The organism is Streptomyces sp. NPDC043996, from assembly GCF_056435225.1.
The window spans coordinates 393,704-451,374 of the sequence record NZ_JBWKEY010000007.1 but is presented as its reverse complement, the minus strand read 5'-3'; the positions used below and the strand labels follow the sequence as shown (position 1 = coordinate 451,374).

The following is a 57,671-nucleotide window of genomic DNA, read 5'->3' as shown; positions in this document are numbered from 1 at the left end:
GCTGATGGCCTGTCTGTCGCTGCCCTTGGTGTGCAGGTGGAGCCTGCCCTGTCTGCGCCGCTCCTCGCCCGGCGGGGGCGGCGGTGTGAACGGCGCGGCCAGCGCGGCCAGCGAGCGGGCGGCGGCGCGGGCCTTCGGGTCGCGCAGCGTGTCGAGGAGCGTCGGCGCGTCCTCGTCGCGCTCCCAGATGAACTCGGCGAGCAGGTCGAGCGCCTCGTACAGGTCCCCCTCGACGTCCAGCTCCCCCGCCACCCAGGCCCGTGCGAGCCCGAGCTCCCCTGGCTTCCACAGCAGGCGTCGCAGCGCGCGCCGGTGGCGCACGACGAGCACGGGCGCCCCCGGAGGACCGGCCTCCGAGCCGTCCCAGGCGCGGATGCGCACCGGGAGCGGAACCCCCAGCATCTGCTCGGCAACGCTCTTCAGCCGCGAAGCGGCGTCCTGCATGGCACACCTCCGTGATGCCGGTACCGAAACGGTCCGTCTCCACGTAAACACCAAGGCCCCGCGCGCGCAGTCCCGCGATCCCGTCATGAAAGGGCAAAGTGCGTGCAGGGTGCACCTAGTGTCGTGGCGGTCGCCCGGCGGCGCCGGAACCCCCGGCCCCACGCCTCCTACCCGTACCCCTTACCCAGGAAAAAGCCCGAAGGGCCCCCGCTCCACGGATAGCGGGGACCCTTCGGGTCTTGGTACGACGTGCGTCCGACAGGCCGGGCAGCCTAGGAGGCCTTGGCCTTCTCCTCGACCGGAGCGGCGGCGGCCGGCTTGGGCGCGGGCTTGGCGGCCTCGTAGAACTCCTCGCGCGGAGTCTCCATCGCGCCGAGCGAGACGACCTCGCGCTTGAGGAACATGCCGAGCGTCCAGTCCGCGAAGACACGGATCTTGCGGTTGAACGTCGGCATCGCCATGCCGTGGTAGCCACGGTGCATGTACCAGGCGAGACGGCCCTTGAGCTTGATCTTCATCTTGCCCATGACGATCATCGCGACGCCCTTGTGCAGGCCGAGACCCGCGACCGCGCCCTTGTTGGCGTGGCTGTACTCCTTCTGCGGGAAGCCCCGCATGCCGGAGATCACGTTGTCGCCGAGGACCTTGGCCTGGCGAAGCGCGTGCTGGGCGTTCGGCGGGCACCAGGCGTTCTCGTTGCCCGCCTTGCGGCCGACGAGGTCCGGGACCTGGGCGTTGTCGCCCGCGGCCCAGATGTAGTCGGTGCCCTGGACCTGGAGGGTCGTCTGGGTGTCGACGTGGCCGCGGGGGCCGAGCGGCAGGCCGAAGCGGGCGAGCGCCGGGTTCGGCTTCACACCGGCGGTCCACACGATCGTGTTGGAGTCGACCTCGAGGCCGTTCTTCAGCACGACGTGGCCGTCGACGCAGGAGTCCATGGAGGTGGAGAGGTAGACCTCGACCCCGCGGCTCTCCAGGTGCTCCTTGCCGTACTGGCCGAGCTTCGGGCCGACCTCGGGCAGGATCTTGTCGGCGGCGTCGACGAGCACGAAGCGCATGTCGTCGCGCGACACGGTGTTGTAGTACTTCGCCGCGTCGCGGGCCATGTCCTCGACCTCGCCGATGGTCTCGGCGCCGGCGAAGCCACCACCGACGAAGACGAAGGTCAGCGCCTTGCGGCGGACCTCCTCATCGGTCGTGGAGTCAGCCTTGTCGAGCTGCTCGAGCACGTGGTTGCGCAGGCCGATGGCCTCCTCGATGCCCTTCATGCCGATGCCCTGCTCGGCGAGGCCGGGGATCGGGAAGGTGCGGGAGACCGCGCCCATCGCGATGACCAGGTAGTCGAACGGCAGCTCGTACGCCTCGCCGACGAGCGGCGCGATCGTGGCGACCTTGCGGTCCTGGTCGATGGTCGTGACCCGACCGGTCAGTACCTCGGCCTTGGGGAGCACGCGTCGCAGCGGGACGACGACGTGCCTCGGCGAGATGCTGCCGGCGGCGGCTTCGGGGAGGAAGGGCTGGTACGTCATGTACGAGCGCGGGTCGACGACCGTGACGGTCGCCTCTCCGTAGCGCATCTTCTTGAGAATGCGTCGAGCTGCGTACAGGCCTACGTACCCACCGCCTACTACGAGGATCCTGGGACGCTCCGTGGTGCTCATGCCATTGAGTATCCACCCCCTCCGAGGGGGTCGCTCGTGCGCCCCTTCACAAGGATGGGTGGGGCCTCTGCTACACTTCGCCGCCCACGTGACGGAGGTCATGACACTCCGGGGGAACCACCGACCACTCCGAGTCGTTGTCAACCCCTCGTGAACAGCCACTCCAGGCCTCGGCGCCCGCTGAACCAGTGCCCGGTTCACACCCCCGAAACACCTGCGAAGCGCTCCGCGCGTCAGCCCCGCGCCTTCAAAACCCCGCCTTCGAGACGCGAAGTCCTCAGAACCGCGCCCATCAGGGCCGTTTTCCTTGTGAAGAACTTCACGAACTTTCCCGACGGGACGTCATCACGCGGCCGCCGAACCCACCCGGCGGCCGCTCAAACGTGATCTTGCCTGCTCAGGCGATGGACCAGCCGATGCCGTCGAGAATGTCGTGCTCGCTCACCACGACCTCCCGCGCGCCGGTCCTCTCCATGATCGAGAGCAGCACCAGGGCGCCCGCCGCGATCACGTCGACCCGGCCCGGGTGCATCACGGGGATCGCCGCGCGCTCGGCGTGCGTGGAGCGGACCAGGCGGTCCACGACCTCGGCGACGCTTTCGTAGGGCAGGCGCGCGTGGTGGATCGCCGCGGAGTCGTACGCGTCCAGGCCGAGCACGATCCCGGCCACCGTGGTGACCGAGCCCGCGAGCCCGACCAGGGTGTGCGCCTCGCGCAGCGGCACGGTCTGTTCGGCGAGGTCCAGGGCCGCCTCGACGTCCGCGCGGATCGCCGCGAGCTGCTCCGCGGTCGGCGGGTCGGTGACCGCGCCGTCGCGCACGAGGTGCCGCTCGGTCATGCGGACGCAGCCGACGTCCACCGAGCGGGCCGCCCGCACCCGCCCTTCGCCGACGACGAACTCCGTGGAGCCGCCGCCGATGTCGACCACGAGATAGGGGGTGGCGAGGTCGGCGCGGCCCGTCAGCTCCTTGGTGGCGCCCGTGAAGGAGAACTCGGCCTCCTGCTCGCCGCTGATCACCTCCGGCTCGACGCCGAGGATGTCGAGGACGCCGCGCACGAACACGTCGCGGTTCTCGGCGTCGCGGGACGCGGAGGTCGCCACGAAGCGGACGCGCTCCGCGCCGAGCTCCTTGATGACGGCGGCGTACTCGCGGCAGGCCGCGAAGGTGCGCTCAAGCGCCTCGGGGGCGAGGCGGCCCGTCTTGTCCACGCCCTGGCCGAGGCGGACGATCCGCATGCGGCGGTCGAGGTCGACGAGCTCGCCGGTCCGCGGATCGGCGTCCGCCACGAGGAGGCGGATGGAGTTCGTGCCACAGTCGATGGCGGCCACGCGGGTCACTGGGGTGCTCCTTGTGCGTTGACGGGTGCGCGGCGGTGGGGGGCTGTGCCCGCCCGTTCCGCCCTCTGGGCGGACCAGCCGCCCACAGCGGGGAAGCGGCTCAGCTCTCGTCGCCCGAGACGCAGGGGCCCTTGCGCCACCACTCCGGGAGCATGGCGATGGCCTCGTCGCCCAGCGGGTTCACGCCGGGGCCCGCGGCCAGGGAGTGGCCGACCAGGACGTGCAGGCACTTCACGCGGTCCGGCATGCCGCCGGCCGAGGGGAAGCCTTCGAGGACCCCGATGGCGTCGCGCCGGGCGATGTAGTCCTCGTGCGCCGCGCGGTACGCGGCGGCGAGCTCCGGGTCGGTCGCGAGCCGCTCCGTCATCTCCTTCATGACGCCGTTGGCCTCAAGGGTGCCGATCGCGGAGGCCGCGCGCGGGCACGTCAGGTAGTACGTCGTCGGGAACGGCGTGCCGTCCTCCAGGCGCGGGGCCGTCTCGACCACGTCCGGGTTGCCGCAGGGGCAGCGGTGCGCGATGGCCCGCAGGCCGCGCGGCGGGCGGCCCAGCTGCTCCTGGAACGCGGCGATGTCGGCGTCCGTGGGCGCGGTGGGCTCGGTCTGGGGCGGGGGCGTTTCCATGCCTGACTTTCGGTGGGTGCGGGGGGGGGTACGGGTGCGGGGTCGGATCAGTTGTCGTCGGGACGGCCGGCGGCGCCGGAGCCGTCCGCCTTGTCGACGCCGTCCCAGACGTTGGAGTACCAGGGCCGGTCGGCCCCGCCCTCGTCGGTGCGGCGGCGCTCGGCGGCCTCGGGGTCGATCACCGTGAAGCCCGTCTCGCCGGGCCTCACGTAGTGCAGCCGGTCGCGGACGCGCTGCTCGGCGTAGGCGTCGTCCTGCCAGCGGGCCTTCTCGTCGCGCAGCCGCTCGACGTTCTCGCGGTGCTCGGCCTGCTTCTGGCGCTGCTCGGCGATCTCGGCGCGCTGGGAGACGTACTGCCGTATCGGATAGGCGAGCGCGACCACCAGCGAGCAGACCACAAGGACGAGCAGGGCCGCGCGCCCGGTGAGCCGGGAGCGGCGGGCCTGGCGCTTGGTCTGGGAGCGGTAGACGCGCTGCGCGGTCTGCTCGCCGAGCAGCTTGAGCCGCGTCGCGGTGGAGAACCGGTCACGGTTCTTCACGGCCATGTCCGCCTCCCCAGTACGTGCGTACGTCCCCGCACACGGTACGGGACCGAGTACGGGGACGTACGTACGACTGGCTAGGCCTTGGCCTACTGGCCGGACCTCAGCCCTTGAAGCGGGGGAACGCCGAGCGGCCCGCGTACACCGCGGCGTCGTCGAGGATCTCCTCGATGCGAAGCAGCTGGTTGTACTTGGCGACGCGGTCCGAGCGGGCCGGGGCGCCGGTCTTGATCTGGCCGCAGTTCACGGCGACGGCGAGGTCGGCGATGGTGACGTCCTCGGTCTCGCCGGAGCGGTGCGACATCATGCACTTGAAGCCGTTGCGCTGGGCCAGCTCGACGGCGTCGAGGGTCTCGGTCAGGGAGCCGATCTGGTTGACCTTGACCAGGAGGGCGTTGGCGGAGCCCTCGTCGATGCCGCGCTGCAGGCGCTCCGGGTTGGTGACGAACAGGTCGTCGCCGACGATCTGGACCTTCTCGCCCAGGCGGTCGGTGATGATCTTCCAGCCGGCCCAGTCGTCCTCGAACAGCGGGTCCTCGATGGAGACCAGCGGGTACGCGGAGACGAGCTCCTCGTAGTACTCGGTCATCTCGGCGGCCGAGCGGGACTTGCCCTCGAACTCGTACTTGCCGTCCTTGTAGAACTCGGACGCGGCGACGTCGAGCGCGAGCGCGATCTGCTCGCCGGGCACGTAACCGGCCTGCTTGATGGCCTCGACGATGAGGTCGAGGGCGGCGCGGTTGGAGTCCAGGTTCGGGGCGAAGCCGCCCTCGTCGCCGAGGCCGGTGGACAGGCCCTTGGTCTTCAGGACCTTCTTCAGCGTGTGGTAGACCTCGGCGCCCCAGCGCAGGGCCTCGGAGAAGGACTCCGCGCCGATCGGGGCGATCATGAACTCCTGGATGTCGACGTTGGAGTCCGCGTGGGACCCGCCGTTCAGGATGTTCATCATCGGAACGGGCAGCAGGTGCGCGTTCGGGCCGCCAAGGTAGCGGAAGAGCGGCAGGTCGGAGGCCTCGGAGGCGGCGTGGGCCACGGCGAGGGAGACGCCGAGGATGGCGTTGGCGCCGAGGGAGCCCTTGTTGTCGGTGGCGTCCAGGTCGAACATGGCCTGGTCGATCAGGCGCTGCTCGGTGGCGTCATAGCCGACGAGCTCCGGACCGATCTGCTCGATGACGGCGAGGACGGCCTTCTCGACGCCCTTGCCGCCGTAGCGGTTGGCGTCTCCGTCGCGCAGTTCAATGGCCTCAAAGGCACCGGTGGAGGCGCCGGACGGAACGGCCGCACGGCCGGTGGACCCGTCGTCGAGGCCAACCTCGACCTCGACCGTGGGGTTGCCTCGGGAGTCCAGGATTTCCCGGGCTACGACGACGTCGATGGACGGCACGAGCATCTCCTTCTGGGATGTGACGCGGGGTACGCGGGGTACTAGGGGGCCGCGCTGGCCCCTGCGACACGAGCCTAACGGGCTCCGGAGCATCGGCCAGCCGACCGCCCACCCCCTGGACGGTACGACAGACCGGGGGCGGATAGTTCCCTCACGAAACAAACTACCGGACCAAAAGGTACCGCCCCGGTGCGCAGGGGGGACGCACACCGGGGCGGTAGCCCGTGGGGACGGGGCGGCTCCGCTGGAGCCGGGGCCCCTCACGGGGCCGGAGGGTCAGCTGAGGTGGAGCTGCTGGCCCGGGTAGATGAAGTCGGCGTCGGAGACGATGTCGTCGTTCAGCTGGTACAGCTTCTGCCAGCCGCCCTTGACGTCGTGCTCCTGGGCGATCTTGGAGAGGGTGTCGCCGGACTCGACCTTGTACTCGCCGTCGCCCTTCTTCACGACCTTGCCGGTCGGGGTCTGGACGGTCTTCTTCTCGACCTGCGGGGCGGCCTGCTGCGGCTGGTGCTGCGGCTGCGCCTGCGGCTTGGGCTGGGCCTGCTGCTGCGGCTGCGCCTGCTGCTGGGGCTGCGGCTTGGCCTGCTGCTGCGGCTGCTGCTGCTGGCCGCCGGAGCCGCCACCGCCGTACGGGGAGCTGGACAGGCCCACGCCGCACTTCGGCCAGGCGCCCTTGCCCTGGCCCGCGAGGACCTTCTCGGCGATCTCGATCTGCTGGGCCTTGGAGGCCTTGTCGGCGGTGGCCGCGTACTTCGTACCGCCGTAAGCGGCCCAGGTGGAGGCGGAGAACTGCACGCCGCCGTAGTAGCCGTTGCCGGTGTTGATGGACCAGTTGCCGCCGGACTCGCACTGGGCCACGCGGTCCCACTCGGAGGCGGTGGCGGCGTTGGCCGTGCCGGTCGCCATCAGCGGGGCGGCGACGGCGGCACCGGTGACACCGACGACGGTGGCGGCGCGAGTGGCCTTGTCGAGCTTGGTCGGACGGCGGTGCTTGCCCTTGCCGGAACGCAGCATGGAGTGATCCCCTCACCGACGCCTGCGAGGTGAGCTGTCGGGTTCGGGCGGGTGAGTGCCCGGCCGCGCGTCCTAGCGCGCGGCTTCACCCCTAGCCGTCCCCGTGCGTATCGCGCGTCTCACGACCGCTCAACGTCCGGGCCCGGCGCTTACCTTGGGTCCCCCGCTCCTGCCTTCGGCGCTCGAAGCGACGACTGTTCCCGTCCGGCCGTTGGCAGGATTCGGCGTACCGACCGGCGGGGCCCGCTGTGGCGAGCGATCCTGACCGTAGACAGGCAATCACCGGAATTTCAAAGACGATCAGGGCTTCTGAGACCCATCTCTCACTTGCGTCTCAGCTTCTTTAAACCGGACATTCATCGCGAACCGCCGGGCAACTGCCCTACTTTCCGCTCGACTTCCCGTCGCCCTCAACCGTCGCGTCCGTGTCATCCGCGCCCAGTTCGAGCCGCTGACCGGGGAGGATGAGGTCCGGGTCGGAGCCGACGGTGTTCTTGTTGCCCTCGTACAGACCCGACCAGCCGCCGTCAACGTCGTGGCTGTCGGCGATCGCCGAGAGGTTGTCGCCGGAGCGGACCGTGTACGAGCCCGAGCGGCCCTCGGCGGCGGGCGCGTCCCGCCCGTCGCCGCGCGAGGCGTGGCGGCCGGGGCCGGTGTCGCCGGACGGGGCGTCGTCGGCGGCGCTGCCGCCGCGGTGACGGCCGGAGGACTGGCCCTCGGACGCGTCGTCCGTGCCGGGCGTGGCGCCGTCGGAGCCCTCCGGCGAAGCGCTGTCGTCCGCACCGGACTTGCCGGAGCCGTCGGAGTCACCGGCGGGCTTGCGGTGCTTGCCGCCGCCTTCGCCCTTGTCGGCGCTGTCGGCGTCGCTGCCCTTGCCGCCGTTGCCGCCCTTGCCGCCCTCGCTGTCCGAATCGTGAGTCTTGTCTCGCGATTCGGTGGAACTGCCGGGCTTCTCGGCGGTGTCGGAGTCGGAGCCGCCGGACTCGGCGCCCTTCCCGCTGTCCTTCTGGTTGCCCTTCTCGTCGCCGTTCTCGTTCTTCCGCTTGTCGTCCTTCTCCTTGCCGGACGTCGTGGACTCATCGGAGTCCGACGAGCGCGGCGGAGCCGACGGCAGGCCCGGGTCGACGTCGGCCGCCTTGCCGCCCTTGGCGAGGCCCGCGGCCGGGGCGCAGTTCGGCCAGGCGTCGGGGCCCTGGTCGGCGAGCACCTTCTCGGCGATGGCAATCTGCTGGGAGCGGCTCGCCTGGTCGGCACTCGGGGCGTAGGAGAGGCCGCCGTACTGCTCCCAGGTGTCCTGGGTCAGCTGCAGCCCGCCGTAGTAACCGGCTCCCTTGGCGCTCCACGCGCCACCGCTCTCGCACTCCGCGACCTTGTCCCACGTCTGCGCGTCCGCGGCGCTCGCGCTCGACGCGCCGAGCAGCGGGATGGCGATGGCGGATCCGGTGACGCCCGCGGCGACGAGGATCGCCGGGGCCTGACGGGGGCGACGGTGACGGCCTTGACCGGAGAGCATGCGGTGCCTTTCGTGGACGACAGGACAGGCGCGGTACGGGTACGCGCGGTACGCGCGCGAGGTGCCGGGCCGTCGTGAACGTAGCCGCACTCGAACGCCAGTCACAAGTCGATCCAGGGGAGATCACGCGAAAGTCACATCGTTGACGGCCCGTCAGCACGGGTGACCCGTGCGGCCGGTGTGAAACGCACCGGCAACGTCCGCAGCCCCCGCATGATGAGCCCGCCGCGCCACCTCAACTCCTCGGGGGCCGCCGCGAGTTGCAGGTCGGGCAGCCTGCGCAGGAGCGTACCGAGGGCGGTCTGGCCCTCCAGGCGGGCCAGCGGCGCGCCCAGGCAGTAGTGGATGCCGTGGCCGTATCCCAGGTGCGGGTTGTCGCGGCGGGTCAGGTCGAGCAGGTCGGGCTGATCGAAGCGGTCGGGGTCGCGGTCGGCGGCGGCGAGCACCACGAGGACCGGGTCGCCCGGCGCGATGTCCTGGCCGCCGATGCGCAGCGGTTCGGTGGCGAACCGCCAGGTGGCCAGCTCAACGGGGCCGTCGAAGCGCAGGAGTTCCTCGATGCCCGTTTCGAGGAGTGCGCCGTCGCCCTCGGTGAGGGAACGCTGGAGGAGCTGCCGCTGCTCGGGGTGGGTGAGGAGCGCGTACATGCCGTTGCCGATGAGGTTCACGGTGGTCTCGAACCCGGCGAAGAGCAGGATGAAGGCCATGGCGGCGGCCTCGTTCTCAGTGAGGTGCTCGCCGTGGTCGGAGGCGCGGATGAGCCCCGAGATCAGGTCGTCGTCGCCCTCGTCCGCGAGGGACTCCCGCTTGCGGTGGATGAGCTCGGCGAGATAGCCCCGCATCTTCTTCACGGACCGCGCCACGCCGCCCCGGGGGCCCCCGCCGTGCCGGATCATCATCCCCGCCCAGTCCCGGAAGTCGTCCTGGTCCTCGCGCGGTACGCCGAGCATGTCGCAGATGGCGTAGATGGGCAGCGGGAACGCGAACTCGTGGATGAGGTCCGCCTCGCCCCTCTCCACGAACCCGTCGATGAGCTGGTCCGTGAGCTCCTGCACCCGGCCCTCGAACTCCGCCACGCGGCGCGGCGTGAACGCCTTCGACACCAGGCGGCGAAGGCGGGTGTGGTCCGGGGGGTCGATGTTGAGCAGATGCGTCATCAGCTCGGCCTTACGCTCGCCCGGAATGCCCGTCTTGCCCTTGGCGTGGGCGGGCTCGTCGTGGTGCGCCGGGTTCTTGCTGAGGCGCTGGTCGGCGAGCGCCTGGCGGGCGTCCGCGTAGCGGGTGACGAGCCAGGCCTCTACGCCGCTTGGGAGTTGGCGGCGGGTTACGGGGGCGTGGGTGCGGAGCCAGGCGTAGGCCGGGTACGGGTTGGAGGCGAACTCCCAGGTGAAGAGTTCGGGGGTGGGGGTGCCGGGGGTGGGGGGCTGGTGGTGCATGCGGTCGACGGTATCCGCCGGGTCCCTCGCGGGGCGCCCCAGGCCCGCCCCTTCCCGCTCCGGGTGCGGCTGCCCCCGTTCCCCCGCTCAAAGCCTTTCGGCGCTCCGCGCCTCGTCCTCAAACGCCGGACGGGCTGAAACACCGCGCTTCGCGCTTGTCCTCAAACGCCGGACCGGCTGAAACACCCGCGCTTGCGCGCTTGTCCTCAAACGCCGGACGGGCTGGATCGTCGCCTGCTCCGGCTGTTTTCCCACCCACCCACCCGCGAGCCGCTAGGTCGGGGAGTGCGGAGGCAGCCGCAGGTGTAAGGGTGGGCGGGTGGGAGATAGCCCGTCCGGCGTTTGAGGACACGGGGGGGGGCGGGGGCTAGGCCTCGGCTGTGAGGATGGCGGCGCGGTAGGCGCGGGCGGCGGCGCGGAGGGCCGCCTCCGGGTCCACCCCGGAGGCCTCCGCGCGCAGGGCCAGCGCCAGCAGCTCGTACCCGACCCCCTCCCCCGTGGGCGGCGCGACCTCCAGGCCCGCCACGCGCACGCGAGACGCGAGCTTGGCGGCGAGCGCGAGCCCGGGCTGGCCGAGCGGGATGCCCTCCGTCAGCGAGTCGCGCTGCTTCTCGATGGCCTTGGTGCGCCGCCAGTGCTCCTTGACCTCCTCGGGCGTGGCGGCGGTGTCCTCGCCGAAGACGTGCGGATGGCGGTGGATCAGCTTGTCGACGATCGTGCCCGCGACGTCGTCCACGGAGAACGGCGCGTCCTCGTCCTCCTGCGCGATGCGGGCGTGGAAGACGACCTGGAGCAGTACGTCCCCCAGCTCCTCGCGGAGCTCTTCGCGGTCGCCCGCCTCGATCGCCTCGACGAGTTCGTACGCCTCCTCGATGCCGTACTTCGCGAGGCTCTCGTGGGTCTGCCGGGAGGACCAGGGGCACTCGGCGCGGATGCGGTCCATGACCTGGACGAGGTCGAGGAGGCGGGCGCCCGGCAGGTCGTACGACCCCGGGAGCAGCTCCAGGTCCGGCATCGCGAAGCGTCCTGAGCCCGCGAGGCGGGCCAGGCCGTCCGTCAGCGGGCGGTCGCCCTCGGCGGTGGCGATGACCACGACGGTGCGGCCGCCCTCGCAGGCGCGCACCAGGTCCTCGGCGGTCGGGGCGGCGTGCTTGACGTCGACGCCCGCCTCGCGGAGGTAGGGCAGCTGGGGGTGGGTGGCGTCGGCGCACAGCGTTTCGTCGGCGCCGTGCAGGGCCTGCCAGGCGGGCCAGGACAGGAGGCCCGGGGCCACGCGGTGGCTGGTGGTGAGGAGGATGATGCGGCCCACGCGGCCTGGCGGGTTCTCGGTCACGGGTCGAACGTAACCCATGCCTCTGACACTGCCGCTAGGCCCTCGCGGGTGCGCCCCAGACCCGCCCCTTCCCGAACCGGGGGCTGCCGCCCCCGTCCCCCCGCCCAACCGCATCGGCGCTTCGCGCCTCGTCCTCAAACGCCGGACGGGCTGGAATCCCAGCCGCGAGGTCGGGGGGTGCGGTTGCAGCCGCAGGTGTAAGGGTGGGCGGGTGGGAGAAATAGCCCGTCCGGCGATTGAGGACACGGGGCGGGGGTCAGGCTCGGGCTTCGCGGATCCAGGGGGTCGTCTTCGCGGTGAGTTTGTTCTGGGCCGCGTCCCACGTCCCGTAGCGCGGGTTCAGCTTGATGTCGAGCTTCTTGGACGACTTGGTCAGGGTGGCCCAGAACGCGTCCTGGACGGCCTTGGACTTGGGGTCCGCGCCCAGTCCCGCCGCCAGCTTCTGGGCCTCGATGTCGGTGCGGATGCTGGCGTCCAGGCGCTTGGGCGGGATGTTGTACTGCTGGAGGTAGGCCGCCTCCAGGGCCTTGCGGCCGCCCGCCTGCCGCTGCTGTGCCGCGCGCGCGGTCTGGATCTCCTTGCGCGTGACGGTCACCCCGGCGTCCTTCGCCGCCCGGTGCAGCACCCGGTCGAAGACCATCGCGTGCAGGGTGCCGCGGGTCAGGCCGCCGGTCTTGGCGATGACCTGCTCGTACTGGCGCTTGTCGGGCAGGGCGGCCCGCTGCGCGGAGCGCACCTCGTGCACGCGGTGCTCCAGCTGCGCGACCGTGATGCGGTCGCCGCCGACGACGGCCGCGGCGCCGGGCCGCGCGTCGTTGCCGCAGGCGGTGAGGAAGGGGGCCGCGGCGACGGCTGCGGCACTGAGGAGGAGCGCGGTGCGACGGCGGTGCAAGTGGGCCTCCCGGTGGAGAGATTGTGCTTCGCTGCACAAAGTCTTGCGGTGATCGATGGTAGGCAGCGGTGGTCGTCTCGGCCACCCTTCCCCCGCAACTTCGTTCAGGGGATGCTCCCCCACCAACGATTCGCCCTGAGTTGGGGTACCCATGAGCCGCGCAACGCCCTTCGTTCGCCGTAGGCGCGGGCGCGGGCGCGGCGGGTGCTAGCCGCGCACCTGCCCGAGCCACTGGAGGGTGCGGCGGACCTCCGCGGGGAACGGGTGGCCGATGCCGTGCACCCGTTCGGCGTCCAGGACGAGGCGGGCCAGGATGTCGTGGGCGGCCGAGCGGTCGCCGAGCGCGAGCAGCAGCTGGCCGATGCGGCGGCGGATCTCCAGGGACTGGCGGATGTCGTCGGTCGCGTACTGGTTCTCGTAGTAGGGGAGCAGCGCCCGGTACTCGGCCAGGGCCGCCGCCGGTTCGCCGAGCTGCTCCAGGCACTGCGCGGCCTCGTAGCGGAACTGGAGGGACTGCGGGTCGGCGTGTCCCGACTCGGCGGCGCGCTGGTCGGCGAGGCGGCGCAGCTCCGGCAGGGCGCGGCGGTACTGGCCGTCGTCCATCAGCGTGGCCGCGTACTGCTTGCGCAGGGTCCGTACGACGGGTGAGTGCTCGCCGTGCTGCGCGGCGGCGGCCGGGAGGATCGCGCCGAGGGTGTCCACGGCCTGGGTGATGCGGCCCTCGCCGAGGAGGCGCTTGACCTCGTCGACGGCGGCGGCGACGTCCTGGCCGTGGGCGGGCCGCGGCGGCTGCGCCTGCGGTGCCGGTGCCGGGGTCGCCGCGCGGTCGGGCCAGGGGGCGTGCGGGCGCAGGAAGGGCCGGGTCGGGTCGAGGGGGCGGCCCGACGGCATGGAGCGGCCCGGCAGCAGGGGCGCGAGCTCCTCGTACACGTCCTGGGCGCTGGCGGGCCGGTGCTGGGGGTCCTTGGCGAGCAGGCGCAGGACGAGGGTTTCGAGGGCCTCGGGCACCTCGGGGCGCAGTCGGCGGACCGGGAGCGGCGGCTCGTACAGATGGCGGTGGAGCACGCCGAGGGCGGTCGAGCCGGAGAACGGCACGTCTCCGCTGAGGAGTTCGTGGAGGAGCACGCCGAGCGCGTAGAGATCGGTGTACGGGCCGACGGCGCCGCCCATGGCCTGCTCGGGCGCCATGTACGAGGGGCTGCCGATCGGGGAGCCGGTGTGGGTGAGGCGGGTGGTGTCGGTGTCCATGACCGAGGCGATGCCGAGGTCGAGGATGGTGAGCGTGCCGTCCTGGCGGACCATCACGTTCCGCGGCTTGAGGTCGCGGTGCACGATCGGCACGGCGTGCACCGCGGAGAGCACGGCGCACAGCTGGGCGGCGACGGCGACGGACCACTGCCAGGGGTAGGGGGCGTGCTCGGCGAGGTGGTCGCCGAGGTCGGCGCCGTCGACGTACTGCATGACCAGGTACAGGTCGTCGTCGTCGCTGCCCGCGTCGTGCACGGTGACCAGGCCGGGGTGGTCGACCTGCGCGGTGACGCGGCACTCGCGGATGAAGCGGCGGCGCAGCTCGTCGGCCTCGGCGCCCGCTACCTTGTCCGGGCGGAGCAGCTTGACCGCGACGCGGCGGTCGAGGCGCTGGTCGTAGGCCGTCCAGACCTGGCCCATGCCGCCCTGGCCGATGAGCGTGGCCAGCTCGTAGCGCCCGGCGACGACGCGCCGGTCCGTCCCCCGGGTCACGGTCAGCCGCCGCCTTCCTGCTTGCGCAGGTAGTCGCTCAGCTCGTCGAGCTCGGCACGGACCTGGTCGATGCGGGCGGGCCGGGGCGGCGGGGCCGGGGCCGGGTTCTGGACCGGGGTGGCGGCGGTCTGCGTCGGGTAGCCGTACGACGGCTGGGGTGCCTGGGGCGGCTGGGGTGCCTGGGGATGCTGCGGGGCGTAGCCGGGGAACTGCGGCTGGTGGTAGCCGGCCTGGGCCTGGGCGAGCCGCGCGAAGTGGCGGATGTCCATGGTCAGGTAGTACGCCACCACGGGCACGACCGTGGCGACGAGGATCGTCATGCCCGCGTTGCCGGGGGCGGCGAACTCCTCGTCGCCCTGGTCGATCCCGATGAGGACGACGGCCGTGACGTCCAGGGCGACGAGGAGCCAGAAGAGCACCCAGTCCCGGGCCGTGCGCGTGACGAGTGCGAGCCGAAGGAGCGCGGCCCACGCGAGGAAGCCGCACGTCACGACGGCGAGCACCACGAACAGCACCCGCAGCGTCACAGGCGAGCCCGCGGACGGGGCCGGTGGGGGCGGCGGCGCGTAGCCGTGGCCGTGCATGGCTGCTCCTGATACCTGGCAGGGCGGACAAGTCGAGGGTTCGAGCGTATAGGCCGACCCCCGTGACCCGAATCGGGTTGTACCGAACCGTTGTCGTACTGATCACGCGGTACGGGTCAGTCCGGTTCTCCTGGGCCGCGGGGGGCCTTGGGGACTCCTGGTGCGACCGTCCCGTCCGTCAGTCCGTCGTACATGCCGCGCACCAGCTGCTCGCCGAGGCGGCCCGCGAGGCGCAGCGCGTCCTCGAAGGCGGCGAGCGCGCGGAAGTGCTCGCCGTAGCCGCGCTGGCGGTCGAGCGGCAGCCGGGGCAGTTGCAGGCGGCGCACGTCGAGGCGGGCGGAGGTGGAGGCGTGGCTGCTCGCCCGGCGGCTGTTGGCGGTGGAGCGCAGGAATCCGGCGAGGAACCAGGGGTCGAGCGCGGCCTGCTCGGGCCGCAGCAGGGCGAGGCCGCGGCCGAGGGCGGCGCCCGCGGTGGCCGCGTCGACGACGCGGGCGGTGCTGGCGCCGGAGACGGGCACGACGACGTCGCCGGTCTCGGTGAGCACGGGCGGCTCGGTCCGCGCGCCCGCCGTCTCGTGCGCGGCGGCGGGGGCGGGGGGCACGGTGGGGGGTGCCCCGGCGAGCACGTCGTGGTCGGTGAGGACGGGCACTCCGGCGGGGGCGCCGACGCCGCCGGTGTGGATCGTCAGGGCGCCCGCGCGGGCGAGTTCGCCGATGGTGGTGAGCGGCCAGCGGGCCGCGTCGGGGGCGCCCGGCTCGGCGCGCGGCGGGGCGAGGTCGGCGGTCAGGCGCAGCGTCTCGCCGAGCCGGTCGCGGACGTCGCCGAGTTCCGCGGCGCCGCCGCCCGCGGCCCGGGGCGGCAGATGGCGGGCGGGCGTCAGGTCGACCTCGTCGTCGAGGAGTTCGATGACGGGCACCGAGAGGGCGAAGCCGGGGAGTTCGTCGAGGGCGCCGTGGCGCTCGAAGCGGCGGTAGGCGTCGAGCACGGCGCCTTGCAGCGGCGGCCAGGCGCGCGGGTCGCGGCCGTCGGCGGGCCTGCCTTCGGTGGCCGCGGCGGCCTCGGCGGCCTCCACGAGCAGGGCCTCGGGGGCGGCGGGCGCGCCCTGGCCCGGCCTGCGCAGGACCCAGACGTGCAGCGGCAGGTTGTAGGGGGGCGCGGCGCCCGCGGGCAGCGCGATCACCGCGCGCAGGGCGCCGCGGCGCAGCAGGTCGGCGCGGATGCGGCGGCCGGAGCGGCGGGACGCGGCGGCGGGCGGCATCAGGAGGGCGGCGGTGCCGCCGTCGCGCAGCCGGGCCAGGGCGTGCTGCACCCAGGCGAGCTCGGATTCGGTGCGGGCCGGAAGGCCGTACTCCCAGCGGGCGTCGTAGGCGAGTTCGTCGTGGCCCCAGTTGCGGTCGTTGAACGGCGGGTGGCACAGGACGACGTCCGCGCTCACGGCCGGGTGGGCGTCGGCGCGCAGGGTGTCGGCGGCGGCGGTGCGCACGGTGACGGTCCCGCTCGGGGCGCCGAGGGCCAGGCGCAGGGCGGTGAGCGCGGCGAGGTCGGGGGCGCTGTCCTGGCCGTACAGGTGCTGGCCGGGGCGGCCCGCGGCGGCGCGCAGCAGGGCGCCGGTGCCGCAGGCCGGGTCCAGGACGCTGTCGCCGGGCCCGGCGAGCGCGGCCATGAGGTCGGCGGGGCCCTGGGGGGTGAGCGTGTACTGGCGCGGGTTGGCGTCGAGGTGGCGGCCGAGCAGGAACTCGTACGCCGTGTGCGCGCCCAGTTCGGCGGCGAGTTCGGCGGCGGAGCGCAGCAGCGGCACGGACGCCTGGAGTGCGGGCGTCGACGGCACGCGCACGGCCCGCCCCCGCCGCTCCTCGCCGAAGCGCGGCGCGAGCACCGCGTCGAGCGCGTCGGGCAGCAGCCGCGCCAGGTGCGCGTCGGACACGGCGGCGAGGCGCAGCCACTCGGGGTGCCGGTCGTGGACGAGCAGCAGGGCGCAGCCGGTGTGCAGCAGGGCGGTGACGGGGCCCGCGGGGTGTCCGGCGAGCTGCTGCCAGACCCGTTCGCGCAGCGGCACTTCGGAGAGCTTGCCCTGGCCACGCAGCCAGCCCTCGACTTCGGCGAGCGCGAAGGAGGGGCTGGTGTCGGTGCCGCCGACGGGCTGGGGGAAGTCGGCGTGGCGGCGGCGCCAGTTACTGACGGCGGCACGGCCAACGCCCGCGAGGCGCGCGATTCCAGCGGCGGTCACCTCGGTGGCAGCCGCCGCGGTGGTGCCGTGGGGCGTGGTGGTGCCGTGGGGTGCGGTGGTGCCGTGGGGTGCGGTGGTGCCGTGGGGCGCGGTGCCGCCGTGGGGCGCGGTGCCGCCGTCCGGGGCGCTGCGGCCGTGCGCCGCGCCGCCGCCATGGGGCGCAGTGTCACCGCGCGAGGCGGTCTCGCCATGCGACGCGGTCTCGCCATGCGGCGCACCGCTGCCATGCGACGCGCTGCCGCCATGCGACGCGGTCTCGCCGTGCGGCGCACTGCCGCCATGCGACGCACCGCCGCCAAGCGACGCAGTGTCACCGCGCGACGCGGTCTCGCCATGCGGCACGCTGCCGCCATGTGACGCGGCCTCACCGCGCGACGCGGCCTCACCATGCGACGCGGTCCCGCCATGCGGCACGCTGCCGCCGCGCGACGCAGCCTCACCGGGCAGCGCACCGCCGCCATCGGGCGCGCTGCCGCCAAGCGACGCAGTGTCACCTCGCAGCACGGACTCGCCCTGCGACGCGCTGCCGCCGTCCGGCACGCTGCCGCCGTGCGACGCAGTGTCACCGCGCGACGCGGCCTCGCCATGCGACGCGGTCCCGCCATGCGGCACGCTGCCGCCGCGCGACGCAGCCTCACCGCGCAGCGCACCGCCGCCATGCGACGCGCTGTCGCCATGGGGCGCACCGCCGCCATGGGGCGCAGTGTCACCGCGCGACGCGGCCTCACCGCGCGACGCCGCCGCACCGCCCGCCGCGGCCCCCGTGCCGTGCCTGGTGTCGTCCCCGGTGCCGTCCCCCGGCCGCGTCGGCCCGCTGGTCCCCACTGGCCCCCGCCCCCTTCGTCGCTGGTCGCTCGTCGCTCGTCGCTGGTCATGCGGCGCGCGGTGGGCGCCGGTCGTCGCGCCCGTCGCGCGGCCTTCCCCTTGACCGCATGTGACGCCGAGCCTACCCATCCGGGTTGAGCGGACCCGTTCACGGCCGTGCATCGCCCAATCTCCGTGAACCGTGTTGACTCGGTTCACACGGATCTGTTGTGATGGCGTAGCTGAACACGAACTCCCTGGGGGGACCTTCCATGCACGCGTACTCACGCCGCACCGCCTTCGCCGCGCTCTGCCTGGCCACCGCCGCGACCGTCACGCTGACGGGCTGCGGGGACGACAAGTCCGACGGCTCCAAGAAGTCGGCGGCCGCGAAGAAGAAGGAGCCGTTCGCGGACCTGTCGGGGCCGCAGATCGTCGACAAGGCCATGAAGGCGACGTCCGGCGCGTCCTCGCTCCGCATGAAGGGGTCCATGGCGGACGGCGGCGGCCCCGGCTTCATCGACCTCGCGCTCGACACCAAGGGGCGCTGCGCGGGCACCATCGGCACCGGCGGCGAGGGCTCGGTCGAACTGATCGGCAACGACAAGACGGTGTACATGCGGTACGACGCCGCGTTCCTGCGCTCCGAGATGAAGGGCGAGCCGAAGGCCGACATCGACGCCTCGGTCGACATGATGGCGGACCGCTGGGTGAAGACCGGCACGACGAAGTCCGACGAGAAGGAATTCGCCCAGTTCTGCGACCTGAAGACGGTGCTCGCCGACTTCGACGAGAGCGGCTCCGTGGCCCGCAAGGGCAAGGCCACCACCGTCGACGGCACCCCGGCGATCGCCCTGCACGAGAGCGACGGCAAGGAGCGGTCGACGCTCTACGTGGCCACCGAGGGCAAGCCGTACCTCCTGAAGGCGGTCAACGACCCCGGCAAGGGCAAGAAGAAGGACACGCTCGTCTTCACCGACTTCGACAAGCCCGTGAAGGCCACCCCGCCCAAGGGCGACGTGCTCGACCTCGACAAGCTGGACGGCTGACGCCCGCCGGGTCGCGGGCCATGCGCGGCCCGCCCGTCACAGGGCGTGCCGCACCCACACGTTCGGCTCGACGTAGACCGCGTAACCGCGCTCCGGCACCCGGTGCACCGGCACCAGCGCGCCCGGCACCTCGACGAGGCCGTCCCCGCCGGGGCCGTCGAACGGCAGGCCCGTCCACTCCCGCCACCGCGCCAGCGAGCCCGACACCGTCATCGACGTCGGCGCGACCTTCACGATGACTCCCCCCACGCGGGCGTGGACGCGCAGCCACGGGTCGTGGGGCAGGCCGTCGGGGCGGGTGCGGTGCGCGTACTCCTCGATGGGCGTCGCGGGCTCCAGGTGCTTGGCGCTCGGCCGCACCGGCGCGACGACCTCCGCGAAGCCGTGGGCGCGGGCGTTGTCCCGCATCGCGGCGAGCATCCGCCCGGAGAGGCCGCGCCCCTGCCACCGGGGGTCGACGGCGACCTCGATGGCGCTCACCGTGTCCGGCTCGTCGCCGTACCGCAGGTCGGCGAAGGCCCAGACCAGGACCTGGTCCCAGCCGCCGTCGGGCAGTTCGCCGCGCTCCCCGCCCCGCTCCTCGGACCGCAGCGCGAACGGCACGCTGAACGCCCGCGCCACCACCCGCTCCTGACCGTCCGTGGCCAGCAGCACATACTCCGGGAACGCGTCCGGGATCCGGCTCATGTGCGACCGGGCGACCAGGTCGTGGCCCACGAACTCGGCCCAGGAGTCGTCCATGGCCCACATCGGCCCGGCCAGTTCGGGGCGCGCGGCGAGGGTGGTGATGTCCAGGTCCACGAGACACCACGCTAACGAGGCGCCCGCCGCCGGGAAACCGGTTAACGGGCCCGGCCCGACGCACCCGTTCAACGCGCCCGGATCAGCGGGCCCCGAACCGCTCCGGCGCCCGCGTCGGGTTGCCGCCGCCGGGCAGCTTCTCCCCCGGGCAGCACGACAGGACCCGCCGCATCGCGTCCCGCTCGGAGCCCGTCACCCACAGCCCGTACTTCTTCTTCACGGCCACCTGCCGCGCCACGTACGCGCACCGGAAGCCCTTGTCCGGCGGCAGCCACGTCGCGGTGTCGCCGTCGCCCTTGCCGCGGTTGGGGCCCGCGTCCACGGCGAGGAGGTTCAGGGGGTCGTTGGCGAGGGCGATGCGCTTGCTCGCCTCCCAGCGGTTCGCGCCCTTCTGCCAGGCGTCGGAGAGCGCCACGACGTGGTCGATGTCGACGCGGCTGCGGCCGCGCGTGAACGTCACGTCCTTGCCGGTGTACGGGTCGGGCGCGAGCGTCCCGGAGCTGACGACGCAGTCGCCACCGCGGAAGCGCACGCCCGTCAGGTCCCGCTTGAGTATGTCGTCGCGGGTGCCGCAGCCGTTGGAGTCGGTGTCCGCCCAGGGGCTGCCGAAGCGGGCCCGGTCGTAACCGGTCTTGGGGGCGCGGCCCTTGACGGTCAGTGAGTCGACGGCGGCGAGCGCGGCGCCCGCGCGTCCGCCGGGCGCGCCGCCCCGCTTCGCCCCGTCCTTGTCGCCGTCGTCGCAGGCGGTCAGGCCGCCGAGGGCGACAGCCAGTACGACGGCGTGGGCGGCCGCGCGCCGCCCCGTGATCCCGAACCCCACGGAACTTCCCTCCCCATGAACCGGCCCCCACGGTAGCGACCGAGTGGTCCAGACCATACCGGCCCTCAACAGGCAAGCCGCGCAATACCGACGTAACGCCTCAGCGCCAGAAGTGAACTGACCCGGCGCGGCGGCGGTCGGCTACCCCGGAGGTAATCGACCGCTTCCGCGTGCCCTGGCAGCCTCTAGAGCGTCAACGGGCCCCGGCCAGAGGGCCCGAACACACGCAACGAGGGAGCCCTCATGGCCACGGAAGCCGCCCGGTCCACCACCGTCGAGGACGCCACCCGCGCCACCGTCGACGCGTTCCTCGCCGCGCGCGTCGCCAACGACACCGCGCGCCTCACCGAGATCTTCGCCGACGACGTGGACTGGCTGCTCGCCGAGAACCCCGCCGTCCCCTGGATCCGCCCCCGCTCCACCGGCGCCGAATGCGCCGCCCAGGGCGAGGAGCTCGCCCGCTACACCGTCCCCGAGGACTCCCGGGCCAGCGTGGACACGTACCTGGTGAGCGGGCAGGACGCCGTCATCACGGGGCACCTCGCCGGGACCGTGCGGGCCACGGGGAAGTCCTTCGAGGGGCCGTTCGCGCTGCGGCTGACCGTGGAGGAGGGCCGGATCACCCGGCACCACCTCTACGAGAACAGCCTGTCCATCGCGGCGGCCTGCACGCCCTGACCCCGCGCCCCCGCCCTACGAGCCGAGGACCGACGCCAGGAACTCCCCCACCCAGCCGAGGAGTTCCCGCCCGACCAGCGGCTTGCCGCCGACCTTCGCGGTCTTCGGGCGCGGCACGAGCACCTGGTGCGTGGCCGGCTTGATGACCGAACCCGGGTAGAGCCGCTTCAGGCGCAGCTCCTGGGACTCCCTGAGCTCCACCGGCGCGAAGCGGATGTTCGTGCCCTGGAGCACGATCTCGCCCACCCCGCAGGCGCGCGCCAGCATCCGCAGGCCCGCCACGAGCAGGAGGTTCTCGACCGGCTCCGGCAGCTTGCCGTAGCGGTCGGTGAGCTCCTCGCGCACGGCCTTGATGTCCGCCTCCGAGTTGGCGGAGGCGATCGAGCGGTAGGCCTGCAGGCGCAGGCGCTCGCCGGGCGCGTAGTCGTGCGGGACGTGCGCGTCGACCGGCAGCTCGATCTTCACCTCCAGCGGCGGCTCCTCCTCGATCTCCCCGCTCTCCAGCGACTTGCGGTAGTCCGCGACGGCCTCGCCCACCATCCGCACGTACAAGTCGAAGCCGACGCCCGCGATGTGGCCGGACTGCTCGCCGCCGAGGAGGTTGCCCGCGCCCCGGATCTCCAGGTCCTTCATCGCCACGTACATGCCCGCGCCCATCTCCGTGTGCTGGGCGATCGTCGCGAGCCGTTCGTGCGCGGTCTCGGTGAGCGGCTTCTCCGGCGGGTACAGGAAGTACGCGTAGCCGCGCTCGCGGCCACGGCCCACGCGGCCGCGCAGCTGGTGCAGCTGGGACAGGCCGAAGTTGTCGCCGCGCTCCACGATGAGGGTGTTGGCGTTGGAGATGTCGATGCCGGACTCGACGATCGTCGTCGACACGAGCACGTCGAACTTCTTCTCCCAGAAGTCCACCACGACCTGCTCCAGGGCCTGCTCCGACATCTGGCCGTGGGCGGTGGCGATCCGCGCCTCCGGCACGATCTCGCGCAGGCGGGCGGCGGCCCGGTCGATGGACTCCACCCGGTTGTGGATGTAGAAGACCTGGCCCTCGCGCAGGAGTTCACGGCGGATGGCCGCGCCGATCTGCTTCTCCTCGTACGGCCCGACGAAGGTGAGCACCGGGTGGCGCTCCTCCGGCGGCGTCGTGATCGTCGACATCTCGCGGATGCCGGTCACGGCCATTTCGAGCGTACGGGGAATGGGCGTCGCGGACATCGTGAGCACGTCCACGTTGGCGCGCAGCTTCTTCAGCTGCTCCTTGTGCTCGACGCCGAAGCGCTGCTCCTCGTCCACGATGACCAGGCCCAGGTCCTTGAACTTGGTCTCGGAGGAGAACAGGCGGTGGGTGCCGATGACGATGTCGACGGAGCCGTCCTTCAGGCCCTCCAGGGTCGCCTTCGACTCGGTGTCGCTCTGGAAGCGGGACAGCGCCCGTACGTTGACGGGGAACTGGCCGTACCGCTCGGTGAACGTGCCGAAGTGCTGCTGCACGAGCAGCGTCGTCGGCACGAGGACCGCGACCTGCTTGCCGTCCTGGACGGCCTTGAAGGCCGCGCGGACGGCGATCTCCGTCTTGCCGTAGCCGACGTCGCCGCAGATAAGGCGGTCCATCGGGACCGACTTCTCCATGTCCTCCTTGACCTCGGCGATCGTGGTGAGCTGGTCGGGGGTCTCCGCGTACGGGAACGCGTCCTCCAGCTCGCGCTGCCAGGGCGTGTCGGGGCCGAAGGTGTGGCCGGGGGCCGCCATCCGCGCCGAGTACAGCTTGATCAGGTCCGCGGCGATCTCCTTGACCGCCTTCTTCGCGCGGGCCTTGGTCTTGGTCCAGTCGGCGCCGCCGAGCCGGTGCAGGGTCGGGGCCTCGCCGCCGACGTACTTGGTGATCTGCTCTAGCTGGTCGGTGGGGATGTACAGGCGGTCGCCGGGCTGGCCGCGCTTGGCGGGCGCGTACTCCACGACCAGGTACTCGCGGGTCGCGCCCTGCACGGTGCGCTGCACCATCTCGATGTAGCGGCCCACGCCGTGCTGCTCGTGGACGATGTAGTCGCCCGGCTCCAGGGTGAGCGGGTCGATGGTCTTGCGGCGCCGCGCGGGCATGCGCTGCCCGTCCTTGCCCGCGGCCTTCTGCCCGGTGAGGTCGGTCTCGGTGAGCACGGCCAGGCGCAGCTTCGGGTCGACGAAGCCGTAGTCGATGGAGCCGCACGCCACGTGCACCAGCGACGGGGTCAGCTCGGCCAGGTCCGCGTCCAGGCGGGCCGCGATGCCCTCGCCGCCGAGGACTTCGGCGGTGCGGGCGGCCGGGCCGTGGCCCTCCGTCACGTACACCGTGCGCCAGCCGTCGGCCAGCCAGCCCTTGGTGTCGGCGAGGGCCTTCGCCGTGTCGCCCCGGTAGGTCTCCGGGGCGTGCATGCCGAGCGTGAGCGTGTCGTCGTCGCCCTCCGCGTCGGCGGCGAACGGGCTCACCGACCACCACATCATGCCGAGCTCCCGCGCCCGGTCGCGCACGTCGGCGATGCCCCACAGGGAGGCCGCGCCCACATCGATGGGGGCCTGTCCGCCGCCCGCCGTGGCGGCCCAGCTGGCCTGCAGGAACTCCTGGCTGGTGGCCACCAGGTCGGCGGCTCGGGTGCGCACCCGCTCGGGGTCGCAGACGACCGCCATCGAGCCCTTGGGGAGCACGTCGAGCAGCAGCTCCATGTCGTCCACGAGGACCGGGGCCAGGGACTCCATGCCCTCCACGGCGATGCCCTCGGCGATCTTCCCGAGCAGTTCGCCCAGCTCGGGGTGTGCCTCGGCGAGCGCCGCCGCCCGGCCTCGGACCTCGTCGGTCAGGAGCAGCTCCCGGCACGGCGGCGCCCACAGGCCGTGCTCGGCGACCTCAAGGGACCGCTGGTCGGCGACCTTGAAGTAGCGGATCTCCTCGATGTCGTCGCCCCAGAACTCCACCCGCAGCGGGTGTTCCTCCGTCGGCGGGAAGACATCGAGGATGCCGCCGCGCACGGCGAACTCGCCGCGCTTCTCCACCAGCTCGACGCGGGAGTACGCGGCGGCGGCGAGGGCCTGGACGACGTCGTTCAGGTCCGCCGACTCACCCGTGCGCAGCGCCACGGGCTCCAGCTCGCCCAACCCCTTGACCTGCGGCTGGAGCACGGAGCGCACGGGGGCGACGACCACGCTGACCGGGCCCGTCTCCGGGTCGTCGGCGCTGGGGTGCGCCAGGCGGCGAAGGACCGCGAGGCGGCGGCCCACGGTGTCGCTGCGGGGGCTGAGGCGCTCGTGCGGCAGCGTCTCCCAGGAGGGGTACTCCGCGACGCCCTCCGGCGGCAGGATCGTCCGCAGCGCGGCCGCCAGGTCCTCGGCCTCGCGTCCTGTCGCCGTGACGGCGAGCACGGTGCGCCGTGCCTGGCGGGCCAGGGCGGCCACCGCGAAGGGCCGGGCGGCCGGGGGGCCGACCAGGTCGATGTGGTGCCGGTTGCCGTCGGCGGCGGCCTTCACCGCTTCGGTGAGGGCCGCGTCCTTGACGACGGCGTCCAGCAGTCCGTGCAGGGTCATGAAGGGGCATCCGTCCGGGGGGCGTGGACAACGCGAACCACCCGACACGTCTCACGGGCCGGGGGTCTCCCAGAGTACGTCGCCCCGCCGACACTCACCCGATCGAGGGACTGCACAGAAGGCGCGTGAAGCGTACTGTTTTGTCTATGAGCGAGACGCTTCCCATCACCGAGGCACGGGCCAAGTTCGGCTCCCTGGTACGCCGGACCGCGCACGCCCGTGAACGCATCACTATCACCGATCACGGCCAGGCCGCGGCCGTCTTCATAAATCCGGCGGAGCTGGCCGAGATGGAGGAGCGGATGCTGGAGCTGGAGGAGCAGCTCGCGGTGGCCCGCTACCGAGCCGAGAAGGCCGACGGCACGTTCGTCGGCGTCCCGCACGAGGAAGTGCGCAAGCTGCTCGGTCTGGAGCGTGAGTGAGCTACCAGATCATCTGGCACGAGCGGGCGACCGACACCGCCGTGCGCTTCCTGAAGGACGACCCTGACGGTCTGAGTCAGGTGTACGCCGCCGTCGACCTGCTGGCCGACGACCCCCGCCCACGCGGCACCGTCGCCTACGGGTCACCCGAGGTCCGCCGCTTGCACGTCGGCTTATACCGCCTGCTGTACGAGATCGACGAGGGCACCATCACCATCGTGGTCATGCACGTCGGCCGCGTGTCCCTCTGAACCGAAACCAAGCGCCGGGCCCGGTGGACTTCCACCGGGCCCGGCCCTGGTTACCGCTCCGCGGGGTGACGCTCTACAGGTGCCCGACGGCGCGGACGGTGTTGTAGTACGTCTTCGCCGTCTTGTTGCAGGCCGCCTTCATCTTCTTGCGCACGGCGGGCGTGAGCGGGTCCGCCCAGAACTTCCTGCCGCACTGCTGCTGCATATCCTGCAGGAAAACGTCATCAATACGCTTCCGGTGGTACTTCTTGAAATTGTACTCACCGGCGTACTTCTTGTAGTTCCGGTAACCGAAGTCATGCCGGTAGCAGGAGAAACTGAAGTCATAGCCGCCGGGCTGCTTCTCGGTCGCGGGACCCGAGCAGTAGTCCGTGTCCCAATTGAACCGGAAATAGTTCGAACCCTGCCGGTAGAGGCCCAGGTACTTGAACCACTCCTCGTTAGACGCATTGCCCTTGCTGGTCAGCGCCTTGAGCTTCTTCAGCCGGTAGGCCGCGCCGACCATGGGCAGCGCCGAGGCGGAGGCGTCCGCACGCGCGGCGTCCGAGACCGCCGCCGGAGCCTTCGGTTCCACGTCCGCGGCGGCGGGCAGCGCCGAGGTGACGACGACCGCGCCCGCGAGCAGGGCACCCCCAAGAGAGATTTGCGCTTTATTCACTTTTCCCCGTTCCCTGTAGTTCCCCGTTGTTCCCCGTTAATGGCCCGCGCACCGCGGTCAGGGTAGTTCCGCGCGGAGCACGTCAGCCGGGAGTAAATTAGCCCATCCCCCGGCGCCCGGAAAGGGAAAATCCAAGAAGATCGCTCGCCGTGGCGCACACCACAGCGCCCCGCCGCCCCTGAGGCGGGGTGGCGGGGCGCGGGCCGGGCCCTGGGAACCGGGCAGCGCGTGCCCGGGAACGGCTTCGGCGCTATTCGGTGGCGATCGCGTTCAGTACGTTCATCCGGCCCGCCCGGAACGCCGGGACCAGGGCGGCGAAGAGGCCCACGAACGCCGAGCCGACGAAGACCGTGAGGATCGTCGGCCAGGGGATCTCCAGGGTCTTCAGGCCTTCCAGGGCGAGGAGCTGCTGGGCGGTCGCTCCCCAGCCCATGCCCAGGCCGAGGCCGAGGAGGGCGCCGAAGAGGGCGATGACCACCGACTCCATGCGGATCATGCGGCGCAGCTGGCGGCGGGAGAGGCCGATGGCCCGCATCAGGCCGATCTCACGGGTGCGCTCCACCACGGAGAGGGCCAGGGTGTTCACCACGCCCAGGATGGCCACGATGATCGCGAGTCCGAGCAGGCCGTAGACGATGTTCAGGAGCTGGCCGACCTGGTCCTTCAGGGTCTCCTTGAAGTCGGTCTGGTCCTGGACCTTGAGCTGCGGGTCCGTCGCCAGGGTCTTCTTGAGCGCCGCGTAGGCCTCGTCCTGCTTGCCGTCGACCGCCTTGGCGAAGACGGTGTCGCTCAGCGGGATCCGGTCGGCGTCGACGTACCGCTCGACGGTGGTGATGTTCAGATACATCGCGCCCCGGTCGAGGGTGCCCTCCTCATCGGTGATCGCCGCGAGCTTCAGCTGACCGGTCCGGCCGTCGTCGAAGGCGACCTTGATCTTGTCGCCCACCTTCAGATGGTGGTCCTTGGCGAAGCCCTCGCCCACCGACATCGCGTTGGTCCCGTAGGCGGCGGTCATCTGCCCCGCGGTGGTCTCGCGGCGCAGGTCCTGCACATAGGTGCGGTCGTTCGCGCTGAGGTCGACGCCCTTCTCGGTCTTGCCGTCGGGGGTGGTGATGTCGGCCTTGACCTCCTTGAAGCGCGTGGTGTGGGCGACGTACGGGGTGTTCTTCAGGCGCTTCTCCACCTGGTGGCTGACGGCCTGCTTGCCCTGCACGATGAAGTCCGCGCCGACCGACTTGTCCAGCTCGTCCGTGGCCGAGGCGACCATCGACGTGCCGACCACCGACAGGCAGGCCACCAGGGCCAGGCCGATCATGAGGGCGGCGCCAGTGGCGCCGGTGCGGCGGGGGTTGCGCAGGGCGTTGCGCTCGGCCATGCGGCCGACGGGGCCGAACATCCGCAGCAGCACCGCGCTGATCACGCGGACCACGAAGGACGCCAGGACCGGGCCGATGACGACGAAGCCGATGAGGGTGAGGACGACGCCGAGGCCGAGGAAGAGGGAGCCCTCCTTCGCCTTGTCGGCCGCCGCGGCGGCGTAGAGGCCGAAGACTCCGGCGCCGGTGAGGACCAGGCCGAGGGCGGCGCGCACGGCGCTGGACTTGCCGTCGGCCGGGGTGCCCGCGTCGCGCAGGGCGGCCATCGGGGAGACCTTGCCCGCACGGCGGGCCGGGAGGTACGCGGCGAGGACGGTGACGATGATGCCGAGGAGCAGGCCCACCACCGGGGTCGTCGTCGAGATGGTGAGGTCCCCCGTGGACAGCTCCATGCCGATGCCCGACATCAGCTTCATCAGGCCGACCGCGAGGCCGATGCCCGCGCCGATGCCGAGGACGGAGCCGACGACGCCGAGCAGCAGGGCCTCGACGAGCACCGAGCGGTTGACCTGCTTGCGGCTGGAGCCGATGGCCCGCATCAGGCCGATCTCGCGGGTGCGCTGGGCGACCAGCATCGAGAAGGTGTTGATGATCAGGAAGATGCCGACGAGGAAGGCGATCCCGGCGAAGCCGAGCATCGCGTACTTCATGACGTCCAGGAAGCTGCTGACGGACTTGCGGTTGTCGTCCGCGCTCTCCTTCTGCGTCTTGATCTTGTACTCGGCGGCCTGGGCGCCGAGGGTCTTCGCCACGTTCGCCTTGAGCTGGGTGTCGCTCACGCCGCTCGCGGCGGTGACGTTGATCTGCGTGAACCGGCCGGTGGTGCCGATCAGTTCGCGCTGTGCGGTGGCGGTGTCGAAGTAGACGACGGTGGCGCCGGGGTTGGTCACCTTGAAGGTGGCGATGCCGGTGATCTTCGCGGTGAAGGTGCCGGTGGCGGCGATGGTGCGCAGCTCGTCACCGATCTCGAGGTTCTTCTTGTCGGCGGTGTCGGCGTCCAGCATCACCTCGGTGGGGCCGCGCGGGGCGTGGCCGGAGGTGATCTCCATGGAACGCAGGTCGTTCTTCGTCCAGTTGCCCGCGAGGGTGGGGGCGCCGCTGGACGGGCCGATGTCCTTGTTCTTGGAGTTGACGACGGTGACGGAGTCGCTGCTGACCGCGCCCTCGGCGGACTTCACGCCGTCGGCCTTCTTCACGTCGGCTATCGCGGCGGCGGGCAGGGACTCGGGCTTGCCGGTGCGCGGGCCCTCGTCGCCCGCGTCCGGGGCGTTCTTCGGGGAGAGCGTGACGTCGGCGGACGTCGCGGCGAAGAGCTTGTCGAAGGTGGTCGACATCGTGTCCGAGAACACCAGCGTGCCGCAGACGAAGGCCACCGAGAGGACCACGGCGACCGCGGAGAGCGCCATGCGTCCCTTGTGCGCGAGGAAGTTGCGCATCGAGGTCTTCAGCACGGTCATGACGTGCGCCCCCGGGCGTCGAAGTGCTTCATGCGGTCCAGGACCTGGTCGGCGGTGGGGTGGTACATCTCGTCGACGATGCGGCCGTCGGCCAGATACAGCACGCGGTCGGCGTAGGAGGCGGCCACCGGGTCGTGGGTGACCATCACGATGGTCTGGCCGAGCTCGGTCACCGACCTGCGCAGGAAGCCGAGGACTTCGGCGCCCGCGCGGGAGTCGAGGTTTCCGGTCGGCTCGTCACCGAAGATGATCTCGGGGCGGGAGGCGAGGGCGCGGGCCACGGCGACGCGCTGCTGCTGGCCGCCGGAGAGCTCGGTGGGCCGGTGCTTGAGGCGCCCGGCCAGGCCGACGGTCTGGACGACCTGGTCCAGCCAGCCCTTGTCGGGCTTGCGGCCCGCGATGTCCATCGGCAGCGTGATGTTCTCGATCGCGTTCAGCGTCGGCAGCAGGTTGAACGCCTGGAAGATGAAGCCGATGCGGTCCCGGCGCAGCTGCGTGAGCTTCTTGTCCTTCAGGCCGGTGATCTCGGTCTCGTCGAGATAGATCTGGCCGCCGCTGACCGTGTCGAGGCCCGCGAGGCAGTGCATGAGCGTGGACTTGCCGGACCCGGACGGGCCCATGATCGCGGTGAACTGGCCGCGGGCGATGTCGACGTCGATGTGGTCGAGGGCGACGACGCGGGTCTCCCCGGAGCCGTACGCCTTCACGACCTGGCGCGCCCGCGCCGCCACGGCCGTACGCCCTCCAGTACCCCCGTGCCTGGGAGTGGTCACAGCCGTTGTCACGGTAAGTCTCCTATGTCGGTGATGTAGTGAACGCGGTGGCCCGGTGCTGGTGCCGTGCGTTGGTGTCGTGCGTGAGGTAGTGCGTGATGCCGTGGGTCGGTGCCGTGCGGCCGCGCTCCGCGTCGGGGGCCCCGCGTTCCGAGATCAGTCTGGTCCGCCGGAGTGCTCCGGCGCCCTGGTGCAAAGCTCCGTCTTTTCCGGGGGAAAACCCCACCCCCCGTCCTGAGGCTGAGCGCAGTGCGGGGCCGGACCCCCGTCGCCGGCCCCGCGCCGCACGCCCCGTGGCCGGGGTCCCCCACCCCGTGCCCCACGGCGTAAGGCAAATCTAAGGACGACGCCCGGCTGTCTCGTCCTCCGCCGGTACCAACGTCTCCCTGTCCCTAGTACGGAGGTCCCCCTAGGGGTTCTCCACCCGGCGGTGGAGCGGTTCTCAGGGTCACTCCACCCTTGTCCTTATGGCACCCCCTCCCACCAGGGGAGAGATCCTCCACCCTCCCCCTGAGAGCGCCTTCGGTGAGAAGGTGACCCGGGGCAACTGGTGCAAGGGGAAGGGAAATCGATGAGCGGCAGCGCCAGCGGCAGCAGCGGCACAGGCAGCGCCAGCGGCACCGGCAGCGGGCGCGGCGCCAGCGATCCGGACAGACGCGGCGCCGTCGTCGCCGCGCTCATGCTCGTCATGGCGCTCGCCGCCCTGGACGCCACCATCGTCTCCACGGCCGTGCCGCAGATCGTCGGCGCGCTCGGCGGCTTCTCCGTCTTCTCCTGGCTGTTCTCCGGCTATCTGCTGGCCGCCACCGTCACGCTGCCCCTCTACGGCAAGCTGTCCGACACCTTCGGCCGCAAGCCCGTCCTGATCGCGGGCAGCGTGCTGTTCCTGCTCGGCTCCGCGCTGTGCGCGCTCGCCTGGAACATGGGCTCCCTGATCGCCTTCCGCGTCCTGCAGGGCCTCGGCGGCGGCGCGCTCCAGGGCACCGTGCAGACGCTCGCCGCCGATCTGTACCCGCTCAAGGAGCGCCCCAAGATCCAGGCGCGCCTCTCCACCGTGTGGGCCACCTCGGCCGTCGCCGGACCCGCGGTCGGCGGCCTGCTCACCGCGTACGCCGACTGGCGCTGGATCTTCCTGATCAACCTGCCCGTGGGGGCGCTCGCGCTCTGGCTGATCGTCCGCCACCTGCACGAACCCGCGCGCGAGCGGGCGCCGCGACAGCGCGTCGACTGGCCCGGAGCGCTCGCCGTGTTCGCCGCGGGCGGGGCGCTGCTCACCGCGCTCGTACAGGGCGGCGTCGCCTGGGGCTGGCTGTCGGTGCCGTCACTGACCCTGTTCGCGGTGGGGCTCGCCGCCGTCGGCGCGGTCGTGGCCGTGGAGCGGCGCGCCACGGACCCGATCATCCCCGGCTGGGTCTGGCGGCGGCGCCCCATCGCCGCCGTGAACCTGGCGCTCGGCTCGCTCGGCCTGGTTATGGTCGCACCGACCGTGTTCCTGCCCACGTACGCGCAGTCGGTGCTCCAACTCGCCCCGATCGCGGCGGGGTTCGTGCTCTCCGTGATGACCCTGAGCTGGCCGGTCTCTGCGGCCCTCAGCCAGCACGTCTACCGGCGGATCGGCTTCCGCGCCACCGCCATGCTCGGCATCGGCGCGGCGGCCCTGGTCCTGTTCGCCTTCCCGCTGCTTCCCTACCCCGGCTCCGCCTGGCAGCCCGCGCTGCTCATGCTGCTGCTCGGGGCGGCGCTCGGGCTCTTCCAACTGCCCCTGATCGTCGGCGTCCAGTCGACCGTCGGCTGGGCGGAGCGCGGCACCACCACCGCGTCCGTGCTGTTCTGCCGCCAGATCGGCCAGACCGTGGGCGCCGCCCTCTTCGGAGCCGTGGCCAACGGCGTACTGAGCGCGCGGCTCGACGGCGCGGGGTCGCTCGACGCCGTGTCGCGCTCCCTGGAGGACCCCGGCTCGGTGGCCGACCCGGAGCGGCTGCGGCGCGCCGTCGACGCGGCGGTGGACGCGGTCTATCTGGGGGCGGCCTGCGCGGCCGTGGTGTGCCTGCTCGTGCTGCTGTTCCTGGCGCCCCGCCGGTTCCCGCTCATCCAGGAGCCGGAGCCGGGCCAGGAGCCCGCCCAGGAGCCGGAGCCGGGCCACGAGCCCACCCAGGAGCAACAGCCCGCCCAGGCTCCAGGCGCCCCGAAGCCCCCGGGGCGCAACAGCGGCCCCGGGCGGCGCAGTTGACACGTACGCGCCCCAAGAAGCTTCTTACCGACTGATCAGTATGGGGAAAACCCCACGGGATCGTCCTACCTGCAAGTAACGTTCTCGGCCCTCGCTCCCTCGTGGTCCGCCCCGGACCGAAGCCGCGCAAGGAGACGCAAGGAGACCCGGGATGACCCACCCTCCCCCCGACTCGTCCCCGTCCCAGCCGCCCCGCCACGCCCGCCCCCACCCCCCTGCTCCCCACTCCTCCCCCTCAAATCCCCTGTATCCCCTGTATCCCCCGTATTCCCCACATCCCACGTACCCCACGTATCCCTGGCAGCCCCTCACCCCACCGCCCGCACCCGTACCCGCACCCCCGCCCCCGCGCCAGAGCCCCGACCCAGGCCGCCACGGCGACCTGCGGCGGCTGCGCTCCGCCTACCGCTGGCAGCGTCGCGTCGCCACCCTCACCGCCCTCGGCTACTTCGCCCTCTTCCTGCTCCTGTTCGCCTTCGCGCCCGCCCTCATGACCAGCGCCGTCAGCGGCGGACTCACCACCGGACTCCTCGTCGCCCTGGCCCAACTGCCCGTGATGTGCCTGGCCATGGCGCTGTACGAGACCACCGCGCGCCGCCGGATCGACCGGCTCGCCGCACGCCTGCGCACCCGGGCGGAACGGGAGGCGCGCCGTGGCTGACGCCCAGGGCCCGGCCCTCGTGGCCTTCACCGCCGTCGTCACGCTCACCCTGCTCCTGTGCGTGCTCACCGGACCCGAACGCGACGGCCTCGACGAGTTCTACACCGGCTACGGCGGACTCACCCCGCTGCGCAACGGCCTCGCGATCGCGGGCGACTACCTCTCCGCCGCGACCGTCCTCGGCACCACCGGCGTCATCGCGCTCGTCGGCCACGACGGCGTGGTGCTCGCCCTGAGCACCGCCCTGTCCCTGCTCCTGCTGATGTTCCTGCTCTCCGAACCCCTGCGCAACGCGGGCCGGTTCACCATGGGCGACGTCCTGGCCCGCCGCATGCCAGGACGCGCGGTCCGCGTCACCGCCTGCGCCGCCACCCTCGCCGCGCTCCTGCCGCTGATGCTCGTCCAGCTCGCGGGCGCGGGCGACCTGCTCGCGTTCATCCTCGGCTTCTCCCAGCCGGGCCTGAAGACGGGATGCGTGGTCGCGCTCGGCCTCCTCATGATCAGCTACGCGGCGATCGGCGGCATGAAGGGCACCGCCCTCATCCAGATCCTGAAGATCGTGCTCCTGCTCGGCTCCGGCCTCGTCGTCGCCGCCCTGATCCTGCGCCGCTTCGACTGGGACCCCGGCGCGCTGCTCATCGCCGCGCGCGACGGCAGCGGACAGGGCCCGGCCTTCCTCCAGTCGGGCCTACAGTTCAAGGACAGCCCCGCGCCCCGCCTCGACATGATCAGCTCGGAGCTCACCGTGGTGCTCGGCGGCGCCTGCCTGCCGCACATCACGATGCGCATGTACACCGCGCGCGGCGCCCCCGAGATACGGCGCTCCTTATCCTGGGCGGTGGGCTGCGTGGCGGTCTTCGTCCTGGTCATCACCGTCATCGGCCTCGGCGCGACGGCCCTGCTCGGCGGGAAGGCGGTCGCCGGGCACGACCCGCAAGGCAACACCGCCTACCTCCTGGGCTCGCGCGCCGTGCTGGGGGCGGACCTCTCCGCCGCCGAGACCGTGCTGCTCACCACCGTCAGCTCGGCGGTCTTCCTGACCCTGCTCGCCTCCGTCGCCGGGATGATCCTCGCCTGCGCCAACTCCCTCGCCCACGACGTCTTCGCGGCCTGCCGCCGCGACCTGGCGCCACGCCACGAGAAGGCCGTCGCGCGCGGCTGCGCGCTCGCCGTCGGAGCCGTCGCCGTCGCCCTCGCCGTACTCGTCGGCGACCGCGGCCCGCACGCGCTGGTCGCCCTGTCGTTCTGCCTCGGCGCCTCCGCGCTCGCGCCCGCCCTCGTCTACACGCTGTTCTGGCGGCGCTTCACCCGCAAGGGCCTGCTGTGGACCCTCATCGGCGGCACGGCCGGCTGCGCCGTGCTCATGACCGGCACCAACCTGGTGACCGGCTCCCCCGACGCGGCGTTCCCCGAGGCCGACCTGACCTGGTTCCCCTTCACCACCACCGGCGTCGTGTCGGTTCCGCTGGGATTCCTGCTCGGGTGGCTCGGTACGGTACGGAGCAGGCCCGAGGCCCAGCGGGCGGCGCGGAGGCGCTACGAGGCCGTGGAGGGCCTGATCCTGGCCGGGGCGGGCCCCGTACGGGCCGCGCGCCACGAGCCGGACCGGTGAGCGGCCCTCAGCCCGCGTCCCCGGACGCCGGACCGGGAACCTCGCCGTGCCCCCGCCCCGTCAGGGCCGCCAGACTGCTGCGGACGTGGTCCATGTGCGCCCGCACCTCCTCCCACCGCTCCCCGTGCTCCCGCAGCACCCGCTCCGTCTCCCGGCCCGTCCGCTCCTCCCGGGCCCGGGCCGCCGCGATGAGCTCGGCGGCGCGCGCGGCGGCGTCCTCCTCGCCGTGCCGGGCGGCCTCCTCCGCCTCCGCGAAGGCCCGCTTGGCCTCGGAGAGCCGCGCCTCGGCGGCGGCGACCAGGGCCCCCTCGTGGGCGTCCGTGACGGCCTCCCGCTCGGCGATCTCCCGCTCGGTGGCCTCCCAGCGCCCGGCGTGCTCCTTCTCCTGGTCGACGAGGAGCGCGTCCGTGCGCCGCCGCATCTCGCGCAGCGCCGCGACCGCCTCGCCGCGCCACTCCTTCGCGTCGCGCCGGGCCGCCGCGCGCAGTTCGTCGGCGGCGGCGCGGGCGGCGATCAGGCGCTGCCGGGCCCGCTCCTCGGTGTCGGCGCCGACGGCCTCGGCGTACGCGCGGGCGGCCGCGCGCGCCGCCGCCGCGTCAGCGCCCGCGCACTCCTCGGCCTCGCGCGCGGCGGTCGCCGCGGCGTCCCGCACGGACGCGGCCTCGTCCTCGCTGAGCTCCAGCAGATACTGGGCGCGCTGCCCGAGCGTGTCGTACGTCTGCGGGGCGAGCCGCGCCACCACCTCGCGCAGGCGGGCGGACTCCTCCCCCATGTCCCGGGCGAGGACGGTGAGCCGGGCGGCCCGCTCCCAGGCCGCGTCACGGTCCCGGGACAGCGCGGCGGCGTACGCCTCCACCTGCTCGGGACGGTAGCCGCGGCCGCGTACGGCGACGAAGCCATGAGGTGACACACCGCTGCCGCTCATCCTGATCCCCTCTCGCCCACACACTCTCGCCGTCGCGCTGACTCTCTCCGCCGCGCCACCCGCGTACAACGCGATTGGCGCACATCTTGATGGATCAAGCGGAAGTGGTCATAACGCGACACTCCGCCCGCCCCATCCGGTCAAGGATGCGCCAATTGGCGTCAGAAGCCGGAATCGGGGTGTCGTTCCGCCGTACGTCGAAGAGCCGTTCGGCCCCCGCGTGCGGCCAGGAGCGTGACACCGCCGCCCCGGCCGACGGGCGGACACGCCAAGGGCGCCCGACCCGCCTCGCGGACCGAGCGCCCCTGGCCGCACGCGCGGCCGCGGGCTACAGCAGCCCGTCCCACATCTGCTCGAGCAGCACCGACCACCAGCTCTCCGGCGACGCGAGGGCCGCCGGGTCGAGCGCCGCGAGCTGCGCCTGGAAGTCGACGGTCCAGCGGCCCGCCTGCTCCTGGTTGAGGCCGTAGCGAAGCCGCCACATGCGGCCGAGCAGCGCCAGGCAGCGCACGAACTCGGGCAGGCCCGTGTTCACGAACTGCGGCGGCACCGGGGCCCCGCCAGGACCGGCCTCCACCGGCACCGCGACGATGTGCGCCGTGCCGTACTGCACACAGACCGCACGCCCGAAGTCGCTGCCCATCACGAGGTACGAGCCCGCGTCCGACGCGGGCGCGACGCCCCGCTCCTGCGCCAGCTCCGCGAGCGTCGGCACCGGGCGCCCCGGCTGGGCCTGCGCCCAGAAGAACGGACCGAAGTCGACGGGCAGGCCCGCCACGACGAGCGTGTGCGCCACGACGTCCGGCACGCCCTGCCGGGACACCGACCGCTGGTCGAACCGGAACACACCGGGGCCGAACGCGGCGGCGAGCTCCTGCGCGGCGCCCTCCGGCGGCACCGGCTGCGCGGGCGGCACCGGGCCGAGCGGCGCCCGCACCGGCGCCGGCCGCGCCGGGCCGTCCGCGACCTGGTGCAACTCGCCCTGGTGGGCGAGCAGTTGCCCCATGCCCTGCTGCCGCGACGCGTGGTCCCTGCCGTACGGCGCGATCGACGTGATCCGCGCCTGCGGCCAGGTCTCCCGGATCATGCGCGCGCAGTACGCGCCCGGCAGCTCGCACGACTCCAGCTCCGTGTGCAGCTCCAGGACCTGGTCCGGCGGCACGTTCATGCCGCGCAGCTCGTGGAAGATCTGCCACTCGGGATGCGGGGTGCCCGGCGCCGAACGCCGGATGACCTGCTGCTCGGACCCGTCGGCGGCGCGGTAGCGCAGCACGGCCTGATAGCCGGGGCCCACCGTGGGCAGCCCGGCGGGCGGCTGCGGATAGCCGTACGGCTGACCGGGGCCCTGCGGCGGGGCCATCCCCGCCTGGGGCATCCCCGGCGCGGGCGGCGGCATGCCGGGAACCCCGGGGGCGCCCGGCGCGGCGGGCGGCGGCGGAGCGCCGGGACCACCGACGGCGGGACCCGCGAGCATCGTCGCCGCGTGGTGCACACCGCCGCCGGGCGCACCGGGCGGACCGGGCGGCTGCGGGGCACCGGGAGCACCGGGCGGGCCCGGAGGCTGCGGCGCGCCAGGGGCACCCGGCGGCTTCGGCATGCCGCCGAGGCTCGGGTCGGCCAGCATCGTCGCGGCGTGGTGCACACCGCCCGGGGGCGTGCCCGGAGTGCCGGGCGGGCCCGGGGGCTGCGGGGCGCCCGGGGCGCTCGGCGGCTGCGGGGCGCCGCCCTGGCTCGGGTCGGCGAGCATCGTCGCGGCGTGGTGGACACCGCCGCCGGGAGCACCGGGAGCTCCAGGCGGACCGGGCGGCTGCGGGGCGCCGGGTGCGGCCGGGGGCTGCGGGGCGCCGGGCGCCACGGGCGGCTGCCCCTCGGGGCCGAGCGAGGACACCATCTGCGTCGCCACGTAGCCGCCCGCGGGCGCGCCGGGCGGCGGGGTGTCCCCGGCACCGGGCGCAGGCGTGGCGCCCCCGCCCTGCGGCGGCCCGGACGGCACATGCGGACCGCCCACGGCGGCACCGGCGGGCGGCGGCACGTTCGGACCACTCGCGGCCGCATCGGCGGGCGGCGGCGGAAGGTAAGGGCCACCCGCAGTGGCCAGCGGCGGAGGCGTAGCACCCGCACCCGGCGCAGGCGTGGCGCCCGCACCGGCATCCGACGGCACCGGCGGAGGCGTGGCGCCCCCACCTTGCGGCGCGGGCGGCACGTTCGGACCGCTCACGGCCGCACCGGCGGGCGGCGGCGGAAGGTAGGGGCCACCCGCAGTGGGCAGCGGCGGAGGCGTAGCACCCGCACCCGGCGGAGGCGTAGCACCCGCACCCGGCGGCGGAGGCGTCTGCGCCCCGGCCACACCCGCGTCCTGCGACGCGGGCGGCACGTTCGGACCGCGCACCGCGGCACCAACGGGCGGCGGAGGCGCGTAGGAACCACTCGCCGCAGCACCCACGGGCGGCGGAGGCGCGTGCGGGCCACTCACCGCCGAACCAGCAGGCGGCGGAGGCAAGGCAGAGCCGCCCGCAGTGGCGAGCGGCGAAGGCGTGGCACCCGTACCCGCACCCGGCGGCGGAGGCGGCACATTCGGACCGCTCACCGCGGCACCGGCAGGCGGCGGAGGCGCATAGGAACCGCTCGCCGCCGCACCCGCGGGCGGCGGAGGCGCGTGCGGACCACTCACCGCCGCACCAGCAGGCGGCGGAGGCAAGTCAGGCCCGCCCGCGACCGCACCAGCGGGCGGCGGCAGGGGCGCGCCCGGAAGGCCCGCCCCGGTGTCGTCGAGGGCCGGTGCCACCGCCGTCTTCGGCAGCTGGCTGCCGCCCGACATCAGCGCGGTCTTCGCCTCCGGCGACACACTCGGCGCCCCCGAGTCGTCGTCGCCCTCCAGCGTCAGCGGCGGCGAGAACACCGTCGCGGGCAGCGGCACCGCGACGTCCTCGTCATCGCCGCCGATGTTCGTGTCCGTACCGGCCCACGGCGTCGCGGAAGCGGGCGCCTCCGACGTCGACGGCACGGCGTCACCACCGGCACCGGCCGCCGGGACACCGCCCGGCGCACCCGCGCCCGGCCACGGCGTACCACCGGACGCCACCGGAGCCCCCGCCGCCGTCGGCGCGGGAGCGGCCGGAGCGGGAGCGGGAGCCGCGTCCGCGGGCTCCGCGGACCGCGCGGACCCGGCGGACGACCGCCGGTCCGGGATGCCCAGCTTGTCCGCCGCCTCCTGGAGCCACTCCGGCGGGCTCAACAAGAACGACGTCTGGTTCAGATCCATCCGCGCGGGCGCGGCCGGAACCGGTTCCGGCGCCGCCTCAGGCACCCCGTACTCCTCCTCGTACCGGCGAATCACCTCACCCACCGGCAGCGCGGGCCACAGCGTCGCCTCACCGCTGTCCCGGGCGATCACGAGCCGCTGGCCGCCACCGTCCGAGCGGGGACCGCCCTCGCGGTCCTCCGCCCACACCACGAACCCGAGCTCGAACTCCCGCACCCGCGCCTCGCGGTGGCCGGGCCCCGGCACATCGCCGTTGATCCACTCGTCGGCGCGCTCCTGCGCCTGCGCGAAGGTCACCATCTGCCAGTCACTCCCCCACCGGGACGGCGCGCGCGAAGCCGCCGTCCACCATCAGGTTCGCCACGGTCTCCAGCTCCGGCGGACTGCCCGCGAGCCGCGAAAGGAACGCGTCGAAGTCGTCCCCGCACGGCATGAGCAGCCGCTGGACGCGCTCGGCGGGCGCCCACGAGGCGTCCACGTCCCGCGCGTCGTCGTACGCGCAGAACCACACCGAGCCGATCCGGTCGCCCTTCACCTTCAGCGCCAGCAGACCGCCCTGCACGAACCCCACGCACAGGAAGTCCTTCGTGAGGTGATCGCGCAGGCACTTGTTGACGTACACCAGGTCATTGACCGCCGCCTCGTCACGGACCGTGAAGAACGGCTGGTCGATCAGCAGACCCAGCTCCGCGTCCAGGGCCGTGCCGACCGGCGCGCAGCCACCCGCCGCCTTCAGGAACGAACGGTAGGCACCCGGAAGGCGATAGCCCAGGTCCTCCTCCACGCCCGCCACCTGGACCTCGGTCACCGCGAGCGCCGCCTTCGGCAGCGCCAGGTGCGCCGGACGCGTCTCCTGCAGCGGACGCGTGCCCCGCTTGCCCTGGTCCACCGGCGCCGTCGCGATCCCGCCGTGATGCCGCAGCAGCGCCTTCACCTCGACCGGGACCAGCTCAAGACGGCGGCTGCTCCGCACGTGGTGCCACGTCCAGCCGTGCGGCGTCGCCACCGAAGGCAACGTGTCCCACAGCTCGTGCCCCGACGCCGCGAGCGCCGCGTTCGCCGACACATAGTCCGTGAGACGCAGCTCGTCCACGCCGAAACCCGCCGGCGGCTCCGCGATCTCGGCCGCCGCACGCGCGTACGGCGAGAAGTCCGGATAGCCGTCCCCGTCCACCCGCACACCCCTCGGATGGCGCGCGGCCCGGACCGGGTCCGGGAAGTGCACGACCTGCCCGGCATAAGCCGCGTTCGGCGGCGCGGCTTGCTGCCCGAGCCGACCTGTCGTCATGGCGGTTGCCCCCTGCGGCAGTGTGAGGTTCACGGATGGCGACAGCCTATGCGCAAGCGCGACAAGGGTCATCGGCCCTCCACTTCCGTGACCACCCGCCACGGAACCGTCACCCAGAGACGAAACCCGGTCGTGTCGTACCGACCCAGCTTCCGTACCCCACGCCCCATTTGGCAGTCTGTTCCCGCAACGCGGGGGCGTGGCACCGGCGGCCGACGCCGCGGGCACGGGGAGGGAAACACCACATGCACACGGCACAAACCAGCATGTCACGGACAGGCGGAAGCACCCCGGAAAACACCGGAACCGCCCACTCCGCCCACGCCGGGCGGACCGCCACCGCCACCGCACCCGGCGGCGACCCCCGCGTCGGCTGGAGCAGCACCCCCGCCGACGCACCCGTCCTGCGCCAGCGCCGCGACGGCATCCTGCCCACCGTCGCCGCCGCGCTCTCCGTCCGCGGCACCACGCTCACCAGCACACCCAAGCGCGGCGAGGATCCACCCGACCTTCACCCGCTCGTACAGGACTTCCTCGACACCCTCACCAGCGGACAACGCGAACGCTTCACCGGCCGCTGCGCCGAAGCCCTCCTCATATCCCGGCACCTCACGGCCGCCGACGCCGGACGCTCCAAACGAGCCCGGCGCAAACCCATGACCAACGGCGAAGCCCGCAAATCCCTCAAACACGCCAAACTCACCACCCGCCGCATCCGCGAGGACGGCGACCCCCTGCACGGCTCCTTCGCCCGGCCCTGCCGCTCCTGCACCGCCCTCACCGCGCACTTCGGCGTCCGCGTCGTCGACCCGACCACAGCCGACGGATGACACCGCCGGATGACAGCCGCCGGATGACAACCACCGGGTGACACCCACCGCACCCACGCCGCACCCGCACGCACCCGCACCCGCACCCGCACGCACCACGAGGGCCCCAGCCATGCGCTCCGAACACCCCACGCACCCCAGCCGCGCCACACACTCCACCCGCTTCCCCGTACCCGTCGACGCCGCCCTGCGCGCCTCCGGCTGGCGCCCCGGCCGCTGGGACATCAAACAAGCCGAGATCTGGGCCGACGTCCTGCGCCGCCACCGCTCACCCGCCGGCCACCAGCACGCCGTACTCCCCGCCGCCGTCGAAACCTGGGCCGAATTCGGCGGACTGCACCTCACCCCCCAGGGCCCCGGCCGCCAGGTCGCCCCCGCGACCCTGCACCTCGACCCCATGTACGGCCTGCACATGGCCCGCACCCTCGGCGACCTCGGCCGCGCCCTCGGCACCGAAGTCAGCCCCATCGGCGAGGAGACCGAAACCCAGGCCCTGCTCGCCATCGACGCCGAAGGCCGCGTCTACAGCCTCGACCACAGCGGCGACTGGTACCTCGGCCCCCACATCGACCAGGCCCTCACCACCCTCGTCACCGGCACCCACCCGCTGCGCCTCACCGCCAGCTGACCCCGCGGGCCGCCCTCACACCCCCACCGCACCCGCGGGCAGCACCGCCGACACCCGGAAACCCCCCGCGTCCGTCGGCCCCGACACGAAGACGCCGCCAAGCGCCGTCACCCGCTCCTTCATCCCCACCAAGCCATTGCCCCCACTGGGCAGCCGCGCGTCCGCCACCGCCGTCTCCGGCGGCGGACCGTTCTCCACCTGCATCGCGACCTCCTCGGACCGATGCGCAACCCGCACATACGTCTTCGCGCCCGCCGCGTGCTTATGGACGTTCGTCAACGCCTCCTGCACCACCCGGTACGCCGTCTCCTCCACCTCCGCCGCATACGCCCGCGACTCCCCCTGCACCGACAGGTCCACCACCATGCCCGCCGCCCGCGACTGATCCACCAGCTCGTCCAGCTCCGCCAGACACGGCCCGTCCCCCGCGTCCACCGGCGCCTCGCCACCCGCCCGCGACGCCGCGCGGTCCGCCGCCGCGCCCACCGCCGCCAGCGGCACCGGCGCCGGACCCGGCCGCGGCGGCGCCTCCCCCGACCGCAGCACGCCCAGCATCTCCCGCAGCTCGGTCAGCGCCTGCCGCCCCATGTCCCCCACAAGCGCGGCGTTCTTCACCGCCTTCTCCGGGTCCTTGCGCGCCACCGCCTGCAACGCCGCCGCGTGCACCACCATCAGGCTCACCCGGTGCGCCACCACGTCGTGCATGTCACGGGCGATCCGCGTCCGCTCCTCGCCCCGCGCCCACTCCGCCCGCTCCTCCGCCCGCTCCGCGAGCAGCTGCAGCTCCCGCTCCAGGCTGTCGGCACGCTCCCGCAGACTCTCCATGAGACGGCGGCGCGCCCCCACGTACAGACCGAGGAGCACCGGTGGCGCGGTCACACCCAACGACGTGGAAATCGCGATGAACGGAATGAACCCCTCACCGATCCTGAGATCACCGCTCGCTATGTCCTGATTGGCCCGCACCAGGGTCACGATCAGCGTGCCCGCGAGCGACATGCCCGCCAGGGCGCCGATGATGCGGCGCGGCAGCTCCGACGCCGCCAGCGTGTACAACCCCACGATCGTCATCAGGATGCCCATCTGCGCGGGCGTGACCGCCACGCAGATCAGGACGACGGCGATCGGCCAGCGCCGCCGCAGCACCAGCGTGGCCCCGGCGAGCACGCCGAAGCCCACCCCCACCGCGAGCGGCAGCCCCGCGTCCCGCGCGAACTCGACGCCCTCCGCACCGCACTCGGCCGCCGACGCGACGCCGAGCCCGATGTCGAGCACGGCACTGCGCCGCCTCTCCCACCACCACGGCCCGGTCCTGGCCGCGGCACCGCTGTCCCCCGTCGTGGTCATGCCTTCCAGCCTACGGGCGTACGCACCCGGTTTTCCGGCGACTTTCGGGCCCGCCGCCCCGCGCGCCGCCTTGCACGGACCGAGCCCCCACGGGGCGAAATAACCGAATTCCCCTCGAACAGTTGAATCGCCCAGACATTCGACCCGGACGTCCGCATTCCGGACGACGCTGATCACATGACCGAGATCACCGGCGACCACACCGACTTCGAGGCCCTGCGCGAGCGGGCCGTGGCGTTACGCCGCGAAGGACACAGCCTGCGCCAGATCCGCGACGAGCTGAAGGTCTTCAACAACGACCTCCTGCACCGCCTGGTCAAGGGCGAACCCCCACCCGCCTGGACCCGCCGCCCCCGCGCCAAGGACGACCTCCGCGACCAGGCCCGGGAACTCCGCCGCCAAGGCTGGACCTACGACCAGATCCAACTGGAACTGGGCTGCTCGAAGAGCTCGATCTCACTGTGGGTACGGGATCTGCCGAAGCCGGAACCCAGGTACACGCCGGAGGAGCAGCGCGCTCTCATGAACGCCGGGCTCGCCCGGCTCCGCGCGGCGCAGGATCAGGAACGCGAGGAGACGAGACAAGCAGCACGCCGCGAAGTCGGCGAGCTGACGGATCGCGAGTTGTTCCTGGCCGGAGTAGCGCTCTACTGGGCCGAGGGCACGAAGAGCAAGCCGTACGCCCGTCGCGAGCGAGCGGTCTTCGTCAACAGCGACTCAGGGGTGATCGAGACGTACCTGGCCTGGCTCGATCTGCTGGGCGTCGCCCCCGATCAGCTGCGCTACCGCGTGCTCATCCACGAGACCGCCGACGTGGCGGCAGCACATCGCTACTGGGCCGATCTCGTGCGGGTGGACGTCACGGTGTTCGACAAACCGACGCTGAAGCGCCACAACCCCAAGACCGTCCGCAAGAACACCAGGGACGACTACCACGGGTGCCTGGTCATCTCGGTCAGTCAGAGCGCCAAGCTGTACCTGCGCATTGAAGGATGGTGGGCGGGAATCGCCGCCCACGCGCGGAGCCGTCTCAGGTAAGGTCTCAAGCGCCGTCCCCCGTGGTGTAACTGGCAGCACACTGGTTTTTGGTACCAGTAGGACAAGGTTCGAATCCTTGCGGGGGAGCCACAGCAGACACGACCTCGGTTCGGGTCCTGACCGCAAGGTCGGGACCCGCCCCCGTTTCCGTCCCCTTACGCCCCGGTATCCTGCGGATGTCCACTCCCCAGCATCCGAAGCCGAAGGGCACCCCCGTGAGCGCCAATTGCCCGGCAGCCGTCGTCGTCCTCGCAGCGGGTGAGGGCACCCGTATGAAGTCGGCCACCCCGAAGGTTCTGCACGACATCTGCGGCCGCTCCCTGGTGGGGCACGTGCTGGCCGCCGCGCGCGAGCTCTCGCCCGAGCGGCTCGTGGCCGTCGTGGGGCACGAGAGCGAGCGCGTCACGGCGCACCTGGCCGAGATCGACCCGGACGTCCGCACCGCGTACCAGGCGGAGCAGAACGGGACGGGGCACGCGGTGCGGATCGGCCTGGAGGAGATCGGCGGCCGTCTCGACGGGACCGTCGTCGTGGTGTGCGGGGACACCCCGCTGCTGACCGGCGCGACGCTGAGGCGCCTCGCGGACACCCACGACGCGGACGGCAACGCGGTGACGGTGCTCACGGCGGAGGTGCCGGACGCCACCGGGTACGGCCGGATCGTGCGGGACGCCTCCGGTGCCGTGACGGCGATCGTGGAGCACAAGGACGCGACGGAGGGGCAGCGCGCGATCCGGGAGATCAACTCGGGTGTGTTCGCCTTCGACGGGCAGCTGCTCGTGGACGCGCTTGGCAAGGTGCGCACGGACAACAGCCAGGGCGAGGAGTATCTGACGGACGTCCTCGGCATCCTGCGGGAGGCGGGGCACCGGGTGGGCGCGGCCGTGGCGGTGGACCACCGGGAGATCGCGGGCATCAACAACCGGGTGCAACTGGCGGACGCCCGGCGGGTGCTGAACGACCGGCTGCTCACGGAGGCCATGCTGGCGGGCGTCACGGTGGTGGACCCGGCGTCCACGTGGGTGGACGCGACGGTGACGTTCGAGCGGGACGCGCTGGTGCACCCGGGTACGCAGTTGCAGGGGGCGACGCATCTGGGCGAGGGCGCGGAGGTCGGCCCGCACACCCGTCTGAAGGACACGGTGGTGGGTGCGGGCGCCCGGGTACAGAACGCGGTCGCGGAGGGTGCCGAGGTGGGTCCGGGGGCGGCGGTGGGTCCGTACGCGTATCTGCGGCCGGGCGCGCGGCTCGGTGCCCGGTCGAAGGCCGGGACGTACGTGGAGATGAAGAACGCGTCGATCGGTGAGGGCACGAAGGTGCCGCATCTGTCGTACGTGGGGGACGCGACGATCGGTGATCACACCAACATCGGTGCGGCGAGCGTGTTCGTGAACTACGACGGCGAGGCCAAGCACCACACGACGGTGGGGTCGCACTGCAAGACCGGTTCGGACAACATGTTTGTGGCTCCTGTCACGATCGGCGACGGTGCCTACACCGCCGCGGGTTCGGTGATCACGAAGGACGTGCCGCCCGGTTCGCTGGCTGTCGCCCGTGGCCAGCAGCGGAATATCGAGGGCTGGGTGGCCCGTAAGCGTCCGGGCAGCGCGGCGGCGAAGGCCGCGGAGGCGGCGTCCGGTGGCTCGGAGAACGCGGTCGGCGAAAGCTGACCGGAAAGCGGTGCGCTGATTACCGCGTACCGTGATAGGTGCACACCAATCGGCTGACTCGTGGCGCGGCCTATGTCCTGGGATGCGGGAAATCGCTCTGGGGCCTCTGGATGTCTCGCGGGTGCAGCAGCGGAAGAACTCGTCTGAGGAGACAGTGCTGTGACCGGGATCAAGACGACCGGCGAGAAGAAGTTGATGTTCTTCTCCGGCCGCGCCCACCCCGAGTTGGCCGAGGAGGTCGCCCACGAGCTGGGCATCGGCGTCGTGCCGACCAAGGCTTTCGATTTCGCCAACGGTGAGATCTATGTGCGCTACCAGGAGTCGGCGCGCGGCGCGGACTGCTTCTTGATCCAGAGCCACACGGCTCCGATCAATAAGTGGATCATGGAGCAGCTGATCATGATCGACGCTCTGAAGCGGGCTTCCGCGCGGAGCATCACCGTGATCGTGCCGTTCTACGGGTATGCCCGTCAGGACAAGAAGCACCGTGGTCGTGAGCCGATCTCGGCGCGTCTGGTCGCGGACCTGCTGAAGACGGCGGGCGCTGACCGCATCGTGTCGGTGGATCTGCACACGGACCAGATCGTGGGCTTCTTCGACGGGCCCGTGGACCACCTGTTCGCGCTGCCGATCCTCGCGGACTACGTGGGTGCGAAGGTCGACAAGGACAAGCTCACGGTCGTGTCCCCGGACGCGGGCCGGGTGCGTGTCGCCGACCGCTGGTGTGACCGTCTGGGCGCGCCGCTTGCGATCGTGCACAAGCGCCGTGACAAGGACGTCGCGAACCAGGTGACCGTCCACGAGGTCGTCGGCAACGTCGAGGGCCGAGTGTGCGTCCTGGTCGACGACATGATCGACACCGGTGGCACGATCTGCGCGGCGGCGGACGCCCTGTTCGCGCACGGCGCGGAGGACGTCATCGTGACGGCGACGCACGGTGTGCTTTCGGGTCCGGCGGCGGACCGGCTGAAGAACTCGAAGGTCAGCGAGTTCGTGTTCACGAACACGCTGCCGACGCCGAACGAGATCGAGCTCGACAAGATCACGGTCCTTTCGATCGCCCCGACGATCGCGAACGCGGTCCGGGAGATCTTCGAGGACGGCTCGGTGACCAGCCTCTTCGAGGAGCAGTCGGGTCCGCAGGACTGAGTCCCGCTTGATCGTTTTGTGGTGCGGCCTCCCCGCCGAGTAGACTGTCGAAGTTGCTCGGCGAGGGAGGCCGTTCGCGTTGTTCGCAGCGTGTTCACGGCGGTCCGTTATCGACGCGCTCTTCGTAGCAGGCCAGTCGTATGGCCGGGTGACACATCCGTTCACTTATCTACGAGGAGTGCTTCATGTCTGAGGTCAAGCTCAGCGCCGAGACCCGTTCCGAGTTCGGCAAGGGCGCCGCCCGCCGTATCCGCCGCGAGAACAAGGTTCCGGGCGTCCTGTACGGCCACGGCACGGACCCCGTCCACGTCACGCTGCCGGGTCACGACCTGATGATCGCCCTGCGCACGCCGAACGTCCTGCTGTCCCTGGACGTCGACGGCAAGAACGAGCTGGTCATCCCGAAGGCCGTGCAGCGTGACGCCCTCAAGGGCTTCATCAAGCACGTCGACCTGCTCCTCGTGAAGCGCGGCGAGAAGGTCACCGTCGAGGTCCCGGTCCACACCGAGGGCGAGCTGGCCGCTGGCGGCAACCTCCTGGAGCACGTGCTGAACACGCTCCCGATCGAGGCCGAGGCCACCCACCTCCCGGAGGCCGTCACCGTCTCCATCGCGGGCCTGGAGGCCGGTGCCTCCATCCACGCCAAGGACATCACGCTGCCCGCCGGTGCGACCCTGGCCGTCGACGGCGACACCGTCGTCCTGCAGGTCCTGGCCGCGCAGGCCGAGGAGGCCCCGGCCGAGGGTGCGGGCGACGAGGCCGCCGAGGCCTGAGCCGTACCGCAATGGCACTCCAACCGCCGCCCAGCGCCTGAGCGCTGGGCGGCGGTTGGGCTATGAAGGACCTATGAAGGACACGCAGATGACGACGGACCCGAGCGCGCCCTGGCTGATCGTGGGGCTCGGCAACCCCGGCCCCGGCTACGCCATGAACCGCCACAACGTCGGCTTCATGGTCGCCGACCTGCTCGCCGAGCGGATCGGCGGTTCCTTCAAGCGGGCCGCGAAGGCGCAGGCGCACGTCCTGGAGGGCCGGGTGGGTCCGATGGGCCCCGGCAGCCGCCGGGTCGTCCTCGCCAAGCCCGCCTCGTACATGAACCTGTCGGGCGGCCCGGTCACGGCCCTCCGCGACTTCTACAAGGTCCCGACGGCGAACGTCGTCGCGGTCCACGACGAGCTCGACATCGACTACGGGGTGCTGCGCCTGAAGCTGGGCGGCGGCGACAACGGCCACAACGGCCTGAAGTCCATGACGAAGGCCATGGGCTCCGACTACCACCGGGTCCGGTTCGGCATCGGCCGGCCGCCGGGGCGGATGCAGGTCGCGGACTTCGTCCTGAAGGACTTCTCCTCGGTGGAGCGCAAGGAGCTGGACTACTTCGTGGACCGGGCCGCGGACGCGGTGGAGTGCCTGGTGGTGGAGGGCCTGGAGCGGGCCCAGTCCACGTACAACTCCTGACCCGTCGCGGGGCGCCCCCCTGAGCCAGGGGGCGCCGCCTATCGCCGCTTCGCGGCTCGTCCTCAAACGCCGGACGGGCTAAGACCATCCGGCTCGGGCCGAGAAGATCCAGCCCGTCCGGCGTTTGAGGACGAGGCGCGAAGCGCCAATCGCTGTGAGCGGGGGAACGGGGGCAGCCGCACCCGGTTCGGGAAGGGGCGGGCCTGGGGCGTCCCACGCGGGCCACTCACATGTGGTCCCGCACCTCCCTCCGCCTCCGCGCCACCGCCGCGACCAACGCACCCGCGGCCATCAACGCCGCCGCGATCCCGGAGGCCAGCCAGGCGCCCCCGGCCCCGGTATCCGGCAGCGACGGCGGCTCGGACGTCACGGACGGCGAGGGCGGCTCAGTGGGCTCCGACGGGGACGGCGACGGGGAATCCGACGGGGACGGCGAGTCGGACGGCGAAGGCGAGTCCGAGGGCGAAGGCGAATCCGAAGGCGAGGGGGACGGCGACGGCGAGTCCGACGGGGACGGGGACGGCGAGGGCGAGTCCGACGGGGACGGGGACGGCGAGGGCGAATCCGACGGCGACGGGGACGGCGAGGGCGAATCCGACGGCGACGGAGACGGCGAGGGCGAATCCGACGGCGACGGAGACGGAGACGGCGAATCCGACGGCGACGGCGAATCCGACGGCGACGGCGAGTCCGACGGGGACGGCGACGGTGACGGCGCCGGATGGACCTCCGCCACCACCCACGGGGCCTCCGTCGCCAGCAACCCCCGCGTAGACCCGTCCCCCTGCCGCCGGTCCCCGGCAATCGCGATCTTGTTCCAGGTGCGCTCCCCGCCCTCGAAGGGCTCACCCCCGGCGGCCTGCTGAGGCACGGCCATCAGCCAGCGCAGCGTGTAGCGCTCGCCCGCGGCGAACACGTGGCCGTCGAAGTCGAAGCGGAGCGAGCGGACGCGGCTGAAGTCGGTGACCTGGTCGGCGGGGACGAAGGACGGGTCGGGCCGCCCGTCGCACTGGAAGGGGGCGCTGTCGTCGGGGGTGTTGTCCATCTCGGGGCGGCACGGGTCGGCCTCGGTGGAGTAGGTGATGGTGACGGGCGCGCCGCCCACGGCGATGGGCCCGGTGAGGGTGGGCCGCCACTGGCTGGTCACGTCGTCCCCGTAGCGTCCGCTGGTGACGCCGGTGGTGCGGGGCGCGGGCAGCAGGTCGTAGGCGACGACGTTGGTGAGGGCGGTGTTGCCCATGTTGCCGAGGACGGTGCGGTACTCGACGGTGCCGCCGATGGTGGACCGGCCGACCTGGTCCTCCTGTCCTGGGACCTCCGCGGAGCCCTTGAACGCGTCGTCCTCGTCGCCCTTGACCTCCTTGGTCACGAACAGGGCGGAGGATTCGGCGATGGCGAAGTCGTCGGTGGCCTCGGCGACGTTCTCGCTGGTGTCGCCGTCGCCGTCGATGTCGTGGGTGTCGGTGCCGCGGGTGTTGATGGGGCGTTCGGCGTCGTAGAGCCCGGCGCGGTTGCCCTGGTAGTCGGCGTCGGCGGGCGAGCCGCCGTAGGTGCCGCTGGCGATGCCGGGTGCGACGGTGGTGCGGAACTCGTAGCCGCACGAGGAGTCGTCGGCGGGGATCTCGGCGCCGGGTTCGGCGGTCAGTTCCACGCGGGTGCGGCCGTCGGCGGCGTCGGTGACGGTCTCGGTGAAGCGGTCGGCGGCCGGGCAGTAGTCGGGCTGGCCGTCGGCGAGGGTCCAGGAGCCCTTCACGTACGCGAGCTGGCGGGGTACGAGGTCCACGAAGCGGGGGCGCAGCGGGGACGAGCCGGTGCGGTAGCGGTCGTTGCGGAGGGTGATGGTCCAGGTGTGGCTGCCGCCGGGGCCGACCGGGGTGGGGTCGGTGGACTTGGTCAGCTCGGGCTGGGAGACCTCGGGTTCGATGTGGAAGCTGGTGCAGGACTCTTCGTCGGCGGTGCCGGCGTCGCCGGTGAGGTCGAGGCGGGCGCAGTTGTCGATGTCGCCGCTGTTGCCGGGGAGTTCGGAGGCGTCGGCGCGGCCCGCGATCTGGATGACGAGGTTGGTGCCCGCGGCGAGGCCGGGGACGTTGACGCGGACGGTGACGAGGTCGCCGAGGTCGCGCAGGTCGATGGTCTGCGAGGTGGGGGTGACGGTCTCGGTGCTGCCGTCGCGGCGGGTGACGGTCACGGTCCAGGTGCCGGAGTAGGCGCCGCCCGCGGGTGTCGAGAGGCTGAGGGTCTCGGCGTCGAATCCGGCGGGCAGCGCGTCGGTGACGCGGGCGTCGGCGGGGTCGGTGCCGGTGTTGCCGAAGCGCAGGACGTACGACACGCGCTGGCCGTCGGCGGCGAGGGGGGTGTCGACGGTTTTGCTGAGGGTGCCGGTGACTTCGCCGCCGCCGGTGCCGATGACGGTGTCGGCGCGGTCGGTCTTGGTGATCGTCTCGGTGTCGGGGCCGAGGGGGTCGCCGGTGAGGGTGGCGGTGTCGGTGAGGGTGGTGCCGTCGGCGACGTCGTCGCGGACCTTGACCCTGATCTCGTGGACGACGCCGTAGGGGAAGGTCTTGACCTGGGCGAGCTGGTCGCCGGGGCGGTCGGGTTCGGTGTCGACGGGCCAGCTGACGGTGCGCGTGTCGGGGTCGTAGGTGTATCCGGTGGGGGTGGCGTCGACGAAGTCGACGCCTTCGGGGAGGACGTCGCTGAGGACGGCGTTCTCCAGGGCGAGGTTGCCGCGCGGCCGGTTGGTGTTGCGCGGGTCGTTGGTGGCGGTGACCTTGTAGGTGAGGGTCTCGCCGGGGCGGGCGCGGGTGGGGCCTTCCTTGCGGATCGCCGGGTTGGGTTCGGCGGTGACCTCGACCTCGGCGGTGTCGGTGCTCGGGGTGCCGTCGCCGTTGGTGGCGGTGGCGGACATCTCGGCGCGCTGGTCGCCGGGGGGTGTCCAGTAGTCCTCGGTGGGCCAGCTGACGGTGAGCTGGGAGCTCTGGCCGCTGGCGATGGAGCTGTACTCGACGGTGACGCTGCCGTCGTCGTTGGCGGTGACGGCGGTGACGCCGGGCGGGTAGGGCTGGGAGACGACGCCCTTGCCGGAGGCTCCGGGCGGGGGTGTGAAGGTGACGGTCACGTCCTGGCAGTCGCCGGGGATGGAGCACTGGATGAAGCCGTTGTACGTGACGTGGTCGCCCGCCGGTACGGGGGAGGTGCCGGGGTCGAGGCGGACGCTCATGCGGGCGTCGGCGCGGGCCGCGCTGTCGTGCGGGACCAGGGCGAGTGCCGCGAGCGCGGCGAGCAGGACGGCGACCGTGGCGGCGAGCGCGCGACGGTACCGGTGAGCGATGAGAGCCACAGCACTTCCGACCAGGAGGGGACCTGAGGACGCGTCAACTGTGGGCCGTGCTCCCCTGGGGAAGCCGTTACGACAAGGCGATTAACCGCACTTTTCACCTGAAAGGCCCCCGCACCGGGTGGGTGCGGGGGCCTTTCGGCGCGTACTGCCGTATCGGCGCGTACCGCCGTATCAGCGCGTCACGACGTCAGCCGGTGTTGCGCAGGCCCGCGGCCACGCCGTTGACGGTGAGCAGGAGTGCCCGGGCGAGGAGCGGGTCGGCATCCGCGCCGGTGGCCGCCGCGTCGCGCTGCCGCTTGAGGAGCGCGACCTGGAGGTAGGAGATCGGGTCCAGGTAGGCGTCGCGGATGGCGAAGGTCTGCCGGAGCACGGGCTGGGCGTCCAGGAGTTCGGCGCCGCCGGTGACGCGCAGGACTTCGCTGACGGTCAGCTCGTGCTCGGCCTCGATGGCGGTGAAGATGTGCTGGAGCTCGTCGGGGACGAGGGTGTCGACGTAGTGGCGGGCGATCCTGAGGTCGGTCTTGGCCAGCGTCATCTCGACGTTGGAGAGGAAGTTCCGGAAGAAGTGCCAGTGCTCGTGCATCTCGTCGAGGACGGTGTCGAGACCGGCTTCGCGCAGGGCCTTGAGGCCGGAGCCCACGCCGTACCAGCCGGGGACGATCTGCCGGGACTGCGTCCAGCCGAACACCCAGGGGATGGCGCGCAGGCCGTCGAGCGAGACGCCCGAGCCGGGGCGGCGGGAGGGCCGGGAGCCCAGGTGCAGGTCGGCGAGCTGGTCGACCGGGGTGGAGGCGAGGAAGTACGTCGGCAGGTCCGGGTCCTCGACCAGCTTGCGGTAGGCGGCGTGGGCGGCGTCGGAGACGACGTCCATGGCCGCGTCCCAGCGGGCGAGGGCCTCGTCGGACTGGCGGGGCGCGGTGTGCAGGGCGGAGGCCTGGAGGGTGGCCGCGACGGTCAGCTCCAGGTTCTCCCTGGCCAGGGACGGCACCAGGTACTTGTCGGAGATGACCTCGCCCTGCTCGGTGACCTTGATCTCGCCTTCCAGGGTGCCCCAGGGCTGGGCGAGGATCGCGTCGTGGGAGGGGCCGCCGCCGCGGCCGACGGTGCCGCCGCGGCCGTGGAAGAGGCGCAGGCGGACGCCATAGCGGTGGGCGACGTCGCGCAGGCGGCGCTGGGCGCGGTGGATCTCCCACTGCGAGGTCGTGATGCCGCCGAACTTCGACGAGTCGGAGTAGCCGAGCATGACCTCCTGGACGTCGCCGCGCAGGGCGACGAGGCGGCGGTAGGAGGGGTCGGCGAGCATCTCGTCGAGGATGACGTCGGCGGCGCGCAGCTCGTCGGTGGTCTCCAGGAGCGGCACGATGCCGATCTTCGCCCAGCCGGCGTGCAGGTCGATCAGGCCCGCCTCGCGGGCGAGGACGGCGGCGGCGAACACGTCGTCGGCGCCCTGGCACATGGAGATGATGTACGACTCGATGACTTCCGGGCCGAAGACCGCGAGGGCCTTCTTGACGGTCTCGAAGACGCCGAGGGTCTTCTGTCCGGCGGCGTCCAGGGGCGCCGGGGACGGCGCGAGGGGGCGGCGGGAGCGGAGTTCCTTGGCGAGGAGCTTCTGGCGGTACTCGCGCGGCATGTCCGCGTACCGCCAGGATTCCTCGCCGAGGCGGTCGAAGAGCTGGCCGAGGGCGTGGTGGTGGGCGTCGGCGTGCTCGCGTACGTCCATGGTGGCGAGCTGGAGGCCGAAGGCGGCCAGCGTGCGGATGGTGCGGTTCATGCGGCCGTCGGCGAACAGGGCGCCCTTGTGCGCGCGCAGCGAGGCCTGGATGAGGGTGAGGTCGTGCAGGAGCTCGGCGGTGCCCAGGTAGTCGCGGCCGGGTTCGTGGGCGGTGCCCTTGGCGAGGCGCTGCTTGGTGTTCTCCAGCTTCTGCCGGACGCAGGTGGCCTTGAGGCGGTAGGGCTCTTCGGCGTTGAGGCGCTTGTAGCGGGGGCTGATCTCCGGCAGGCGCTCCAGGTCGGTCTGGAGGGAGGCGAGGAGGTCCTCGGTGGCGCCGGTGTAGCGGATGGAGTTCGACAGGAAGCCGCGCAGCTCGTCGATCACTTCGAGGGCGTCGTTGATGCCGTGCTCGTGCTGGAGGATGAGGACGTCCCAGGTGACGTCGGGCGTCACGTTGGGGTTGCCGTCGCGGTCGCCGCCGATCCAGGTGCCGAAGGTCAGCGGGCGTGAGCCTTCGGGGAGCTGGACGCCGACGCGCTCCAGTTCCGCCGTCAGGTCCTCCAGGACGTCGCCTACCGCTCCGGCGTGCAGTTCGTCGAGGTAGTAGATGGCGTTGCGGGCCTCGTCGGCGGGCTCGGGGCGGACCACGCGCAGTTCGTCGGTCTGCCAGACGAGGTCGATGTTCTCGGCGAGGCGGATGTCGTGGCGGCGCCGGTCGGATTCGATGACCGGGGTTTCCAGGAGTTCGGCGACGCGGCGCAGCTTGTTGAGGACGGAGCGGCGGGCGGCCTCGGTGGGGTGGGCGGTGAAGACGGGCCGCACGTTGAGGTGCTCGACCGTCTGGCGCAGGTGCTCGGGGTCGGCGTCCTTGAGGCGGTCGGCGGTGCGGGCGAGGAGGCCGCCCTCGGCGGCGCGGCGGGCGCGCAGCTCGCGGCCGCGGTGCACTTGCTCGGTGACGTTGGCGAGGTGGAAGTAGGTGGAGAAGGCGCGTACCAGCTTGGCGGCGGTCTCCAGCTCGGTGCCGCCGAGGAGCTTGGCGGCGGCCTCGCCGTCCTCGCGGGTCAGGCGGCGGACCTTCTCGACGAGGTCGAGGAGCTCGGGTCCTTCCTGGCGGACGAGGGTCTCGCCGAGGAGGTCGCCGAGGCGGCGGATGTCGGCGCGCAGCTCGCTGTTGGCCGTGGCCGTCGCGGTGCTCGTCGCGGCCGTCGCGGTGCTCGTCGCGGCCTGCGGGGCGGTCTGGTCGTCGGCACTGCTCACAGGTGCGGCTCCTTGCGGTGAATCCCGCCGCGTGGGGGCGGGAGACGGGGTGGGCACGTCTGGGAGGGGTCCCGGCGGATGAACCGGGGAAATATCAGAGCGGACCGCGCTGTCCGACCGATCCAAGGATAGGTGTCGATGCGCTCCGGCCGTCTCTCGGCCTCTTGCCGCGGCGCCGCGCGCTGCGATACTTACGTGCCCGTAGGTTACGGTCCCGTAGGCGGTGCGTGCGCGGCACTTCCGCGGGCACTCGCCCTCCTGGCACCTGCACGTGCCGTCACCCTCGACCCCCCAGGGGAACGCCCATGACCACAAGCCCCGACGTCATCGAAGAATCGCAGGGGGCGCCCACAGGCGCCCCGCTCCCGTCCGCGACGCTGGGCGGCGAGAAGAAGCGGTCCCTCGAGCAGATCACGCTGCTGCTGTTCATCGTCGTCCCGTTCCTGGCCCTGGTCGCGGCGGTGCCGCTGGCCTGGGGCTGGGGCGTGAGCTGGCTGGACCTCGGTCTGCTCGTCTTCATGTACTACGTGGGCTGCCACGGCATCACGATCGGTTTTCACCGGTACTTCACGCACGGTTCCTTCAAGGCGAAGCGTCCGTTGCGGATCGCGCTCGCGGTCATGGGTTCGCTCGCGGTGGAGGGGCCGCTGGTGCGCTGGGTGGCCGACCATCGCAAGCACCACAAGTTCTCGGACGCGGAGGGCGACCCGCACTCGCCGTGGCGGTACGGCGAGAGCGTGCCCGCGCTGATGAAGGGCCTGTGGTGGGCGCACGTGGGCTGGATGTTCGACGAGGAGCAGACGCCGCAGGAGAAGTACGCGCCGGATCTGATCAAGGACCCGGCGATCCGCGCCGTCTCGCGCCAGTTCATCCTGTGGACGCTGGTCTCCCTCGCGTTGCCGCCGCTGGTCGGCGGTCTGGTCACGATGTCCTGGTGGGGCGCGGTCACGGCGTTCTTCTGGGGCTCACTCGTCCGGGTGGCGCTGCTGCATCATGTGACGTGGTCGATCAACTCCATCTGCCACGCCGTCGGCAAGCGGCCCTTCCGGTCCCGGGACCGCTCCGGGAACGTGTGGTGGCTGGCGGTCCTGTCCTGCGGCGAGTCCTGGCACAACCTCCACCACGCCGACCCGACGTCCGCGCGGCACGGGGTGATGCGGGGCCAGCTCGACTCCTCGGCGCGCCTCATCCGCTGGTTCGAACAGCTCGGCTGGGCGTACGACGTACGCTGGCCGTCGAAGGACCGGATCGACGCGCGCCGCAAGCCGGCCGACACGGTGGATGCCCCGGGCAATCACCAGGCCGCAGACGCGGCATGATGGAACACGTGGCGACCGACTCCAGCACCCCGGGCACGAAGGGCTCCTCGCGAGCCCCGAAGAGCCCGTCGAATTCGAACAACGACAAGCCCCGGCGTACGCGCCGGACCCGGATGACCGGCGCCGAGCGCCGCGAACAGCTGCTGGACATCGGCCGCACCCTGTTTGCCGCCAAGGGCTTCGAAGGCACCTCGGTGGAGGAGATCGCGGCGAAGGCCGGGGTCTCCAAGCCCGTCGTGTACGAGCACTTCGGCGGCAAGGAGGGCCTGTACGCGGTCGTGGTGGACCGCGAGATGCGCCAGCTCCTCGGCATGGTGACGGGCTCCCTGACGGCCGGGCACCCGCGTGAGCTCTGCGAGCAGGCGGCCTTCGCCCTCCTCGACTACATCGAGGAGTACACGGACGGCTTCCGCATCCTGGTCCGCGACTCCCCCATCCCGCAGTCCACGGGCTCCTTCGCGTCCCTGATCTCCGACATCGCGACGCAGGTGGAGGACATCCTCGGCCAGGAGTTCAAGACCCGCGGCTTCGACCCGAAGCTGGCGCCGCTGTACGCGCAGGCGCTGGTCGGCAGCGTGGCCCTCACCGGCCAGTGGTGGCTGGACGTACGCAAGCCCAAGAAGGCGGAGGTCGCCGCGCACCTGGTGAACCTGGCCTGGCACGGCCTGGACGGCCTGGAGCCGAAGCCGCGCCTGATAGGCCACCGCAAGTCCTAGGCGGACGGCGACACCGCCGGATCAGCGCTATCTCCCACCCGCCCGCCCTTACACCTGCGGCTACCCCCGCACCCCCCGACCTAGCGGCTCGCGGGTGAGTTTTCAGCCCGTCCGGCGTTTGAGGACGAGGCGCGGAGCGCCAACGGCTTTGAGCGGGGGGACGGGGGCAGCCGCACCCGGATCGGGAAGGGGCGGGCCTGGGGCGCCCCGCGAGGGCTACGGCAGCGGCTCCAGGAACTCCAGCCGGTTGCCCACCGGATCCTCGGTGAAGAAGCGGCGATGCCCCGGCAACCCGGAATCCCACTCGACCGGCGCCCCACCTGCGGCGAGCCGCACGGCACACGCGTCGATCCCCACGACCCGCAGCCCGGGATGGGCTTTCCGCGCGGGCCGGAACCCGGCCTCCACCCCGAGGTGGAGCTGGACGGCCCCCGCCCGGAACCAGCACCCGCCCCGCCCCGCGAGGGCCACCGGCTTGGGCACCTCCGTCATCCCGAGGACACCCACGTAGAAGGCGCGGAGTTCCGGCTCGCTGCCGGGCGGCGCCGCCAGCTGCACATGGTCCAGGGCCACCAGCATCACGCGCCCCCGGTGGTGCGGGCCACGGCGAAGAGCCGCCGGAAGGGGAAGACGGTGCCGTAGGGCCGGGCCGGATAGGCCTCGCGGAGCAGTGCCCCGTACTCCTCCAGAAAGTCCTCGACCGCGCCCGGGTCGTCGGCGAGCGCGGTGAGGACGGGCCGCAGGCCGGTGCCCTTGACCCAGTCGAGGACGGGGTCGGGCCCGCTGAGGACCTGGAGGTAGGTGGTCTCCCAGACGTCGGCTTCGCAGCCGAGGCCGCGCAGGAGGTCCAGGTAGGCGTCCGGCGCGAGGACGGCGTCGGCGTGCCGCAGGCACCCCGCGAGGCGCTCGCGCCAGCGCGGCGACGCCGCGAGGCCCCGCATGAGGGCGTGGCTGGGGGCGTCGAAGTTGGCGGGCACCTGGAAGGCGAAGGTGCCGCCGGGCGCGAGGGCGGCGATCCAGGCGGCGAACGATCCGGTGTGCCCGGGCACCCACTGGAAGGTGGCGTTGGACAGGATCAGGTCGTACGGCTGTGCCGGCACCCATGCCGCGAGGTCGGCGTGGGCGAAGTCCACGCGGCCGCCGCCGGGGGTGGGGCCCGCGTGGGACGAGGCGCGCGCCAGCATCTCGGGCGAGTTGTCGTAGCCGGTGATGCGGGCGGTGGGCCAGTGCGCGGCGATGAGCGCGGTGGAGTTGCCGGGGCCGCAGCCGAGGTCGGCGATGGTCAGGCCGTGTCCGTCGCGGGGTGCGGCCACCTGGGCGAGCAGGTCCCCGAGGGCGCGGTTGCGGTGTCCGGCGTGGCGCAGGTACTGCTGCGGGTCCCAGGTGGGCGAGGCGGGGGACGGCATGGGGGTGCTCCTTCGCGACTCGGCGGCGCGGCCGGTTCAGCGGGCCGCCGCCATCCTGACCCCATAACTATCTTGACGTCAAGAGACTTCATGTCGACAGACCCCCTACACTGATCGTCATGGAGGACGAGGTCGACCGGCTGGTCGCTGCATGGCGTCGGGAGCGCCCTGACCTCGACGTGGAACCGCTCGAGGTGCTGAGCCGCGTGAGCAGGCTGGCGCGCCACCTGGACCGGGCACGTCGACTGGCGTTCTCCGAGCACGAGCTGGAGCCCTGGGAGTTCGACGTCCTGACGTCGCTGCGGCGCGCGGGCGCGCCCTATCAGCTGTCGCCGGGCCAGCTCCTGACCCAGACCCTGGTGACGTCCGGCACGATGACGAACCGCATCGACCGCCTCACCAAGAAGGGCCTCGTCGAGCGCCTCCCCGACCCCAGCGACCGCCGCGGCGTCCT

Annotated in this window: 45 protein-coding genes, 1 tRNA gene and 1 riboswitch (2 of these 47 running past the window's edge); of the genes, 18 read left to right on the top strand and 28 right to left on the bottom strand. The window is 72.4% G+C overall.

Annotation, left to right across the window (positions count from 1 at the left end; all coding sequences use genetic code 11):
* The 14 genes from AC07A4_RS21265 to AC07A4_RS21200 all read right to left on the bottom strand — a co-directional run.
* Nucleotides 1-444, bottom strand: partial view of a class I SAM-dependent methyltransferase gene (locus AC07A4_RS21265; RefSeq protein WP_478600860.1) — the beginning only. The gene continues 855 nt to the left of window position 1, outside the view; 444 of the gene's 1,299 nt are visible here — the first part of the coding sequence; the start codon lies at nucleotides 442-444; the stop codon falls past the left edge of the window.
* 272 nt (nucleotides 445-716) lie between these two features.
* Nucleotides 717-2,102 carry an NAD(P)/FAD-dependent oxidoreductase gene (locus AC07A4_RS21260; protein WP_478600857.1) on the bottom strand — a complete coding sequence of 462 codons (1,386 nt, stop codon included), beginning with the start codon at nucleotides 2,100-2,102 and terminating at the stop codon, nucleotides 717-719.
* A 397-nt stretch (nucleotides 2,103-2,499) separates the two neighbouring features.
* Nucleotides 2,500-3,441, bottom strand: a complete 942-nt coding sequence (locus AC07A4_RS21255; protein WP_478600854.1) for a Ppx/GppA phosphatase family protein — start codon at nucleotides 3,439-3,441, stop codon at nucleotides 2,500-2,502.
* Nucleotides 3,442-3,541: 100 nt separating this feature from the next.
* Nucleotides 3,542-4,063 carry a DUF501 domain-containing protein gene (locus AC07A4_RS21250; RefSeq protein ID WP_478600852.1) on the bottom strand — a complete coding sequence of 174 codons (522 nt, stop codon included), beginning with the start codon at nucleotides 4,061-4,063 and terminating at the stop codon, nucleotides 3,542-3,544.
* Nucleotides 4,064-4,110: 47 nt separating this feature from the next.
* Nucleotides 4,111-4,608, bottom strand: a complete 498-nt coding sequence (locus tag AC07A4_RS21245; protein ID WP_478600850.1) for an FtsB family cell division protein — start codon at nucleotides 4,606-4,608, stop codon at nucleotides 4,111-4,113.
* A 100-nt stretch (nucleotides 4,609-4,708) separates the two neighbouring features.
* Nucleotides 4,709-5,995, bottom strand: a complete 1,287-nt coding sequence (gene eno, locus AC07A4_RS21240) for a phosphopyruvate hydratase (protein ID WP_478600848.1) — start codon at nucleotides 5,993-5,995, stop codon at nucleotides 4,709-4,711.
* A 270-nt stretch (nucleotides 5,996-6,265) separates the two neighbouring features.
* Nucleotides 6,266-7,003 carry a transglycosylase family protein gene (locus tag AC07A4_RS21235; RefSeq protein ID WP_478600846.1) on the bottom strand — a complete coding sequence of 246 codons (738 nt, stop codon included), beginning with the start codon at nucleotides 7,001-7,003 and terminating at the stop codon, nucleotides 6,266-6,268.
* A 4-nt stretch (nucleotides 7,004-7,007) separates the two neighbouring features.
* Nucleotides 7,008-7,194, bottom strand: a riboswitch (cyclic di-AMP (ydaO/yuaA leader).
* A gap of 191 nt (nucleotides 7,195-7,385) precedes the next feature.
* Entirely contained in the window at nucleotides 7,386-8,516 is a 1,131-nt protein-coding gene (locus tag AC07A4_RS21230) for a transglycosylase family protein (protein WP_478600844.1), read from the bottom strand.
* Between the two features lie 134 nt (nucleotides 8,517-8,650).
* A complete protein-coding gene (locus AC07A4_RS21225; RefSeq protein ID WP_478600842.1) occupies nucleotides 8,651-9,952 on the bottom strand; it encodes a cytochrome P450 family protein in 1,302 nt (433 codons plus the stop codon).
* 367 nt (nucleotides 9,953-10,319) lie between these two features.
* Nucleotides 10,320-11,303 carry a nucleoside triphosphate pyrophosphohydrolase gene (locus AC07A4_RS21220; RefSeq protein ID WP_478600840.1) on the bottom strand — a complete coding sequence of 328 codons (984 nt, stop codon included), beginning with the start codon at nucleotides 11,301-11,303 and terminating at the stop codon, nucleotides 10,320-10,322.
* A 238-nt stretch (nucleotides 11,304-11,541) separates the two neighbouring features.
* Entirely contained in the window at nucleotides 11,542-12,177 is a 636-nt protein-coding gene (locus AC07A4_RS21215; protein ID WP_478600838.1) for a SurA N-terminal domain-containing protein, read from the bottom strand.
* A 207-nt stretch (nucleotides 12,178-12,384) separates the two neighbouring features.
* Nucleotides 12,385-13,917 (bottom strand): serine/threonine-protein kinase, encoded by a 1,533-nt coding sequence (locus tag AC07A4_RS21210; protein WP_478600836.1) that lies wholly within the window; start codon nucleotides 13,915-13,917, stop codon nucleotides 12,385-12,387.
* Between the two features lie 2 nt (nucleotides 13,918-13,919).
* Nucleotides 13,920-14,501 carry a hypothetical protein gene (locus AC07A4_RS21205; protein ID WP_478600834.1) on the bottom strand — a complete coding sequence of 194 codons (582 nt, stop codon included), beginning with the start codon at nucleotides 14,499-14,501 and terminating at the stop codon, nucleotides 13,920-13,922.
* Nucleotides 14,502-14,617: 116 nt separating this feature from the next.
* A complete protein-coding gene (locus AC07A4_RS21200; protein ID WP_478601075.1) occupies nucleotides 14,618-16,729 on the bottom strand; it encodes an N-6 DNA methylase in 2,112 nt (703 codons plus the stop codon).
* Between the two features lie 1,076 nt (nucleotides 16,730-17,805).
* On the opposite strand from AC07A4_RS21200, the gene AC07A4_RS21195 reads away from it, so the two are divergent.
* A complete protein-coding gene (locus AC07A4_RS21195) occupies nucleotides 17,806-18,582 on the top strand; it encodes a hypothetical protein (RefSeq protein ID WP_478600833.1) in 777 nt (258 codons plus the stop codon).
* A 36-nt stretch (nucleotides 18,583-18,618) separates the two neighbouring features.
* Here the strand turns inward: AC07A4_RS21195 and AC07A4_RS21190 are convergent, their stop codons facing one another.
* Complete coding sequence (locus AC07A4_RS21190) at nucleotides 18,619-19,383, bottom strand: GNAT family N-acetyltransferase (RefSeq protein ID WP_478600830.1); 765 nt, start codon at nucleotides 19,381-19,383, stop codon at nucleotides 18,619-18,621.
* Between the two features lie 82 nt (nucleotides 19,384-19,465).
* On the bottom strand, nucleotides 19,466-20,203 hold the full coding sequence (locus tag AC07A4_RS21185; protein WP_478600828.1) for an HNH endonuclease family protein: 738 nt from the start codon (nucleotides 20,201-20,203) through the stop codon (nucleotides 19,466-19,468).
* 243 nt (nucleotides 20,204-20,446) lie between these two features.
* Between AC07A4_RS21185 and AC07A4_RS21180 the strand changes: the two genes are divergently transcribed.
* Entirely contained in the window at nucleotides 20,447-20,881 is a 435-nt protein-coding gene (locus AC07A4_RS21180) for a nuclear transport factor 2 family protein (protein WP_478600825.1), read from the top strand.
* A 15-nt stretch (nucleotides 20,882-20,896) separates the two neighbouring features.
* On the opposite strand, the gene mfd is transcribed toward AC07A4_RS21180, so the two are convergent.
* A complete protein-coding gene (gene mfd / locus AC07A4_RS21175) occupies nucleotides 20,897-24,430 on the bottom strand; it encodes a transcription-repair coupling factor (protein WP_478600823.1) in 3,534 nt (1,177 codons plus the stop codon).
* Nucleotides 24,431-24,576: 146 nt separating this feature from the next.
* On the opposite strand from mfd, the gene AC07A4_RS21170 reads away from it, so the two are divergent.
* Nucleotides 24,577-24,852, top strand: coding sequence for a type II toxin-antitoxin system Phd/YefM family antitoxin (locus AC07A4_RS21170; RefSeq protein ID WP_478600821.1), 276 nt, complete (start codon nucleotides 24,577-24,579; stop codon nucleotides 24,850-24,852).
* The gene (locus AC07A4_RS21165) at nucleotides 24,849-25,103 is read left to right on the top strand and encodes a type II toxin-antitoxin system RelE family toxin (RefSeq protein WP_478600818.1); all 255 of its coding nucleotides are present in this window, start codon (nucleotides 24,849-24,851) and stop codon (nucleotides 25,101-25,103) included. The genes AC07A4_RS21170 and AC07A4_RS21165 overlap by 4 nt, the downstream gene beginning before the upstream one ends.
* Before the next feature lie 73 nt (nucleotides 25,104-25,176).
* Here the strand turns inward: AC07A4_RS21165 and AC07A4_RS21160 are convergent, their stop codons facing one another.
* From AC07A4_RS21160 to AC07A4_RS21150, 3 genes are all read right to left on the bottom strand, one after another.
* Nucleotides 25,177-25,761 carry a phospholipase A2 gene (locus AC07A4_RS21160; protein WP_478600816.1) on the bottom strand — a complete coding sequence of 195 codons (585 nt, stop codon included), beginning with the start codon at nucleotides 25,759-25,761 and terminating at the stop codon, nucleotides 25,177-25,179.
* Between the two features lie 250 nt (nucleotides 25,762-26,011).
* On the bottom strand, nucleotides 26,012-28,594 hold the full coding sequence (locus AC07A4_RS21155) for an ABC transporter permease (protein WP_478600814.1): 2,583 nt from the start codon (nucleotides 28,592-28,594) through the stop codon (nucleotides 26,012-26,014).
* On the bottom strand, nucleotides 28,591-29,379 hold the full coding sequence (locus AC07A4_RS21150) for an ABC transporter ATP-binding protein (protein WP_478600812.1): 789 nt from the start codon (nucleotides 29,377-29,379) through the stop codon (nucleotides 28,591-28,593). The genes AC07A4_RS21155 and AC07A4_RS21150 overlap by 4 nt, the downstream gene beginning before the upstream one ends.
* A 559-nt stretch (nucleotides 29,380-29,938) precedes the next feature.
* Here AC07A4_RS21150 and AC07A4_RS21145 point away from each other — a divergent pair.
* The 3 genes from AC07A4_RS21145 to AC07A4_RS21135 all read left to right on the top strand — a co-directional run bounded on the left by AC07A4_RS21145 (nucleotide 29,939) and on the right by AC07A4_RS21135 (nucleotide 33,870).
* Nucleotides 29,939-31,597, top strand: coding sequence for an MFS transporter (locus tag AC07A4_RS21145; RefSeq protein ID WP_478600810.1), 1,659 nt, complete (start codon nucleotides 29,939-29,941; stop codon nucleotides 31,595-31,597).
* A 151-nt stretch (nucleotides 31,598-31,748) separates the two neighbouring features.
* Nucleotides 31,749-32,258 carry a DUF485 domain-containing protein gene (locus AC07A4_RS21140; protein WP_478600808.1) on the top strand — a complete coding sequence of 170 codons (510 nt, stop codon included), beginning with the start codon at nucleotides 31,749-31,751 and terminating at the stop codon, nucleotides 32,256-32,258.
* Nucleotides 32,251-33,870: a sodium/solute symporter gene (locus AC07A4_RS21135; RefSeq protein WP_478600806.1), complete on the top strand. Its 1,620-nt coding sequence runs from the start codon at nucleotides 32,251-32,253 to the stop codon at nucleotides 33,868-33,870. Before AC07A4_RS21140 ends, AC07A4_RS21135 begins: the two co-directional genes overlap by 8 nt.
* Before the next feature lie 7 nt (nucleotides 33,871-33,877).
* Here the strand turns inward: AC07A4_RS21135 and AC07A4_RS21130 are convergent, their stop codons facing one another.
* The 3 genes from AC07A4_RS21130 to AC07A4_RS21120 all read right to left on the bottom strand — a co-directional run bounded on the left by AC07A4_RS21130 (nucleotide 33,878) and on the right by AC07A4_RS21120 (nucleotide 39,345).
* Nucleotides 33,878-34,795, bottom strand: coding sequence for a cellulose-binding protein (locus AC07A4_RS21130; RefSeq protein ID WP_478600803.1), 918 nt, complete (start codon nucleotides 34,793-34,795; stop codon nucleotides 33,878-33,880).
* Between the two features lie 328 nt (nucleotides 34,796-35,123).
* Nucleotides 35,124-38,357, bottom strand: a complete 3,234-nt coding sequence (locus tag AC07A4_RS21125) for an SUKH-4 family immunity protein (protein WP_478600800.1) — start codon at nucleotides 38,355-38,357, stop codon at nucleotides 35,124-35,126.
* Nucleotides 38,358-38,364: 7 nt separating this feature from the next.
* The gene (locus AC07A4_RS21120) at nucleotides 38,365-39,345 is read right to left on the bottom strand and encodes an SMI1/KNR4 family protein (protein ID WP_478600797.1); all 981 of its coding nucleotides are present in this window, start codon (nucleotides 39,343-39,345) and stop codon (nucleotides 38,365-38,367) included.
* A gap of 245 nt (nucleotides 39,346-39,590) precedes the next feature.
* Here AC07A4_RS21120 and AC07A4_RS21115 point away from each other — a divergent pair, with 245 nt between their 5' ends.
* Nucleotides 39,591-40,175 carry a YwqJ-related putative deaminase gene (locus AC07A4_RS21115; RefSeq protein WP_478600795.1) on the top strand — a complete coding sequence of 195 codons (585 nt, stop codon included), beginning with the start codon at nucleotides 39,591-39,593 and terminating at the stop codon, nucleotides 40,173-40,175.
* A 112-nt stretch (nucleotides 40,176-40,287) separates the two neighbouring features.
* A complete protein-coding gene (locus tag AC07A4_RS21110; protein ID WP_478600792.1) occupies nucleotides 40,288-40,803 on the top strand; it encodes an SUKH-3 domain-containing protein in 516 nt (171 codons plus the stop codon).
* Between the two features lie 15 nt (nucleotides 40,804-40,818).
* Here the strand turns inward: AC07A4_RS21110 and AC07A4_RS21105 are convergent, their stop codons facing one another.
* Nucleotides 40,819-42,150 (bottom strand): sensor histidine kinase, encoded by a 1,332-nt coding sequence (locus tag AC07A4_RS21105; protein ID WP_478600789.1) that lies wholly within the window; start codon nucleotides 42,148-42,150, stop codon nucleotides 40,819-40,821.
* A 177-nt stretch (nucleotides 42,151-42,327) separates the two neighbouring features.
* Between AC07A4_RS21105 and AC07A4_RS21100 the strand changes: the two genes are divergently transcribed.
* From AC07A4_RS21100 to pth, 6 genes are all read left to right on the top strand, one after another.
* A complete protein-coding gene (locus AC07A4_RS21100) occupies nucleotides 42,328-43,188 on the top strand; it encodes a hypothetical protein (protein ID WP_478600786.1) in 861 nt (286 codons plus the stop codon).
* A 14-nt stretch (nucleotides 43,189-43,202) separates the two neighbouring features.
* Nucleotides 43,203-43,278: transfer RNA gene (locus AC07A4_RS21095), tRNA-Gln, on the top strand.
* Between the two features lie 125 nt (nucleotides 43,279-43,403).
* A complete protein-coding gene (gene glmU, locus AC07A4_RS21090) occupies nucleotides 43,404-44,858 on the top strand; it encodes a bifunctional UDP-N-acetylglucosamine diphosphorylase/glucosamine-1-phosphate N-acetyltransferase GlmU (protein ID WP_478601073.1) in 1,455 nt (484 codons plus the stop codon).
* A gap of 159 nt (nucleotides 44,859-45,017) precedes the next feature.
* Entirely contained in the window at nucleotides 45,018-46,007 is a 990-nt protein-coding gene (locus tag AC07A4_RS21085; protein ID WP_478600783.1) for a ribose-phosphate diphosphokinase, read from the top strand.
* A gap of 185 nt (nucleotides 46,008-46,192) precedes the next feature.
* A complete protein-coding gene (locus AC07A4_RS21080) occupies nucleotides 46,193-46,780 on the top strand; it encodes a 50S ribosomal protein L25/general stress protein Ctc (protein WP_478600781.1) in 588 nt (195 codons plus the stop codon).
* 73 nt (nucleotides 46,781-46,853) lie between these two features.
* Nucleotides 46,854-47,465 (top strand): aminoacyl-tRNA hydrolase, encoded by a 612-nt coding sequence (pth, locus tag AC07A4_RS21075; RefSeq protein WP_478600779.1) that lies wholly within the window; start codon nucleotides 46,854-46,856, stop codon nucleotides 47,463-47,465.
* A gap of 226 nt (nucleotides 47,466-47,691) precedes the next feature.
* Here pth and AC07A4_RS21070 read toward each other — a convergent pair whose 3' ends face one another.
* Together AC07A4_RS21070 and ppc are read right to left on the bottom strand one after the other, a co-directional pair.
* A complete protein-coding gene (locus AC07A4_RS21070; protein ID WP_478600776.1) occupies nucleotides 47,692-50,805 on the bottom strand; it encodes a hypothetical protein in 3,114 nt (1,037 codons plus the stop codon).
* A 187-nt stretch (nucleotides 50,806-50,992) separates the two neighbouring features.
* Nucleotides 50,993-53,683, bottom strand: coding sequence for a phosphoenolpyruvate carboxylase (gene ppc, locus AC07A4_RS21065; protein WP_478601071.1), 2,691 nt, complete (start codon nucleotides 53,681-53,683; stop codon nucleotides 50,993-50,995).
* A gap of 398 nt (nucleotides 53,684-54,081) precedes the next feature.
* Here ppc and AC07A4_RS21060 point away from each other — a divergent pair, with 398 nt between their 5' ends.
* Both AC07A4_RS21060 and AC07A4_RS21055 read left to right on the top strand, forming a co-directional pair.
* On the top strand, nucleotides 54,082-55,095 hold the full coding sequence (locus AC07A4_RS21060) for an acyl-CoA desaturase (protein ID WP_478600774.1): 1,014 nt from the start codon (nucleotides 54,082-54,084) through the stop codon (nucleotides 55,093-55,095).
* The gene (locus AC07A4_RS21055) at nucleotides 55,092-55,811 is read left to right on the top strand and encodes a TetR/AcrR family transcriptional regulator (RefSeq protein ID WP_374120641.1); all 720 of its coding nucleotides are present in this window, start codon (nucleotides 55,092-55,094) and stop codon (nucleotides 55,809-55,811) included. Before AC07A4_RS21060 ends, AC07A4_RS21055 begins: the two co-directional genes overlap by 4 nt.
* Nucleotides 55,812-56,027: 216 nt before the next feature.
* Here the strand turns inward: AC07A4_RS21055 and AC07A4_RS21050 are convergent, their stop codons facing one another.
* Nucleotides 56,028-56,390 carry a VOC family protein gene (locus AC07A4_RS21050; protein ID WP_478600771.1) on the bottom strand — a complete coding sequence of 121 codons (363 nt, stop codon included), beginning with the start codon at nucleotides 56,388-56,390 and terminating at the stop codon, nucleotides 56,028-56,030.
* Nucleotides 56,390-57,217: a trans-aconitate 2-methyltransferase gene (locus AC07A4_RS21045; protein ID WP_478600768.1), complete on the bottom strand. Its 828-nt coding sequence runs from the start codon at nucleotides 57,215-57,217 to the stop codon at nucleotides 56,390-56,392. The genes AC07A4_RS21050 and AC07A4_RS21045 overlap by 1 nt, the downstream gene beginning before the upstream one ends.
* A 119-nt stretch (nucleotides 57,218-57,336) precedes the next feature.
* Here AC07A4_RS21045 and tamR point away from each other — a divergent pair, with 119 nt between their 5' ends.
* A protein-coding gene (tamR, locus tag AC07A4_RS21040; RefSeq protein ID WP_478600765.1) for a MarR family transcriptional regulator TamR crosses the window boundary here: on the top strand, nucleotides 57,337-57,671 show its 5' portion. The gene runs 163 nt beyond the window's last position; the window shows 335 of its 498 coding nt (coding positions 1-335); the start codon lies at nucleotides 57,337-57,339; the stop codon falls past the right edge of the window.

Bases quoted from the DNA above. Each gene is read 5' to 3' on its own strand.
- AC07A4_RS21105 (WP_478600789.1), bottom strand. From the start codon at position 42,150: ATGACCACGACGGGGGACAGCGGTGCCGCGGCCAGGACCGGGCCGTGG.
- AC07A4_RS21205 (WP_478600834.1), bottom strand. From the start codon at position 14,501: ATGCACGGCCACGGCTACGCGCCGCCGCCCCCACCGGCCCCGTCCGCG.
- AC07A4_RS21180 (WP_478600825.1), top strand. From the start codon at position 20,447: ATGGCCACGGAAGCCGCCCGGTCCACCACCGTCGAGGACGCCACCCGC.
- AC07A4_RS21195 (WP_478600833.1), top strand. From the start codon at position 17,806: ATGCACGCGTACTCACGCCGCACCGCCTTCGCCGCGCTCTGCCTGGCC.
- AC07A4_RS21120 (WP_478600797.1), bottom strand. From the start codon at position 39,345: ATGACGACAGGTCGGCTCGGGCAGCAAGCCGCGCCGCCGAACGCGGCT.
- AC07A4_RS21045 (WP_478600768.1), bottom strand. From the start codon at position 57,217: ATGCCGTCCCCCGCCTCGCCCACCTGGGACCCGCAGCAGTACCTGCGC.
- AC07A4_RS21260 (WP_478600857.1), bottom strand. From the start codon at position 2,102: ATGAGCACCACGGAGCGTCCCAGGATCCTCGTAGTAGGCGGTGGGTAC.
- eno (WP_478600848.1), bottom strand. From the start codon at position 5,995: ATGCTCGTGCCGTCCATCGACGTCGTCGTAGCCCGGGAAATCCTGGAC.
- AC07A4_RS21220 (WP_478600840.1), bottom strand. From the start codon at position 11,303: ATGGGTTACGTTCGACCCGTGACCGAGAACCCGCCAGGCCGCGTGGGC.
- AC07A4_RS21055 (WP_374120641.1), top strand. From the start codon at position 55,092: ATGATGGAACACGTGGCGACCGACTCCAGCACCCCGGGCACGAAGGGC.
- AC07A4_RS21115 (WP_478600795.1), top strand. From the start codon at position 39,591: ATGCACACGGCACAAACCAGCATGTCACGGACAGGCGGAAGCACCCCG.
- AC07A4_RS21235 (WP_478600846.1), bottom strand. From the start codon at position 7,003: ATGCTGCGTTCCGGCAAGGGCAAGCACCGCCGTCCGACCAAGCTCGAC.
- AC07A4_RS21130 (WP_478600803.1), bottom strand. From the start codon at position 34,795: ATGAGCGGCAGCGGTGTGTCACCTCATGGCTTCGTCGCCGTACGCGGC.
- AC07A4_RS21050 (WP_478600771.1), bottom strand. From the start codon at position 56,390: ATGCTGGTGGCCCTGGACCATGTGCAGCTGGCGGCGCCGCCCGGCAGC.
- AC07A4_RS21170 (WP_478600821.1), top strand. From the start codon at position 24,577: ATGAGCGAGACGCTTCCCATCACCGAGGCACGGGCCAAGTTCGGCTCC.
- pth (WP_478600779.1), top strand. From the start codon at position 46,854: ATGAAGGACACGCAGATGACGACGGACCCGAGCGCGCCCTGGCTGATC.
- AC07A4_RS21245 (WP_478600850.1), bottom strand. From the start codon at position 4,608: ATGGCCGTGAAGAACCGTGACCGGTTCTCCACCGCGACGCGGCTCAAG.
- mfd (WP_478600823.1), bottom strand. From the start codon at position 24,430: ATGACCCTGCACGGACTGCTGGACGCCGTCGTCAAGGACGCGGCCCTC.
- AC07A4_RS21145 (WP_478600810.1), top strand. From the start codon at position 29,939: ATGAGCGGCAGCGCCAGCGGCAGCAGCGGCACAGGCAGCGCCAGCGGC.
- AC07A4_RS21140 (WP_478600808.1), top strand. From the start codon at position 31,749: ATGACCCACCCTCCCCCCGACTCGTCCCCGTCCCAGCCGCCCCGCCAC.
- AC07A4_RS21250 (WP_478600852.1), bottom strand. From the start codon at position 4,063: ATGGAAACGCCCCCGCCCCAGACCGAGCCCACCGCGCCCACGGACGCC.
- AC07A4_RS21230 (WP_478600844.1), bottom strand. From the start codon at position 8,516: ATGCTCTCCGGTCAAGGCCGTCACCGTCGCCCCCGTCAGGCCCCGGCG.
- AC07A4_RS21080 (WP_478600781.1), top strand. From the start codon at position 46,193: ATGTCTGAGGTCAAGCTCAGCGCCGAGACCCGTTCCGAGTTCGGCAAG.
- AC07A4_RS21100 (WP_478600786.1), top strand. From the start codon at position 42,328: ATGACCGAGATCACCGGCGACCACACCGACTTCGAGGCCCTGCGCGAG.
- AC07A4_RS21225 (WP_478600842.1), bottom strand. From the start codon at position 9,952: ATGCACCACCAGCCCCCCACCCCCGGCACCCCCACCCCCGAACTCTTC.
- AC07A4_RS21110 (WP_478600792.1), top strand. From the start codon at position 40,288: ATGCGCTCCGAACACCCCACGCACCCCAGCCGCGCCACACACTCCACC.
- AC07A4_RS21125 (WP_478600800.1), bottom strand. From the start codon at position 38,357: ATGGTGACCTTCGCGCAGGCGCAGGAGCGCGCCGACGAGTGGATCAAC.
- AC07A4_RS21060 (WP_478600774.1), top strand. From the start codon at position 54,082: ATGACCACAAGCCCCGACGTCATCGAAGAATCGCAGGGGGCGCCCACA.
- AC07A4_RS21155 (WP_478600814.1), bottom strand. From the start codon at position 28,594: ATGACCGTGCTGAAGACCTCGATGCGCAACTTCCTCGCGCACAAGGGA.